The sequence below is a fragment of the Kitasatospora sp. NPDC127035 genome (assembly GCF_042726075.1).
Classification (GTDB): Bacteria; Actinomycetota; Actinomycetes; order Streptomycetales; family Streptomycetaceae; genus Kitasatospora.
The window spans coordinates 1-44,320 of sequence record NZ_JBHXDN010000076.1 but is presented as its reverse complement, the minus strand read 5'-3'; the positions used below and the strand labels follow the sequence as shown (position 1 = coordinate 44,320).

35 protein-coding genes and 1 tRNA gene are annotated in these 44,320 nt (G+C 73.4%); 16 read left to right on the top strand and 20 right to left on the bottom strand.

Annotation, left to right across the window (positions count from 1 at the left end):
- Nucleotides 1-76: 76 nt before the first annotated feature.
- Nucleotides 77-721 carry a response regulator transcription factor gene (locus ACFWIC_RS34850; protein WP_329879211.1) on the bottom strand — a complete coding sequence of 215 codons (645 nt, stop codon included), beginning with the start codon at nt 719-721 and terminating at the stop codon, nt 77-79.
- A gap of 736 nt (nt 722-1,457) precedes the next feature.
- Between ACFWIC_RS34850 and ACFWIC_RS34845 the strand changes: the two genes are divergently transcribed.
- A complete protein-coding gene (locus ACFWIC_RS34845; RefSeq protein ID WP_380520940.1) occupies nt 1,458-5,018 on the top strand; it encodes an AAA family ATPase in 3,561 nt (1,186 codons plus the stop codon).
- A 97-nt stretch (nt 5,019-5,115) separates the two neighbouring features.
- On the opposite strand, the gene ACFWIC_RS34840 is transcribed toward ACFWIC_RS34845, so the two are convergent.
- From ACFWIC_RS34840 to ACFWIC_RS34830, 3 genes are read right to left on the bottom strand one after another with little or no spacing between them, the layout of a single operon-like run.
- Complete coding sequence (locus tag ACFWIC_RS34840) at nt 5,116-5,850, bottom strand: hypothetical protein (RefSeq protein WP_380520939.1); 735 nt, start codon at nt 5,848-5,850, stop codon at nt 5,116-5,118.
- Entirely contained in the window at nt 5,837-7,498 is a 1,662-nt protein-coding gene (locus ACFWIC_RS34835; RefSeq protein ID WP_329879208.1) for a VWA domain-containing protein, read from the bottom strand. Before ACFWIC_RS34835 ends, ACFWIC_RS34840 begins: the two co-directional genes overlap by 14 nt.
- Nucleotides 7,499-7,507: 9 nt before the next feature.
- The gene (locus ACFWIC_RS34830) at nt 7,508-8,596 is read right to left on the bottom strand and encodes a hypothetical protein (RefSeq protein WP_355407056.1); all 1,089 of its coding nucleotides are present in this window, start codon (nt 8,594-8,596) and stop codon (nt 7,508-7,510) included.
- Nucleotides 8,597-8,883: 287 nt separating this feature from the next.
- Between ACFWIC_RS34830 and pyk the strand changes: the two genes are divergently transcribed.
- A complete protein-coding gene (pyk, locus tag ACFWIC_RS34825; RefSeq protein ID WP_329879206.1) occupies nt 8,884-10,314 on the top strand; it encodes a pyruvate kinase in 1,431 nt (476 codons plus the stop codon).
- Between the two features lie 41 nt (nt 10,315-10,355).
- Here pyk and ACFWIC_RS34820 read toward each other — a convergent pair whose 3' ends face one another.
- Entirely contained in the window at nt 10,356-11,123 is a 768-nt protein-coding gene (locus tag ACFWIC_RS34820; protein WP_380520937.1) for a transcriptional regulator, read from the bottom strand.
- A 119-nt stretch (nt 11,124-11,242) separates the two neighbouring features.
- A tRNA-Leu gene (locus tag ACFWIC_RS34815) sits at nt 11,243-11,315 on the bottom strand.
- Nucleotides 11,316-11,415: 100 nt separating this feature from the next.
- Here ACFWIC_RS34815 and ACFWIC_RS34810 point away from each other — a divergent pair.
- Nucleotides 11,416-12,072, top strand: coding sequence for a response regulator (locus tag ACFWIC_RS34810; RefSeq protein ID WP_329879204.1), 657 nt, complete (start codon nt 11,416-11,418; stop codon nt 12,070-12,072).
- Nucleotides 12,073-12,150: 78 nt separating this feature from the next.
- Here ACFWIC_RS34810 and ACFWIC_RS34805 read toward each other — a convergent pair whose 3' ends face one another.
- From ACFWIC_RS34805 to ACFWIC_RS34780, 6 genes are all read right to left on the bottom strand, one after another.
- Nucleotides 12,151-12,867: an ABC transporter ATP-binding protein gene (locus tag ACFWIC_RS34805; protein WP_329879203.1), complete on the bottom strand. Its 717-nt coding sequence runs from the start codon at nt 12,865-12,867 to the stop codon at nt 12,151-12,153.
- Nucleotides 12,864-13,706 (bottom strand): ABC transporter ATP-binding protein, encoded by an 843-nt coding sequence (locus ACFWIC_RS34800; RefSeq protein ID WP_329952079.1) that lies wholly within the window; start codon nt 13,704-13,706, stop codon nt 12,864-12,866. Before ACFWIC_RS34800 ends, ACFWIC_RS34805 begins: the two co-directional genes overlap by 4 nt.
- Before the next feature lie 7 nt (nt 13,707-13,713).
- Nucleotides 13,714-15,642 carry a branched-chain amino acid ABC transporter permease gene (locus ACFWIC_RS34795; protein ID WP_355407050.1) on the bottom strand — a complete coding sequence of 643 codons (1,929 nt, stop codon included), beginning with the start codon at nt 15,640-15,642 and terminating at the stop codon, nt 13,714-13,716.
- A gap of 5 nt (nt 15,643-15,647) precedes the next feature.
- The gene (locus ACFWIC_RS34790) at nt 15,648-16,577 is read right to left on the bottom strand and encodes a branched-chain amino acid ABC transporter permease (RefSeq protein ID WP_329879201.1); all 930 of its coding nucleotides are present in this window, start codon (nt 16,575-16,577) and stop codon (nt 15,648-15,650) included.
- Nucleotides 16,578-16,714: 137 nt separating this feature from the next.
- Nucleotides 16,715-17,947 (bottom strand): branched-chain amino acid ABC transporter substrate-binding protein, encoded by a 1,233-nt coding sequence (locus ACFWIC_RS34785; protein ID WP_329879200.1) that lies wholly within the window; start codon nt 17,945-17,947, stop codon nt 16,715-16,717.
- 589 nt (nt 17,948-18,536) lie between these two features.
- Nucleotides 18,537-19,010, bottom strand: a complete 474-nt coding sequence (locus tag ACFWIC_RS34780; RefSeq protein ID WP_329879199.1) for a hotdog fold thioesterase — start codon at nt 19,008-19,010, stop codon at nt 18,537-18,539.
- 269 nt (nt 19,011-19,279) lie between these two features.
- On the opposite strand from ACFWIC_RS34780, the gene polA reads away from it, so the two are divergent.
- The 4 genes from polA (at nt 19,280) to ACFWIC_RS34760 (ending at nt 24,458) form a co-directional block, all read left to right on the top strand.
- The gene (gene polA / locus ACFWIC_RS34775) at nt 19,280-21,964 is read left to right on the top strand and encodes a DNA polymerase I (protein ID WP_329952164.1); all 2,685 of its coding nucleotides are present in this window, start codon (nt 19,280-19,282) and stop codon (nt 21,962-21,964) included.
- Nucleotides 21,965-22,068: 104 nt separating this feature from the next.
- Nucleotides 22,069-22,209: a hypothetical protein gene (locus tag ACFWIC_RS34770; protein WP_380520933.1), complete on the top strand. Its 141-nt coding sequence runs from the start codon at nt 22,069-22,071 to the stop codon at nt 22,207-22,209.
- 59 nt (nt 22,210-22,268) lie between these two features.
- Entirely contained in the window at nt 22,269-23,018 is a 750-nt protein-coding gene (locus ACFWIC_RS34765) for a hypothetical protein (protein WP_380520932.1), read from the top strand.
- A 234-nt stretch (nt 23,019-23,252) separates the two neighbouring features.
- Nucleotides 23,253-24,458 (top strand): DUF3103 family protein, encoded by a 1,206-nt coding sequence (locus ACFWIC_RS34760; protein WP_380520930.1) that lies wholly within the window; start codon nt 23,253-23,255, stop codon nt 24,456-24,458.
- Between the two features lie 142 nt (nt 24,459-24,600).
- On the opposite strand, the gene hrpB is transcribed toward ACFWIC_RS34760, so the two are convergent.
- Nucleotides 24,601-27,180, bottom strand: a complete 2,580-nt coding sequence (gene hrpB, locus ACFWIC_RS34755; RefSeq protein ID WP_380520928.1) for an ATP-dependent helicase HrpB — start codon at nt 27,178-27,180, stop codon at nt 24,601-24,603.
- 17 nt (nt 27,181-27,197) lie between these two features.
- A complete protein-coding gene (locus tag ACFWIC_RS34750) occupies nt 27,198-28,142 on the bottom strand; it encodes a class I SAM-dependent methyltransferase (RefSeq protein WP_380357239.1) in 945 nt (314 codons plus the stop codon).
- Nucleotides 28,143-28,556: 414 nt separating this feature from the next.
- Between ACFWIC_RS34750 and rpsA the strand changes: the two genes are divergently transcribed.
- The gene (gene rpsA, locus ACFWIC_RS34745) at nt 28,557-30,047 is read left to right on the top strand and encodes a 30S ribosomal protein S1 (RefSeq protein WP_329879195.1); all 1,491 of its coding nucleotides are present in this window, start codon (nt 28,557-28,559) and stop codon (nt 30,045-30,047) included.
- Between the two features lie 249 nt (nt 30,048-30,296).
- Complete coding sequence (locus ACFWIC_RS34740; RefSeq protein ID WP_380520926.1) at nt 30,297-32,570, top strand: MMPL family transporter; 2,274 nt, start codon at nt 30,297-30,299, stop codon at nt 32,568-32,570.
- A gap of 29 nt (nt 32,571-32,599) precedes the next feature.
- Here the strand turns inward: ACFWIC_RS34740 and ACFWIC_RS34735 are convergent, their stop codons facing one another.
- Nucleotides 32,600-33,418, bottom strand: coding sequence for an ABC transporter permease (locus ACFWIC_RS34735; RefSeq protein ID WP_380520925.1), 819 nt, complete (start codon nt 33,416-33,418; stop codon nt 32,600-32,602).
- On the bottom strand, nt 33,415-34,455 hold the full coding sequence (locus ACFWIC_RS34730) for an ATP-binding cassette domain-containing protein (protein ID WP_380357229.1): 1,041 nt from the start codon (nt 34,453-34,455) through the stop codon (nt 33,415-33,417). The genes ACFWIC_RS34735 and ACFWIC_RS34730 overlap by 4 nt, the downstream gene beginning before the upstream one ends.
- An 83-nt stretch (nt 34,456-34,538) precedes the next feature.
- On the opposite strand from ACFWIC_RS34730, the gene ACFWIC_RS34725 reads away from it, so the two are divergent.
- From ACFWIC_RS34725 to ACFWIC_RS34715, 3 genes are all read left to right on the top strand, one after another.
- Nucleotides 34,539-35,180 (top strand): MBL fold metallo-hydrolase, encoded by a 642-nt coding sequence (locus ACFWIC_RS34725; protein WP_329879191.1) that lies wholly within the window; start codon nt 34,539-34,541, stop codon nt 35,178-35,180.
- An 83-nt stretch (nt 35,181-35,263) separates the two neighbouring features.
- Complete coding sequence (coaE, locus tag ACFWIC_RS34720; protein WP_329952090.1) at nt 35,264-35,860, top strand: dephospho-CoA kinase; 597 nt, start codon at nt 35,264-35,266, stop codon at nt 35,858-35,860.
- Between the two features lie 75 nt (nt 35,861-35,935).
- Nucleotides 35,936-36,469, top strand: a complete 534-nt coding sequence (locus ACFWIC_RS34715) for a GNAT family N-acetyltransferase (RefSeq protein WP_380520923.1) — start codon at nt 35,936-35,938, stop codon at nt 36,467-36,469.
- Between the two features lie 126 nt (nt 36,470-36,595).
- On the opposite strand, the gene ACFWIC_RS34710 is transcribed toward ACFWIC_RS34715, so the two are convergent.
- Nucleotides 36,596-37,273 (bottom strand): HD domain-containing protein, encoded by a 678-nt coding sequence (locus ACFWIC_RS34710; protein WP_329952092.1) that lies wholly within the window; start codon nt 37,271-37,273, stop codon nt 36,596-36,598.
- A complete protein-coding gene (locus ACFWIC_RS34705) occupies nt 37,270-38,010 on the bottom strand; it encodes a hypothetical protein (protein ID WP_329952093.1) in 741 nt (246 codons plus the stop codon). Before ACFWIC_RS34705 ends, ACFWIC_RS34710 begins: the two co-directional genes overlap by 4 nt.
- 77 nt (nt 38,011-38,087) lie before the next feature.
- On the opposite strand from ACFWIC_RS34705, the gene ACFWIC_RS34700 reads away from it, so the two are divergent.
- A complete protein-coding gene (locus tag ACFWIC_RS34700; protein ID WP_380520920.1) occupies nt 38,088-38,993 on the top strand; it encodes a LysR family transcriptional regulator in 906 nt (301 codons plus the stop codon).
- A gap of 76 nt (nt 38,994-39,069) precedes the next feature.
- Here ACFWIC_RS34700 and ACFWIC_RS34695 read toward each other — a convergent pair whose 3' ends face one another.
- Nucleotides 39,070-39,486 (bottom strand): hypothetical protein, encoded by a 417-nt coding sequence (locus ACFWIC_RS34695; RefSeq protein WP_380520919.1) that lies wholly within the window; start codon nt 39,484-39,486, stop codon nt 39,070-39,072.
- A gap of 375 nt (nt 39,487-39,861) precedes the next feature.
- Here ACFWIC_RS34695 and ACFWIC_RS34690 point away from each other — a divergent pair, with 375 nt between their 5' ends.
- Together ACFWIC_RS34690 and ACFWIC_RS34685 are read left to right on the top strand one after the other, a co-directional pair.
- Nucleotides 39,862-40,530 (top strand): DUF4097 family beta strand repeat-containing protein, encoded by a 669-nt coding sequence (locus ACFWIC_RS34690; protein ID WP_380357222.1) that lies wholly within the window; start codon nt 39,862-39,864, stop codon nt 40,528-40,530.
- Between the two features lie 177 nt (nt 40,531-40,707).
- Nucleotides 40,708-41,505, top strand: a complete 798-nt coding sequence (locus tag ACFWIC_RS34685) for an alpha/beta fold hydrolase (RefSeq protein ID WP_380520917.1) — start codon at nt 40,708-40,710, stop codon at nt 41,503-41,505.
- A gap of 103 nt (nt 41,506-41,608) precedes the next feature.
- Here the strand turns inward: ACFWIC_RS34685 and ACFWIC_RS34680 are convergent, their stop codons facing one another.
- Nucleotides 41,609-43,273, bottom strand: a complete 1,665-nt coding sequence (locus ACFWIC_RS34680) for an alpha/beta hydrolase (RefSeq protein WP_380520915.1) — start codon at nt 43,271-43,273, stop codon at nt 41,609-41,611.
- Nucleotides 43,274-43,567: 294 nt separating this feature from the next.
- Here ACFWIC_RS34680 and ACFWIC_RS34675 point away from each other — a divergent pair, with 294 nt between their 5' ends.
- Nucleotides 43,568-44,038, top strand: a complete 471-nt coding sequence (locus tag ACFWIC_RS34675) for an SsgA family sporulation/cell division regulator (RefSeq protein ID WP_380520913.1) — start codon at nt 43,568-43,570, stop codon at nt 44,036-44,038.
- Nucleotides 44,039-44,320: the final 282 nt, after the last annotated feature.

The following is a 44,320-nucleotide window of genomic DNA, read 5'->3' as shown; positions in this document are numbered from 1 at the left end:
GGGGGGGGGGCTCACCCCGCCCGCCCGCGTCACGAACGGCGACCGCCGCGCGTGCGGCCACGACCGCCGCGCGTGCCTAGATGTAGCCCTCGCGGACCGCGTGGGCCACCGCGTGCGCCCGGTTGCGCAGCTGCAGACGCGTGGTCAGACCGTGCAGCACGTTCTTGACGGTCCGCTCGGAGTAGGACAGCCGGGCCGCGATCTCCCCGGTGTCCCACCCCTCCGCAACCAGCCGCAGCACGTCCGACTCACGCTCCGACAGGCCCGCCGGCGCATGGCCCGGCATCCCCTGGACGGACCGTTGCAACCGGCCCACCTGGGCGATCAGCCGGCCCTGGAGATCGGCCGGCAGATCGCCGTCGCCCCGGGCGGCGGCCAGCACCGCACGGCCGAGCCGCTCCGGCGTGGCCTCCCGGCGCCACAGGATCGCGGCCACCCCGCACTCCACGGCCTCCAACAGCTCGGTCTCACGCATCCGCTCGACCACCAGCACCACCCGCTGCCCGGCACCGCGCACCAGCCGGCGCAGGGCGGCCGTGGCAGCGGCGTCGGCGGACTCGGTGACCAGCACGGTGACCGTGCCCGGCGCGGACGTGCCGGTCGGATCCACCACCGCCACCCCCGGGAACCGGCGCAGCTGCGCCTCCGCGCCCGCCCGGGACAGCGGATCGGCAGCCTGGACGGCCACCGGAACGGTCGCCGAACGGGCCGTGGCACCCACGGTGCCACCCGAAGGACGGGCCGGAGCCGGCGCGGTCACCTGGGGGTGGACGGCCGGAGCGGCACCGGGAGTCACAAGAGGGTTCGCGGCGACGGAACGGGACGCCACCGGCCGTTGCGGTGGAACGGTGCGCGCGACCGGCGCCGACGCCCGCCCCGCCGGAACCCGGCGGTCGTACTCGGTGTGCAGGACAGTCAAATCTGGCCCCCTCCTGGGAAAACAGGCCCGGCCACCCCGGCGGCGGACGCCGAACCGTACGGGCGCCGCGTGCCCCGGGGGTGGTGAACCGTTCAACGGCGATCCGGGAGCGCTGCCCGTGCCCCGGACCCAGGCTCCATGCTTCCCGTCGGGGACCGCTCCCGGCCATCGTGGTCCACCACGAGATCTGGACACGGGCCGGGACCACGGTCCCACCCGGAACCGGGCCCCGGGTCACCCCCGCGGCCGCGACCGGGCCCACGGCCACCGCCGACCCCGGGACCCCGGTCACAGCCACCGCGACGGACCCGACCAGGTGCCGGTTCCCCGCCCCGCCCCTCCTCCGCCCGGGCCCCCTCGACGCCCCGCGGAGCGGTCGTACGCAACACGCGCACGACATTTCGCCGAGGCGCGAACCGGACCATGGGGCGAACGCGTGAATAGGAGGTCAAGCTGTTTACCCGATACAACGGCAGACACTGCCCGTTCGGACAGCGACGGGTGCCCGGAGAGGGCAGAGGGGAGAAGGGGAGCACGGATGAGGACCGCCACGTCCACCCGCCTCGCGGAACGCGAACCGCACCTGCGGCGGATCACCGACCACACCGAGGCCGCCCGCGCCGGCACCGGCAGCGTCCTGCTGATCACCGGCGCCGCCGGCACCGGCCGCAGCGCCCTCCTCGCCGAGGCCGCCCGCCAGGCCGGCGCGGCCGGCACCACCGTGCTCCGCTCCCGCTGCTCGGCCGACGAGCGGGCCACCCCCTACGCCGCCGCCCGCCAGCTCTTCGACACCGGCCCCGCCCCGGTCGGCCCGTACGGCCACGTCCCCTACGGCCACTTCCCGTACGGCAACCCGCCGAACCCCTACGGCACCGGCACCGCCACCGATCCGGACACCGCCGAGGCCACCCTCTGGTCCCTGCTCCGCCTGCACGCCAACCACCACCCCGTACTGCTCGCCGTCGACGACATCCACCTCGCCGACGAACCCTCCCGCCGCTGGCTGCGCCAGGTCGCCCGCCGGATCGACCGGCTGCCCGTCCTGCTGCTCGTCACCGAACGCCGCCAGAACACCCTCGCCACCCCGCCCGACCGGTTCGGCCGCGACCTGCCCGCCGAGCTCGCCGCCACCCTCCGCCTCGGCCCGCTCAGCACCCCCACTGCCGTCCGCCTCGCCGAGGAACACCTCGGCCCCGGCACACCCCCCACCCTCGCCGCCGACTGCGCCCGCGCCACCGGCGGCAACCCGCTGCTGCTCACCGCCCTCCTCTCCGACCTCGGGCCGGGGCGGTACGAGCCGGGACCCAGCCGCTACGAGCCGGGGTACGGGCGGCGCGCGCTGGGACCGGCACACCGCGAGCTGGAGCCCGTCCCGGGGCCCTACGCCGCCGGTGCGGGGCCGTTCACCGCCGGCGCGCGGCCGTACGCGGGCACGGCCGCCCTGTACGCCGTCGGTGCCGGACCGGACCTCGGACCGGACCTCGGGCTCGACCTGGGTCTCGACCTCGGCCTCGGCCGGGACCTCGGGCTCGACCTCGGCCCCGGCCCCGGTCCCGGCGCCGGTGCGTCCGCCGCCGAAGGGGCCCACCCCCGCACCGCCGCCGCGGTCGCCCTCCCCGACGACCCGGCGACCCTCCCCGACGACGACGGCGCCCTCCCCGACACATGCGCCGCCCTGCCCGGCGGCGCCTTCGCCGAAGCCGTCGACACCTGGCTGCACGGCGGCGGCGACCAGGCCGTCACCGCCGCCCGCGTCCTCGCCCGGATGCGCGAACACCCCGCCGCGGCCACCACCGCCCCCGGCACCGCCCACGCCGACCTCGTCCCCCTGCTCGCCGACCTCACCGACGCCGACCCCGGCCGCCTCACCGGCTGGCTCGCCGACCTCACCGCCCACGGACACCTCGCCGCACCCGCCCCCGGCCGCTGGCCCCGGTTCGCCCACCCCCTGCTCGCCGACGCCGTCCTCGCCGGCCACGGCCCCGGCCACCGGGCCGAGGTCCACCGCGCCGCCGCCGAACACCTCCACTGCAGCGGCGCCCCCGACGAACGGATCGCCGGCCACCTCCTGCTCACCTCCGCCCCCACCCCCCACTGGGCCACCGAGACCCTCCGCCGCGCCGCCCGCAAGGCCGCCGACGCCGACCGCCCCGCCGACGCCGCCACCCTGCTGCGCCGCGTCCTCGCCGAACCCCTCAGCGACCGTCAGCGCGGCCTGCTGCTCACCGAGCTCGGCGGCCTCGAAGTCACCCTCGGACCGGCCGAACGCACCGTCGGCCTGCGCCACCTCGCCGAGGCCGTCCACCTCCAGCAGTCCGACGAAGGCGTCTTCCGCGCCGCCGGCACCCTCGGCGCCGTCCTCGCCACCCGCGGCGACACCGCCGCCGCACTCGAACTCATGGAGGACCTCGCCGACCGCTTCGCCGACCGGGAGGACCTCGTCCACGCCGTCCAGGCCGCCACCGCACAGATCGCCGCCCACGACGGCCGCAGCTGGCTCCAGGTCGTCGAAGGCGTCCAGCGCTTCGCCGCCCGCACCCCGCACCGGCTCGCGCCGCCCGCCTACGCGCTGCTCACCGAGTTCGACGCCACCAGCGGCCTGCTCTCCGCCGCCGAGGTCACCGAACGGGTCCGCGAACTCGACGGCTCCCCCGTCGACCCGCTCTGCCGCTCCTACCTGCTCGTCTCACTCGCCACGCTCGCCCAGTGGAGCGACCAGCTCGACCAGACCGACGAATTCGTCACCCGCGGCCTCGCCGCCTACCGCGGCGGCCCGCTCGACCCCGGCTACCAGTGCCTGCTCTCCGTCAGGGCCGAGACCAGGATCATGCGGGGCGAGTACCAGGCGCTGCTCGACGACTACGCGCTCACGGCGCCCGGGTCCCGCGCGTCGTCCGGCCCCCCCGTACCGCCCGCCGCCCGCCCGACCGCCCAGTCGGTCCTCCGGTCCACCCCGTGGGGCCCGCCCGGACTGCCCCGGCTGCACACCTGGGGCGGCGCCGACACGGGCGACCGCTCCTGGTGGAGCGGCGCCTGCGCCGAACAGGGCGGCGGCACGGTTCCCGGCGGGACCCCGGAGACGGACACCGGGACGGGCCCCGACGCGGCGCCCGCAGGCACGGGCACGGCAGTCGCAGGCACGGAGACGGCCACCGGAACGGGCGCGGAGCCGGGCACGGCCCCGCGCGCCACCCGGGCCGCGACGACCACGCGGGGCGGCGACGACACCGCACCCGGCCGCTACGCCGAACTCCTCGGCCAGCAGAACGCCCACCTCGTCGCCCAGGCCGTCCTCGCCCTCGTCGAGACCGGCCGGCTCTGGCAGGCCCACGGACTCGCCCGCGCCGTCGCCGCCGACCGCGCCCAGGACTCCTGGGAATGGAACGAGTACCTCTACGCCCGCGGCCTGCTCCGGCTCGCCTCCGGCGAACCCGCCGAAGCCCTCGCCGACCTCCTCGAATGCGGACGCCGCCAGGGCGAACGCCAGGTCCGCAGCCCCATCGTCACCCCCTGGCGCTCCGCCGCCGCCGAATGCCACCTCCAACTCGGCGAACCGGGCCCCGCCGTCGCCCTCGCCGAGGAGGAACTGCGCCTGGCCCGCGTCTGGGGCACCCCGCGCACCGTCGGCCGCGCCCTGCGCACCCTCGCCGCCGCCACCGGCGGACGCCACGGCCTCGACCTCGCCGCCGAGGCCGTCCACCTGCTGCGCGGCGCCGAACTGGACACCGAACTCATCCCCGCCCTGATCACCTACGGCCGCCTCCTCGCCGAGGGCGGGCGCCGCGGCGCCGCCCGCCGCGCCCTGCGCGAGGCCGCTGGCCGGGCCGAACGCCTCGGCGCCGTCCGGCAGCGCGCCGCCGCACTGGAATCGCTCCGCGCCTCCGGCGCCCGGACCGGCCGCGGCGAACAGGCCGGCGCCGAGGCCCTCACCGACAGCGAACTGCGTATCTGCCGGCTCGCCGCGGCCGGGCACTCCAACGCCGAGATCGCGGCCATGCTGCACCTCGCCGTCCGGACGGTCGAGACCCACCTGACCAACAGCTTCCGGAAACTCGGGGTGCGGCGGCGCCTGGAACTGGCAGGCGTGCTGGAGGGGTGAGCGGAGGAGTCCCCTCCCCGCCCACCCCTCCTCCCGTACGTCCCCCGGGCCGCGCCGGGCCGCGCCGAGCCGTGCCCGTGCGCCCGGCGCGGCGCCGCTACGCCGGGACCATCGCCGCCATCTCGTCCACCACGCGGGCCAGTTCGGCCGCCGGATCGGCCCCGTTCGGCGTCCACGGCTGCCAGGTCCGCGCCCGCAGATAGCCGTCCACCGCCAGCGGCAGCCGACGCACCACGATCGGCTCCGTCGTCGGCCCCGGACCCGCACTGCGCAACCGCTCCAGCAACACCGGCACCCGCGCCGACGCGGGCAGCGGCGCCGACCGGACGAACGCCGCCAGCGCGTCCAGCTCCGGCCAGTACGGCGGAGGCTGGGCCGAGACCGGCACGACCGGCGACGACGGCGACTGCCGCACGACCGGCGGCACCCGCGGCGGCACCCGCGGCGGCACCGGCGACGACGGCGGTGACACCGGCGCGACCGGGACGGCCGGCGGGGGCGAGACCACCGACGGCAGCGACATCGACGACACCGACACCTGCGGCACCGGCAACGACGACGACGTCTCCTCCGACGCCCCGGACCCCGCCGAACCCCTCGCCGGCACCGCCCCCCGCGACCCCGCCGGCTCCTTCGGCCCGCCACCCGGCACCAACAACGCCACCGCGCCGTACAGCCCGACCACGATCCCCGGCCACCAGTCCCCGCCGTACCCCGCGAAGTGCAGCCCCAGCCCGCCCGCACCGGCCACGCAGGCCGCGATGTTGCGGACGGACCCCAGGTACCGCAGGACCCGCCCGCCGCCCTCGCCGCCACCGTTACTGGTAGCCACGGATCTCCTCGAACGCCCCGTCCAGCGAGCCCGTCCCGTCGAACAGCTTGCCGCCCGTCAGGTCCGCGATCCCCTGCAACTGCCCCTTCGCCGCGTCACCGAACAGGATCGGGAACACCGGCACCGACTTCTGCGCCGCCGGCAACCCCCCGTGGAACGACCTGAAGTCCTTGTCGGTCGCCCCCTCGTTGCTCTCCCCGTCCGACATCAGCACGATCGACGTGAACCGGTCGTCCCCCGCCGCGGCCTGCTGCCGCTGGATCACCCGGTACGCCTCCTGCAACGACGAGTACACCGCCGTCCCGCCGTCCGACGACAACGCCTGCACGTCCGCGTTGATCGACGCCAGCTCCTGCTGCGCCGCGGCCCCCGACGGCACCGCGTGCGTCTTCGTCGACTTCACCTTCGACGCGAAGGAGATCAGCGTGACCTCCTCCCGGTCCCGGAACCGCCGCACCCCCCGGGTGTCGTCCGCCCCCGTCAGCCGGCCCATCGCCGACTTCAGCGACGCCAGCCGCGGCCCCGCCATCGACCCGGAGGTGTCCAGCACGTACACCGTCCGCGACGGGCGCCGCAGCTCGTTCTGGTACGAGGACAGCAACCCGTCCGCCACCGCGCGCGTCCCCGGGAACGGCAGCTCGTGCCGCCGGTCCGTCGGCAGGCCGGCGGCCGGCGCGACCCCCGCCCCGATCGGGCGGCGCAGCGTCAGCTCCGAGATCCGCTTCTGCACGTCGTCCTTGAGCAGGTACGCGGTCAGTCGCCCGAACGCCTCCCGCTCCCGCTCCGACGAGGAACTCAGCAGCGTCAGAGGATAGTTGGCCGTCACCACGCCGTCCGTCGGGCGGACCACGGTGAGCTGCTGGTCGGCGGGCAGCGTCTTGTTCAGCGACAGCAGCACCGACTCGTAGTTCACCAGCGCCCCCACCGAGCCCTGCTCGGCCCGGGAGTACGCCTGCGTCAGCCAGCCGGACGAACCGGACGTCAGCTTCTGCCCGGTGAAGAACTGCTTCAGCGACGGCGTCGCCTTCTGCACGTCCGCCCCGGTCAGTGCCGCGCTCGCCCCCGAGAAGGCCGAGGCCACCGCCACCAGCGCCGAGAAGCCCGAGTTCGACCGGGACGGGTCCGCCATCCCGTAGCGCAGCTTGCCGGAGGCCGCGGCCTCCGCCAGGTTCCCCCACGTCACCTTCGAACCGTCGCCCCAGGCGAGGTCGGCGAGTACCGAGGAACGGACGCCGAACGCCACCGGCGAGGTCATCACCGGTGTCTCGGACAGCAGCTTCGACCTGCTCCCGTCGTCCAGGTGCAGGTACTGGTTCGACGGGAACCAGATCGCGTCGTACTTGCCGTCCGTCTTGCCCGAGGAGACCGCGTCCGCCCCGTCCAGCGACCCCGTCCAGGCGAACTGCACGGTCACCCCGGTCGCCTTCTGCGCCTCCTCCAGCACCGGCGCCATGTCCTGCAGCTCGCTGCCCGCGAGCACCCGCAGCACTCCCGCCTGCGCGGTCGGCGCCGGGGCGTCGCTCTGCTTGGGCGGTGGATCGGCCTTGGGCGAGGACGTGCACGCCGTCACCGTCGCCACCAGCACGGCCAGCCCGACCGCCAGGCCCCGCGCACCGCTCTTCCGCATCATCGCCGTCCTGCTCGTCATGTCCCCCGGTCAGCCCTTCGTCGCGCCGTCGATCAGTTTCTGCAGGATGTCGGGCACCGGAATCGGAGCCTGCTTCACCTTCGCCGCACCCAGGTTGGGGGCGAGCTTGAACGAACCGCTCGCGCTCTTGAGCTGCTGCCCGAACGCGTTGGTGTCCCCCTGCGGGCGGAAGCCGTACTTGGCCGCCAGCTGCCGGAGCTTCTCGTTGCCGTTCAGCTGGCCGGCCAGCTTCCGGCCGTTCCCGGTGAGTCCGACGACGGTGTGGTCGGAGTAGACGGTGGTGTCCGGGTAGAGCACCACCAGGTCCTCGGGCGCCTTCTGCTTGACGACCAGCTCGGCCGCCTGGGACTCGTACGCGAGCACCAGGGCGCCGCCGCCGTTCGAGAGGAAGTCCGCGAACGGCTCGTCGGTGGACTTCTTCAGGGCGCCCTGCTTGGTGATCGCGGTGTGCAGGAGGCCCTTGGTCTTCTCCACCCCCGCGGCGTCCGCGACCGGCTGGTGGCCGTTCTCCAGGAAGGAGAGCAGCGCGACGTACATCGCACCCGAGGAGGACGTGGTGGGGTCGGTGGTGGTGAGGTAGACGTCCCCGGCCAGGTCGCCGGGCTTGTCACCCTTGAGCTGGTCCCACTTCCGGCCCGTCCGGACGGCGTTGAGGTACTCGTCCATCGTGAACGTCCAGACCCCCGAGGCCTGGTCCTGGCTCGCCAGCCCGTTGTCGGCCAGCACCCGGGCCGTCTGGGCGTGCGCCATGATCACCAGGGGCGAGTAGAACGGGCGGATCGCCGTCTCGGTGATCTTCTTGTTGGCGCGGATCGCGTCGGCCGGTGGCTGGCTGGCGGGGAAGGCGAAGTCCATGTTGTCCAGGTTGTCGCCCATCTGCCAGGAGCCGGCGCTCACCACCTTCACCGCGAGGCCCTGCCGGGCCAGTTCCGCCTTGACGTCGCCGTCCTCGAAGAACTCGCGCTTCTCCGAGCCGATGAGCCCGTTGACCGTGACGGTCTCGGGCTCCTTGTCGTCGCCCCGTGGCTCTTTCAGGAGCGCGAACGCCACCCCGCCGAGCAGCAGCAGTGCTGCAAGCACCCCGAACGCACGCTTCATGCCGGACGCTTCCCCCTCGTCGGATCCCTCACGGGCACCCGGGCAATCCCTACCCGGGTGACGAGCGTCCCGCCGGACCGCGAGCGACGGCCGAAGTCACGGTGAACCGGGGGTGAACACCCCTTCACGGAATCGCATCGACGGTCGACCTGCCGCCGCCGCCGGGGACCTCTCGCACACCGGTCCGACATCGTGTCAGATATGTTCAACTCTCCTTACGGCAACGGTCATCCCGAGGTCCGGACCCGCGTCGACGTTACGCGCCGGTAATGCCTACTCTCAGCTGTATGCGCCGAGCAAAAATCGTCTGTACCCTCGGGCCCGCCACCGACTCGTACGACCAGATCAAGTCCCTGGTCGACGCCGGGATGGACATCGCCCGCTTCAACCTGAGCCACGGCTCCCACATCGAGCACGAGGAGCGCTACCGCCGGGTCCGCAAGGCGGCGGACGAGACCGGCCGGAGCGTCGGCGTGCTCGCCGACCTTCAAGGCCCGAAGATCCGCCTGGGCACCTTCACCGAAGGCCCCGTACTTCTCGAACGCGGCGACGAGTTCACCATCTCCACCGACAACGGCGTCGAGGGAGACCAGAACGGTTGCGGCACCACCTACCCCGGCCTCGCCGGGGACGTCGCCCGCGGCGAGCGGATCCTCGTCGACGACGGGCGCGTCACCCTGGAGGTCGTCGAGGTCGACGGGCCCCGGGTCCGCTGCCTCGTCATCGAGGGCGGCCTGGTCTCCGACCACAAGGGCCTCAACCTCCCCGGCGTCGCCGTGTCCGTGCCCGCGCTCAGCGAGAAGGACATCGACGACCTGCGCTGGGCCCTGCGGACCGGCGCCGACCTCATCGCGCTCTCCTTCGTCCGCAGCGGCCGGGACGTCGAGGACGTCCACCGGGTGATGGCGGAGGAGGGCCGGTACGTCCCGGTCATCGCCAAGATCGAGAAGCCGCAGGCGGTGCAGAACCTCGACTCGATCGTCGACCGCTTCGACGGGATCATGGTCGCCCGCGGCGACCTGGGCGTGGAGATGCCCCTCGAACAGGTCCCGATGGTCCAGAAGCGCGCCGTCAAGCTCGCCAAGCGCAACGCCAAGCCGGTCATCGTCGCCACCCAGATGCTCGACTCGATGATCAACACCTCCCGGCCCACCCGCGCCGAGGCCTCCGACGTCGCCAACGCCGTCCTCGACGGCACCGACGCGGTGATGCTCTCCGGCGAGACCTCGGTCGGCAAGTACCCGGTCGAGACGGTCCGCACCATGGGCCGCATCATCCAGGCCGCGGAGGAGGACGTCCTCGCCGCCGGACTCCCCCCGCTCACCGCCGGCAGCAAGCCCCGCACCCAGGGCGGCGCGGTCGCCCGGGCGGCCGCCGAGATCGGCGACTTCCTGCACGCCAAGTACCTGGTCGCCTTCACCCAGTCCGGCGACACCGCCCGCCGCCTGGCCCGCTACCGCTCGCCCATCCCCGTCCTCGCCTTCACCTACGAACCCGCCGTCCGCAGCCAACTGGCCCTCACCTGGGGCCTGGAGACCTTCCTCGGCCCGTTCGCCCCCACCACCGACGAGATGGTCGAGCAGGTCGACGCGGCGCTGCTCTCCCTCGGGCGCTGCCAGAAGGGTGACATCGTCGTCATCACCGCCGGCTCCCCGCCCGGTCTCGCCGGCTCCACCAACCTCGTCCGCGTCCACCACGTGGGCACGCTCGACAACTGACCGGTCCGGTGCGGCTCCGCCCCGGCGGAGCCGCACCGGAGTCAGTGCTTCGGCCCGATGTGCGCGTCCATCAGGGCGACGGACTCCTTGCGGGCGACGGAGACGTTGACGGTGCCCGTGGGGCGGGTGACGGACTTCCACCGGACGCCCACGGCGTCGAGGGTGTCCGTGAAGAGACGGACGATGTCGGTCGACGTGTTGGTGAAGAAGTAGCGCGGGTACTCGTAGCGTTTGGGGCTGCCGCCGACGGTCCGCGTGGTCCAGTTGGTGATGCGGCAGCCGTCGGAGTGGATCAGGCCGCGGAGGAACTCCCAGGGGTGGGCGTCGACGGTCTCCTGCTGCCAGGGTTCGAGGGCGATGGTGCGCCGATGCTTCGGGCCGGGGCCGTGCTGGGGGAAGAGACAGGGCCAGTGCTTGCTGGTACTGACCACGCTGGTGTAGCCGGTGGCGCGCACGCGTATGACCTTGTTCCGTGGCATGACGGCGGCCATCGCCCGCTCACACGCGTCGATCAGGCCCGGCCAGGCGTCACCGCAGGCGATGCGGAGAGCGTGGACTCCGCGACGACCCTCGCTGACGCATCCGTCGCCGAGGTAGAGACCGAGAAGGTAGGCGTAGTCGGCGCGGGGCACGGACGGGCTCAGTCGGTCGGAGGGGGCCGGGCAGTCGTTCGGCTTCCGGGGGCCGGGTTCCGCGGTCCACTGCCTGACCGAGTAGCGGGAGATTCCGGTGGTGCGGCTCACCTGGCTGAGGGTCAGACCGGACGCGTGGAGGTCCAGGGCTCGCTGCCGCGCAGCGGTGTCGTACATGCGCCCGAGCCTGAGTCGTCAGGGCGTGCGCCGTGGGGAGTCGTGCGAATTCTCATTCGAAGTGATGAAGATCGCCAACTGTCGGGTCGATTTTCATGACCTTGGAAATGAAGGAAAAGTACCCCGGGTGGGATTCGAACCCACGCTGTATGGTGTTTGAGACCATTGCCTCTTCCGCTGGGCTACCGGGGCAACCGCTGAATCGAAGGTTGCCTCCGACCCTGCTTGGTCTCAAACATACCGTGTCTGGGTACCCTCGTGCATGCAGTACCCCGCCGGAACGAGGAGCCCCGTGAGCACCGCCGACGAGCAGGCAGAGCCGCTTGAGACCGATTCGCCCCAGATCACCCGCATTGTGATCGCCGAGGACGAGGCGTTGATCCGCCTCGACCTCAAAGAGATGCTGGAAGAGGAGGGGTACACCGTCGTCGGCGAGGCCGGGGACGGCGAGACGGCGGTCCGGCTGGTCCAGGAGCTGAAGCCGGATCTGGCGATCCTCGACGTGAAGATGCCGGTGCTGGACGGGCTGTCCGCCGCCGAGCAGATCCACGAGGCGCACCTGGCGCCGGTGCTGATGCTGACGGCGTTCTCGCAGCGCGAGCTGGTGGACCGGGCCCGTGACGCGGGCGCGATGGCGTACATCGTGAAGCCGTTCTCGAAGAGCGACCTGGTGCCCGCGATCGAGATGGCCGTGTCCCGGTACACGGAGATGCGGACGCTGGAGGAGGAGATCGCCGACCTCACCCAGCGGCTGGAGACCCGGAAGCTGGTGGACCGGGCGAAGAGCGTGCTGCAGACGAAGTTCGGGCTGAACGAGCCGGCCGCGTTCCGGTGGATCCAGAAGACCTCGATGGACCGTCGGATGACGATGGCCGCGGTCGCGGAGGCCGTGATCGAAGAGGGCGAGGCCCAGGACAAGAAGAAGGCCGAGGAGCCGAAGCCCGAGTAGGCGGTCGGTGGACGGCACGACGGTACGACGGAGGGCCCGGCAGCGCTGCCGGGCCCTCCGTCGTACGCCGGTGCGGGGTCAGTCCTCGCCGAGGTAGGCCTTGCGGACGGACTCGTCGTGCAGGAGGTCCGCGCCGGTGCCCTGGAGGACGATGCGGCCGGTCTCCATGACGTAGCCGCGGTCGGAGAGGGAGAGCGCGGCCTGGGCGTTCTGTTCGACGAGCAGGATCGTGGTGCCGTCGGCCTTGAGCTCGACGATGGTGGCCATGATCTTCTGCATCATCAGCGGAGAGAGGCCCATGGAGGGCTCGTCGAGCATGAGCAGCTTGGGCCGGGACATCAGGGCGCGGCCCATGGCGAGCATCTGCTGTTCGCCGCCGGAGAGGGTGCCGGCGGCCTGCTTGCGGCGTTCGCCGAGGATCGGGAACAGGCCGTAGGCGCGCTCGACGTCCGCCGTGATGCCGTCGGTGTCGCTGCGGAGGAAGGCGCCGAGGAGGAGGTTCTCCTCGATGGTCATCCGGGGGAAGATGTGCCGGCCTTCGGGGGAGTGGGCGAGACCGAGGGCGACGATCTTGTGGGCGGGGACGGTGTCGAGCGCCTGCCCGTCGAAGGTGATGGTGCCGGAGAGCGGCTTGAGGAGGCCGGAGAGGGTGCGCAGGGTGGTGGTCTTGCCGGCGCCGTTGGTGCCGATCAGGGTGGTGACCTCGCCCTGGTTGACGGTGAAGCTGATGCCCTTGACGGCCTCGATCTTGCCGTAGGCGACGCGGAGGTCGTTGACCTGGAGGAGTGGGGTCACTGGTCGGTCTCCGTAACGGGGGCGGTGCCTTCGAGCGGGGCGCCGAGGTAGGCGGTGATGACGCGTTCGTCGTTCTGGACGGTTTCGCGGTTGCCCTCGACGATCTTCTGGCCCTGGACGAGCACGGCGGTGCGGTCGCAGAGGTTGAAGATGAACCGCATGTCGTGCTCGATGACGAGGACGGAGACGCCCCGGTCACGGATGGCGAAGACGAGTTCCTCGGCGGCGCGGGTCTCCTGGGGGTTCATGCCGGCGGTGGGCTCGTCGAGGAGCAGGAGACCGGGGTCGGAGGCCAGGGCGCGGGCGATCTCCAGCTTCCGCTGCTCGCCGTAGGGGAGGTTGCGGGCCAGGTGGTCGGCCTTCTCGGCGAGGCCGGTGAAGGCCAGGAGCTCCATGGCCTTGTCACGGCTCTCGGCTTCGGAGCGCCGGTAGCCGGGGCCGCGGAGGATGGCGGAGAAGAGGCCCTGGTGCATGCGGCTGTGCCGGCCGACCTGGACGTTCTCCAGGACGGTCATGTTGGCGAAGAGCCGGATGTTCTGGAACGTGCGGGCGATGCCGGCCTGGGTGACGAGGTGGGGCTTGGGCGGCAGGACGGTGCCCTGGTAGGCGACGCGGCCCTCGGTGGGCACGTAGAGGCCGGTGAGGCAGTTGAAGAAGGTGGTCTTGCCGGCGCCGTTGGGGCCGATGAGGCCGATGATCTCGCCGCGGCCGACGGTGAGGGAGACGTCGTTGACGGCGGTGAGGCCGCCGAAGCGCATGGTGACGCCGGTGACTTCGAGCAGGGGCTGGGCCGGCGAGGGTGCGGGGCCGGCCGGTGCGAGGGCGTCGGTGGTGGTCATCTGGGGGTCACGCCCCTGCCTTGGTGAGGGCGACGCTGTCGCCGGTGGGCTGCGCCGGGATGGCGGCCTCGTGGAACTCCAGCTGGCGGCGCCGGTTGGGGATGAGGCCTTCGGGGCGGACGCGCATCAGGACGATGAGGGCGATACCGAAGGCGAGCAGCTGGTAGTCCGCGAGGAATTCGAGCTTCTTGGGGATCAGGAAGAGGAGGGTGGCGCCGGCGAGGGGTCCGCTGATGGTGCCCATGCCGCCGAGGATGACGGCGGCGAGCAGGAAGGCGGAGTTGGGCGGCAGGGCCTCGGCGAAGGTGTACTGGTCGGGGGTGACGGTGTAGCTGACGTGGGCCTGGACGGTGCCGGCGAGGCCGGCGAGGCAGGCGCCGAGGGCGAAGGCGAGGAGCTTGAGGCGGAAGCCGTTGATGCCCATGGCCTCGGCGGCGGTCTCGTCCTCGCGGATGGCGACCCAGGCGCGGCCGATGCGGGAGTTGCCGACGCGGGCGAAGACGAGGACGACCACGGCGGTGACGACGAGCATCAGCAGGTAGTAGTTGGAGAACCGGCCGAGTTCGACGCCGAAGACGGTGGTGGGCTTGCCGAGGTTCCAGCCGAAGATCTCCAGGTCGGGGATCCGCGGGATGCCGTTGGAGCCGTTGGTGACCTTGGGGCCGGTGGTGCCGTTCAGGTTGAGCATGGTGATGCGGAAGATCTCGCCGAAGCCGAGCGTCACGATGGCGAGGTAGTCGCCGCGCAGTCGCAGGGTGGGGGCGCCGATGATGACGCCGAAGATCATCGACACGACGGCGCCGGTGAGCATCGCGGCCCAGAAGGGGAACTGGACCTGGATCGGCGAGGCAGGGGAGCCGGAGACCAGGGCGGCGGCGTAGGCGCCGACGCCGAGGAAGGCGACGTACCCGAGGTCGAGCAGGCCGGCGAGGCCGACGACGATGTTGAGGCCGAGGGCGACGGTGGCGAAGATCAGGATGTTGGTGGCGACCGAGGTGTACTGGTCGCTGGTCTGAGTGAACGGGAAGCTGGCGGCGGCGGCGAACGCGGCGCCGGTGGTGACGGTCCGGTACTTGACGGTGAGGGCGCGTACGCGGATCAGCAGACCGGCCTTGCCGAGTGCGGCGGCGACGGAGGCCGCGAGCAGCAGGTAGGCGGTGAAGAGTTCGCCGTACTCGGTGTCGATGCCGAAGGTGATGGCGAAGAGGCCGACCGCGAAGGCGACGACGATCAGCGCGACCTCGACCCAGGAGGGGAGGGTGCGGGCCTTGGGGAGGGGGCGCTGGACGGTGCCGATCCGCAGCCAGGAGTTGGCGAGGTGCCCGACCTGGACGAGGAGGGCGGCGCCGGTGGCGATGACGACGGCGCCGGCCAGGGCGGTGAGGACCGGCGCGACGGGCTTGTCCTCGGGGACGGCGTGGGTGGCGAACCAGAGGACCGGGGCGACGGGGAGGAGCAGGAAGAGCCGCCGGTCGAGGACGCGCAGCGGGACCCGGGTGCGCCGGTCGAGGGGCAGGCCGAGGGTGCCGGCGAGGGCGAGCAGCGAGCCGAGGGCGGCGGTCCAGGCGCCGGGTTCGAGGTTGGCGAGGCCGCCGAGGTCGGTGGCGATCGCGATGACCGAGAACCAGCTGACGGCGAGCGCGCCGGTGGCTGCGAGCAGGACGGCGTTGTGGCTGCCGGTGGGGGCGGCCCAGCGCAGGCCGGGGGTGCCGTGGGTGGCGAGCAGCAGGACGAGGGTCAGCAGGCCGCCGATGAGGGCGAGCCACTGGAGGCCGGCGGGGGAGCCGTAGTAGGTGAGGTCGCCGGGGAAGTCGGAGGTCCAGGTCCAGGACATCAGGGCGGACGCGACGGTGGCGGTGGCGCCGATGCCGGTGAGGAGGGCTGCGGTGCGGCCGGGGAGGCTGATGACCGGCGTGGTCTCGGTGCTGGTGGTCATGGTGCTCACGCCCTGTCCGCGACGCGCTCGCCGAGCAGACCCTGGGGCCGGACGAGCAGGACGACGATGAGGAGTACGAAGGCCCAGACGTCCTTCCAGGCGCCGCCTCCGAAGAGGTCCATGCCGGGCAGGTGCTGGATGTAGCCGGTGGCGAGGGCTTCGGCGAGGCCGAGGGCGACGCCGCCGAGCATGGCGCCGTAGATGTTGCCGATGCCGCCGAGGACGGCGGCGGTGAAGGCCTTGAGGCCGAGGATGAAGCCCATCCGGAAGTCGACCTGGCCGCTGCGCAGGCCGTAGGCGACGGCGGCGACGGCGGCGAAGGCGGCGCCGATGGCGAAGGCGAGGACGATGATCCGGTCGGTGTCGATGCCCATGAGCTTGGCGGTGTCGGGGTCCTGGCTGGTGGCCTGCATGGCGCGGCCGGAGCGGGTCCGGGTCACGAACCAGCCGAGGGCGAGCATGCAGAGCGGCGCGGCGATGAGCAGGAAGAGGTCACTGCGCTGGATCGCGACGGAGCCGATCTCGAAGGGGTCGCCGGGGATCTTCGGGAAGACGCGGGCCTTCTTGGCGTCGGGGTAGAACGAGAAGACCAGCTGCTGGAGCAGGATGGAGAGGCCGATCGCCGTGATGAGCGGGGCGAGCCTGGGCGCGGTGCGCAGCGGCCGGTAGGCGAAGCGCTCGGCGGCGACGGCGGTGAGGGTGGAGACCAGGATGCCGGCGATCAGCATCAGCGGTAGGGCCAGCCACAGGGTGGTGCCGCCGGGGAGGGCGAGGTAGGCGGTCAGGGCGCCGAAGCCGCCGACCATGACGATCTCGCCGTGGGCGAAGTTGATGAGCTGGACGATGCCGTAGACCATCGTGTAGCCGATCGCGACGAGTCCGTAGAGGGCGCCGAGGATCAGGCCGTTGGCCAGCTGCTGCGGTAGGTCGTGCACCGCTGGGCCTCCGTTGTGCGTGTGGGGTGTCCGCGTGGGTGGTGGATGTGGGTGCGCGCGGGGGCACTGGTGGCGCCCCCGCGCGGGGTAACTCCGACGTGCTGTGCTGGTGCTGACGTCAGGTCAGCGTGAGGTGCTCAGCCGCTGAAGGTGCCGGTCTTCTCCACGGCCCACTTGCCGTCCTTGACGGTGTAGACGGTGAGCTGCTTGTTGGTGGTGTCGCCGTACTCGTCGAAGGACACCTTGCCGGTGACGCCTTCGAAGGAGACCTTCTGGACGGCTTCGACGACCTTGGCCCGGGCGCCGTCGGGGAGCTTGCCGTTGTTGGCGGCGGCGACGGCCTTGACGCCCTGGATGATGGCCCAGGCGCTGTCGTAGGAGTAGCCGCCGTAGGTCTCGTAGGCGTCCTTGTAGCCGGCGCTCTTGTAGTCCGCGATGAACTTGGCGGCGGTGGGGAGCGACTCGACGGGCAGGCCGACGGCGGTGGCGAGGTCGCTCTGGCTCTTGGGGTTGAGCTTGATGAAGTCGCCGCTCTGGATGCCGTCGCCGCCCATGAGCGGGATGTTGACGCCGGCGTCCTTGAGCTGGAGGGAGAGCGGGCCTGCGGCGGGGTACTCGCCGCCGTAGTAGACGGCTTCGGCGCCGGAGGACTTGACCTTGGTGACGACGGCGGCGAAGTCGCGGTCGTCGGGGTTGACGTGCTCCTCGTTGACGATGGTGCCGCCGTTCTTGATGAACTGGGCCTTGAAGGTGGCGGCGAGGCCGGCGCCGTAGGTCTTCTGGTCGTCGATGAGGAAGACCTTGGTCTTCTTGGCGTCCTTGGCCAGGTAGTCGGCGGCGAAGGGCCCCTGGACGGCGTCGGTGGTGGCGGTGCGGAAGTAGGACTTGAAGGGGCGTGCCTTGACGCCGCTCGCCCACTTCTCGCCCTGGCTGAGGGCGACGCCGGTGTTGGCGGGTGAGATCTGGACGAGGTTGGCGTCGTTGAAGATCTGCTGCATCGACTGGGCGACGCTGGAGTTGAGCGGGCCGACGACGCCGAGGACGTCCTTGTCGGCGACCAGCTGGGTGGCGTTCTGCTGGCCGGGTGCGGGCTTGCCGGTGTCGTCCAGGGCCTTGATCTGGAACTTGACGCCGGGGACCTCGTTCTTCTCGTTGGCCTGCTTGACCGCGAGCTCGACGGAGTTGCGGATGCCGAGGCCGAGGGCGGAGAGGTCGCCGGTGAGCGGGGCGTCGATGCCGATGGTGACGGTGGTGCCGCCCCCGGCGCTGCCGCTGTCGCCGGACTTCTTGTCGTCGCGGGAGCCGCACGCGGTGAGGCTCAGGGCGCCGATCACGGCAATGCTCACGACAACTGCTGAACGATGACGCACGGGGGGTCCCCTTCGGTTCAGGAGGGCGCCGCGCCTGTGTGGCGGGAGCCTGGATGCGCGGTGGGCCTGGCCCAATCCGGTGGCGCGGTGACTGGCCGTGACTCTAGATGCCCTTGGGCGGCTCGGGCAGTGGTGCGGCCAGGCTGTGATTCTCTTGTTATGAGCACACGGAGAAGCCGTCTCAGCATGTGGTCGTTTCGGCTCGACCGGCCCGGCTGTCCCGGGGGCTCCGCTCCCAACTTCCCTCATGTAAGGCGCAGAAGTGCAGGTGACTCCTGGACTCTCCGATAATCGGACATGAGTGTTCGCGGTATTGGGGTCGGGCGTGCACGTCCGAATAACGGACGGTGTGCGGGGTGGCGAGGTGATTTCGAGTGGATCCGCCCCCCGGAGTCCGCCAAATAGTAGGATTTCCTACCTGTTACGCAGTGTTACATCTTTGAAAGTTCGTGAACACGTCACCGCCCCCTTGTCTGGACCAACGACTTCCCAGGGCTGTCGAAGGTCAAACAAGGGGGCGGGCAAGGGATTTGATGATCAGTCGGCCCTGCCGGCCCCTCGTCGGAGGGGTCGGCGGGGCGAACGCGGGTCAGAGATCGCGGAGCATGCAGGTCAGGCGGCAGCTGGTGATCCGCTTGCCGGTGTCATCGGTGATCGCGATCTCGTAGGTGGCGGCGGTGCGGCCCTTGAAGACCGCCGTGGCCACCCCGGTGACCAGCCCGGAGGTGGCGGAGCGGTGGTGGGTGGCGTTCAGGTCCACGCCCACCGCGTACCGGCCCGGGCCGGCGTGCAGCATCGCGCCGACCGAGCCCAGGGTCTCGGCGAGCGCCGCCGAGGCCCCGCCGTGCAGCAGGCCGTAGGGCTGCTGGTTGCCCTCGACCGGCATGGTGCCGACGACCCGGTCGCCCGAGGCCTCGACGATCCGGAGGCCCAGCTTCTCGCCGAGGCTCCCGCCGGAGAAGGTCGCCGGGTCCACGCCGAGCTTCGCGAAGTGGTCCAGCACCTCCTGCGGGATGTGGAGGACGGGGGCCGCGTCGGTGGCTTCGGGGGCCGCGTCGGTCATGGGGGAGCTCCTGCCGCTCGGGGGGTCGCGTCGTCGTGCTGCCTGTGATCGTACGACCGTCCTACTCGGCGGTAGTGGCGGTGGCGGAGGAGGCGTGCGTGGCGGGCGCGGCGGGAGGGGCCGCCCCCCTCGGGCGTGCCCCTTTTGTCGGTGCCGGGCCATAGGATCGGTGGCCGGTAGTGGAATCGGCAGGAACGGACGTTGACGTGGCTACGCAGAGTACGGACAAGGGCGCGGCGGGTGGCGGAGCCGGGTCGAGGCCCCGCCTGATGCTGCTCGACGGGCACTCCATGGCCTACCGGGCGTTCTACGCACTGCCCGTGGAGAACTTCAACACCTCCACCGGCCAGCCGACCAACGCGGTGTACGGCTTCGCCTCGATGCTCGCCAACACCGTCCGTGACGAGCGGCCGACCCACCTCGCGGTGGCCTTCGACCTCTCCCGCCAGACCTTCCGCTCGGAGGCGTTCCCCGACTACAAGGCCAACCGGGCCAAGACCCCGGACGAGTTCCGCAGCCAGATCGGCCTGATCGGCGAACTGCTCGACGCGATGCACGTCCCGCGGATGACCGTCGAGGGCTTCGAGGCCGACGACATCATCGCCACCCTGGCCACCGCCGCCGAGGCGGCCGGCTTCGACGTCGACATCGTCACCGGCGACCGCGACTCCCTCCAGCTGGTCACCGAGCACGTCACCGTCCTCTACCCGACCAAGGGCGTCTCCGAACTCACCCGCTACACCCCGGAGAAGGTCGCCGAGAAGTACGGCGTCACCCCCCGCCAGTACCCGGACCTCGCCGCCCTGCGCGGCGACCCGTCCGACAACCTGCCCGGCATCCCCGGCGTCGGCGAGAAGACCGCCGCCAAGTGGGTCAACCAGTTCGGCTCCTTCGACGAACTGGTCTCCCGGGCCGACGAGGTGAAGGGCAAGATCGGCGAGAAGCTGCGCGAGCACCTCGACTCGGTCAAGCGCAACCGGGTCCTCACCGAGCTGGTCCGCGACGTCGAACTCCCCCTCGGCGTCACCGACCTGGAGCGCACGCCGTTCGACAAGGCGGCCGTCACGACCCTGATGGAGTCGCTGGAGTTCCGCAACGCCAACTTCCGCGACCGCGTCCTCGGCATCGACCCGTCCGGCGCCGAGGCGGAGGCCGAGACCGAACTCGCCCCCGGCGTCGAGGTCGACGGCGAACTCCTCACCGACCCCGGCACGCTCGCCGCCTGGCTCGGGGAGCACGCCGCGGGCAAGACGCCGGTCGCGCTCGCCGCCGTCTACCAGTGGGCGCTCGGCAGCGGCGAGGTCACCGAGATCGCGCTCGCCGTCGGCGAGACGGCCGCCTGGTTCGACCCGGCGCTGCTCGCCGAGGAGGACGAGCGCGCCTTCGCCGCCTGGCTGGCCGACCCGGCCGCCCCCAAGGCGCTGCACATCGCCAAGCAGGTCATGCGGGCCTTCGCCGAGCGCGGCTGGCGGATCGAGGGGGTCCACGCCGACACCGCCCTCGCCGCCTACCTGGAGAAGCCCGGCCGCCGCACCTTCACCCTCGACGTGCTCGCCGAGGAGTACCTGGCCCGCTCGCTCGCCCCGGCCCCCGCCGCGGAGTCCGGCCAGCTCGCCTTCGACGCCCCCGAGGAGGACCCGACCGCGGGCGCCCAGGCGCTGATGCTCCAGGCCCGCGCCGTGCTCGACCTCGCCGCGCTCTTCGACACCCGCCTCACCGAGGTCGGCGCCACCGGGCTGCTGCGCGACATGGAGCTGCCGATCGCCGCCCTGCTCGCCCGGATGGAGCGCACCGGCATCGCCGCCGACCGCCCCTGGCTCACCGGCCTGGAGTCGCAGTTCGCCGCCGAGATCCAGCGCGTCGTCGAGGAGGCCCACGCCGCCGCCGGCCGCGAGTTCAACCTCGGCTCGCCCAAGCAGCTCCAGGAGATCCTCTTCGGCGAGCTCGCCCTCCCCAAGACCAAGAAGATCAAGACCGGCTACACCACCGACGCCGACGCGCTCACCTGGCTCGCCACCCAGACCGACAACGAGCTGCCGGTCATCCTGCTGCGCCACCGCGACCAGGCCAAGCTGCGCACCACCGTCGAGGGCCTGCTCAAGACGGTCTCCCCGGCCGGCCGCATCCACACCACCTTCAACCAGATGGTCGCCGCCACCGGCCGGCTGTCCTCGCAGGACCCGAACCTGCAGAACATCCCGGTCCGCACCGAGGAGGGCCGGATGATCCGCCGCGCCTTCGTCGTCGGCGAGGGCTACGAGGCGCTGCTCACCGCCGACTACTCGCAGATCGAACTGCGGATCATGGCCCACCTCTCGGAGGACGACGCCCTGATCGAGGCCTTCGCGACCGGCGAGGACCTCCACACCACCGTCGCCTCCCAGGTCTTCGAGGTGCCGGGCACCGCCGTCGACGCCGAGATGCGCCGCAAGATCAAGGCGATGTCCTACGGCCTCGCCTACGGCCTCTCCGCGTACGGGCTCTCCCAGCAGCTCGGCATCAAGCCCGCCGAGGCGCAGGGCCTGATGGACACCTACTTCGAGCGCTTCGGCGGCGTGCGGGACTACCTGCGCCGGGTCGTCGACGAGGCCCGCGCCACCGGCTACACCGAGACCCTGCTCGGCCGTCGCCGCTACCTGCCGGACCTCAACAGCGACAACCGCCAGCGCCGCGAGATGGCCGAGCGGATGGCCCTCAACGCCCCGATCCAGGGCTCGGCCGCCGACATCGTCAAGATCGCCATGCTGCGGGTCGACGAGGCGCTGACCGCCGCCGCCCTCGACTCCCGGATGCTGCTCCAGGTGCACGACGAAATCGTGCTGGAGCTCGCTCCCGGCGAGCGCGAGCAGGTCGAGGCGATCGTCCGCGAGCAGATGGCGGGCGCCTACCCGCTGCGCGCGCCGCTCGACGTCTCGGTCGGCGTCGGTGCCGACTGGGAGGCCGCCGCGCACTGACGCCCGACGGGAGCCCCTCCCGGGCGGCGGCCGACGGACCGCCGCCGCCCGGGGGCCTTCTGCGGCCCGCACCGCCGCCCTGCGCCGGGGGCGTGACGGAGCGGGTGACCGTCGAACAGCTCGGGGAACTGCTCGCGCCCGCCGGTCTGGCGGTCGAGCTCCGGACCGACCGGTACGTCCGGACGCGCGGGGGCGGCCCGCCGGTCCTCGTGCCCGATCCGCCCGCCGACCGGCCCGCGGGGTAGGCCGGCCCGGTGGTGCGGAGGGTCTTCCCGGCGCCCCGCCCCGCTCCTACGCTGAGGCGGTGAAGAACCGGGCACCGATTCCGCGCCTCACCGCGACGCCCGGCGCCGCAGTGCTGACGGTCCGTCCGGGCGGCGGGCGGTGGTCTCTCGCCGGGTGGATCGTGCTCTCCCGCGCGGTACTCGGACTCGGCCTGCACTTCACCTGGTTCGCCGCCTACGTTCCGCTGATCCTCGTGCTCCGGTTCCTGGTCAAGCTCGACCCCGTCGTCACCCTGTGCGTCGTCTGCGGCGTCTACGTCCTGTGCTCCCTGCGGGGAGGGGTGCGGGAGATGAGGGAATCGTTGCGCCGCTTCCACGGGGTGGAGTTCAGCCCGCCCGACGCCCCTGAGCGGTTCCGGTTCGTCCGGGCCGCGCCGGGCGGGCGGTGGCGGCCGGTGTCGGACCTCCGGCACGTGAGGATCCTGCACCTGGTCGCCGCTCCGGAGGACGGCCGGCCGGCGCCGGTGGACAGCGTCTGGGCGGTGTCGGTGCGGGTGAACGGCGCCCCCTGGTCGGCGCTGTGCGACGGCCGTGGCGACCCCGGGGCCGCCGCGGAGGCGCTGGTGCGGCTACTGGAACCCGTCGGGGTGCCCGTGGAGTTCGTGGCCGAATGCCGTCCGAAGCGTCCACAGCGCCGCCGTCCTGCGGCAGCCGTCCGCCCGCCCGCCGGTGCAGGGACCGCCGGTGCGGTGCCCGCCGGTGCGGTGCCCGCCGACGCGGTGCCTGCCGATGCGGGGCCCGCCGACGCGGTGCCGGAGGGCCGGTCCTGAGGGTCCGTCCGCAGCCCCGCCGCCCCGGCGCCCGCCGTTGACGGCGGCGCCCGAGCCCGGGGATCTGTCGGGATCCGCCGGGATCCACCCGGCGAGCACTGTGCACGCCGGGACTTGATGCCGCGTCAGGAAAGCTCTTCACTTGTCATGGCGCCGACGCGCTCGATGCGGCACGGCGCCGTCCCACCGCTCTGACACTCCGACGCCTCACCCGACGAGTCTGGAGATCCCCTCATGCCCCAGCCCCGCATGCGGCGCGCCGTCGTGGCGCTCGCGGCCCTGCCCCTGCTCGCGCTCGGCGCGGGTCAGGCCGTGGCCGCCCCCGCCCCTGTTCCGGCCTCCGCCCCCACCGCACCCGCACCCGCGTCCGCCACCCGGGTGTCCGCGATCGAGGACGAGGTCGCCCGCACCCTGGCCACCTCCCTCACCGACGCCGCACTGCGCGAGCGGCTGCGGTCCGCGACCGCGACCGCCCCGGGCGGCGCCGCCGAGCTCGGCCCGCTGGCCGCCGCCGCCCAGGGCCCCGCCGCCCGCGGGCTCGCGGCCACCGCCGCGCAGGCGGACCGCGCCATCGCCACGGCCAAGGGCCTCGGCGCCGGCCTCGGCCCGCTGCTGCGGGTCCAGTTGGCCGATCCGTCGATGCGGGCCGCCCTGGACGCGGGGGCGGCGCCGCTGGTGGCCACCGCCGTCGCCGACGACCACGCCCGCACCGTCCGCGCCTACGACGCCGCCGGCCGCCTGCACGTCCTCGACGCCGCGACGGTGCCCGGGCAGCCGGTCTACCTGGTCGACATCGACACGGCCAGGACGCTGGCCGCCGGGATCGCCGTCCTCCAGCGGGAGTTCGGCGCGCTCGGTCTCGGGACCGCCGGTCCGGGCGCAGCGGCTCCCGGTGCGGTGGCTCCCGGGGCGGCCGTTCCGGCCGTTCCGGCCTCGGCGCAGGCCGCCGGTGGCTGGTGGGCCACCAAGATCAGTGGCATCGAGGTGTCCGACGACGAGGAGCCCTGGTTCAAGGGCGCCGCCGAGATGTTCAGCCTGGTGACCGGCTTCGGCCAGGACGGCAAGGTCAAGGTCGACTCGGTCGCGATGCCGTACCTCCAGTACGACGGCACGGTGTACTACCCGAACCAGATCCTGGTGAACTGGTCGTCCTACAAGTACAACCTGGCCGATGTCGTCCTGATGGAGGACGACGGTGACACCAACTACCTGGCGCTCGCCCAGGCGATCGCCGCCGTCCTGCTCACCATCGCCGACCAGGGCGCCTACATCCCGCTGGTCAACGCCGTCCTGGCGGCGTTGCCCGGTTCCTGGTGGACCGACGACCCGGACTACGTGGAGTCCTGGTACACCCTCGCCCGGGCTTCGTCGGGCCGCCTCAACGGGGCGCGCGGCAACGGCTGGATGACCGTCGAGCCGTACTTCGTCCAGCAGTCCTGACCCGGCCGCGGCGGACGGCCGTCCGTGGGGGTGCGTCCCCGCGGGCGGCCGTCCGGTGCGCGTGGTGCGTCCGGTGCCACCGCCCGCCGCGCGCGGCACACCGGACGGGCGACGCACCCGGACGTGTGGCGCACCGACCGGCTCAGCGCCGGGCGTTGGTGCGCCCGGTCGGTTCGGCCGTGGTCGGGTCCTCCGGCCAGGGGTGGCGGGGGTAGCGGCCGCGCAGGTCGGCGCGGACGGCGCGGTAGCCGTCGCGCCAGAAGGTGGCGAGGTCCCCGGTGACGGCGGCCGGGCGTCCGGCGGGGGAGAGCAGGTGGACGGTGAGCGGTACGCGTCCGCCGGCCAGCGCCGGGGCCGCCGCCCAGCCGAAGAGTTCCTGCAACTTGACCGCCAGCACCGGGCGTTCGCCGCTGTAGTCGACCCGGATCCGGGAGCCGGACGGGACGGTGATCCGTTCCGGCGCCAGCTCGTCCAGCCGCCCGGCCGCGCCGCTCGCCCAGGGCAGGAGGCGTTGCAGGGCGGCGGCGGTGTCGATCCGGGCGAGGTCGGAACGCCGCCGGGCGCGGGAGAGTTCGGGCTCCAGCCACTCCTCGGCGGCGGCCAGCAGCGCCTCGTCGGAGACGTCCGGCCAGGGTTCGCCGAGCGCGGTGTGCAGGAACGCCAGCCGCTCGCGCAGTCCGGCCGCTCCGGCGGGCCAGCCGAGCAGGGCGCCGACGCCCTCGCGGGACAGTCCTTCCAGCAACGCGGTCCGCACCAGCGCCGGCGCGGGTCGGCCGAGGGGCTCGGCGGCGAGTTCGACGGCGCCCAGTGACTCCACCCGCCGGGCGGTCACCTCCCGGCGCCTGACGTCCCAGTGCACCTCCTCGCGGGAGGCGAGCAGGGGCGCGCCGGCCAGCCTGGCGGTCCCCTCGTCGAGCGCGGCGGCGTGCAGGACCCGCGCGGACGGTGAGCCGGCCGGGCGGTCGGCGGCGGCCACGGCCAGCCACGGGACGCCGCCCAGTGCCGTGCCGGGGGCGAGTTCGGCGGCGGTGCCGGAGGCCATCAGGTAGGGGCTGCGGGTTCCGGGTTCGGGCTTCTCGACCCGGGCCCGGGCGATCCGTTCGGGGAAGGCCAGGGCCACCACCAGCCCGGTGGCGGCCGCGTCGGGGAGGGACGAGCCCGGCGTGCCCGGCGTGCCCGGCGGGTTCTGCGGGCTCCCGGCGCCCGCGCCGTCGCCGCCGGTCCCGCGGCGCAGGCGGCGGACCTCCTCGCGCCAGCGGCCGGCGTAGGGGTCCCGGCCGCCGCGGACGGTGCGCAGGACGGCGCCGAGGTCGTCGCCGAGGGGGCGGGGCGGTTCCTCGGAGAGCAGGGCGACCACCTCGGCGGCCCGGTCGGCGCCGACCAGCGGGGCGCCGTCGACGAGCGCGCGGGCGAGCCGGGGGTGCAGGCCGGTGCGGGCGAGCCGGACGCCGCGCGGGGTCGCGCGGCCGTCGGCGTCGACCGCGCCGAGGGCCTGCAGGGTCTGCCGGGCGGCGGCCATCGCCCCGGCGGGCGGGGCGTCGGGCAGGGCGAGCCCGGTGGCGTCCGGATCGCCCCAGCAGGCGGCCTGGAGGGCGAACGGGGTGAGGTCGGCGAGGGCGATCTCGGGGGTGGGGAAGCGTGCGGCGAGGGCGTCCTCGGCCTCGGCCCAGCAGCGGTAGACGGTGCCGGGGGCCTCGCGGCCGGCGCGGCCGGCGCGCTGGCGGGCGGCGGCGAGCGAGGCGCGGACGGTGACCAGGGCGGCGAGCCCGCGCGCGTGGTCGGTGCGCGGTTCGCGGGCCAGCCCGGCGTCCACCACGATCCGCACGCCGGGCACGGTGAGGGAGGACTCGGCGACGGCGGTGGCGAGCACGACCCGGCGCCGGTCGCCGGCGGCCAGCGCCGCGTCCTGCACGGGCTGCGGGGCGCGGCCGTGGAGTTGGAGCACCTCGGCGGGCGCGCCGTCGAGCAGCCCGGCGACCCGGGCGATCTCGCCGACGCCGGGCAGGAAGCAGAGCACGTCGCCGTCCTTCTCGGCGAGTGCGCGGCGGACGGTGGCGGCGACGTGGTCGAGCAGCGCGAAGTCGACCCGGGTGCCGTGGGCGGGGCGGACGGCCCGTGGGGGCGGGGCCCAGACCGTCTCGACGGGGTGCGAGACGCCGTGCGCCTCGACGACGGGGGCGTCGTCCAGCAGCCGGGCCCAGGCCCCGGTGTCGGAGGTCGCGGAGGCGCAGACGATCCGCAGCTCGGGGCGGAGCGCGGCCCGGACGTCGAGCAGGAAGGCGAGCGCGGTGTCGGCGTCGAGGTGGCGTTCGTGGCACTCGTCGAGGACGACGACGTCGACGCCGGGCAGTTCCTGGTCGCGTTGGAGCCGCTGGAGCAGCACGCCGGTGGTGACCACCTCGACCACCGTCCGGGGGCCGACCCGGCGGTCGCCGCGCACGGTGTACCCGACGGTCTCGCCGACGGCGGAACCGAGCAGCCAGGCCATCCGGCGGGCGGCGGCCCGGACGGCGAGCCGTCGCGGTTCGGCGACCAGGACCCGGCGGGCGGGCGGTGCGGCGGCCTCGCCGGTGTCGACGAGCCCGGCGAGGGCGAGCGGCACCAGGGTGGTCTTGCCGGTGCCGGGCGGGGCGGCGAGCACCGCGGCGCCGTGGCCGTCGAGGGCGCGGTGGAGGGAGGGCAGGGCGGTACGGACGGGCAGTTCGCGCCAGGCGGGGTTCATCGGCCGCGCGGTCCCGGTCAGCCGCGCTCGGCGACGAAGATCGCCGTGCCGGGGATCAGCCGTCCGCGCAGCGGCGACCAGCCGCCCCACTCCTGCTCGTGCGCGTCCGGCCACTCCGGCTCGACCAGGTCGAGCAGCCGGAAACCGGCGGCGACCAGTTCGCGGACCCGGTCGCCGAGCGTGCGGTGGTGCTCGACGTAGGTGGCGCGGCCCTGCTCGTCCTGTTCGACGTACGGGGTGCGGTCGAAGTACGGGGAGACGGCGGTCAGGCCCTCGACGCCGGGCTCGTCGGGGAAGGCCCAGCGGATCGGGTGGGTCACCGAGAAGACCCAGCGGCCGCCGGGCCGGAGCACCCGGTGGACCTCGCGCATCAGGGCGGCGGTGTCGGCGCTGAACGGGACGGCGCCGTAGGCGGAGCAGGCGAGGTCGAAGGAGGCGTCGGCGAACGGCAGGACGGCGGCGTCGGCCTGGACGACGGGGACCGGCGCGGTGCCGCGGGAGAGGTCGATCCGCAGCGAGTGCTGGAGCTGGCGGTACGAGATGTCGAGGGCGACGGGGCGGGCGCCGCGGCCGGCCAGCCAGCGTGAGCACTGGGCGGCGCCGGCGCCGAGTTCCAGGACGGTGCGGCCGGCCACGTCGCCGAGCAGGCGGGCGTCCGCCTCGTCCAGGCCCTCGGGGCACCAGGTGAACCGGTCGTCGCCGAGGAACGCGCCGTGCTCGTCCTGGTACTCGTCGGCGTTGCGGTCCCACCAGTGCCGGCTGGCCCGGCTGCTCTCGCCGGTGCCGGCGGAGCGCCTTACCGCGTCGTCGCCGTCCTCGTCAAGATCGTCCGCGTCGGAGTGGGCGCCGGGGCCGGCGGGGTCGTCGAGGTCGTGGAGACCGTCCGGGCCGGGTCCGGCGGCGTGGCGGACGGGCTCGGGCAGCTCGGGGCGGGGGGTGGCGGTCACGGTGACAAGGCCCATCGCGTAGGGTGTGATTCTGCGGAAGCGCCGCTGCCGCGAACCGGCCCGTAAGGGTCTGGGTCCCGGCGGTGGCATCCGGGGAAGGACTCCCTGCGGCCGCCACCCATGAGGTGCGCAATCGGAGGATATGGCCTGTTCCGTGCCGGGCTCCACCGTCTTGACGCCCTTGGCGTTGACCGTGCCTGGCCGTCCCCGTATGCTACAAGTTGCGCTGCGGGCCTGCGCGCCTCAGACGGAGCAGGTCGCGCTCGCATCTGTCGAAGACCCCACGGTCGCAAGACGGACGCCGATCTCCCGTTCTCGGGTTTTCCGGTGCGCCGTGTTCTTGGCTGTCCGGCTTTCGGTGGGAGCGATACGGGCCCTCCGCGTGGCATTACCTACGACTTTCATGTCCGCACCGGAGCCCTTTTCCTAATGACGAGCCCCACCGACTCCTCCCTCAGCACCACCCCGCAGGTCGCGCTCAACGACATCGGCGACGCCGAGGCGTTCCTGGCCGCGATCGACGAGACCATCAAGTACTTCAACGATGGCGACATCGTCGAGGGCGTCATCGTGAAGGTCGACCGTGACGAGGTCCTCCTCGACATCGGTTACAAGACCGAGGGCGTCATCCCGTCCCGCGAGCTGTCGATCAAGCACGACGTCGACCCGCACGAGGTCGTCGCCGTCGGCGACAACATCGAGGCCCTGGTTCTCCAGAAGGAGGACAAGGAGGGTCGTCTCATCCTGTCCAAGAAGCGCGCTCAGTACGAGCGCGCCTGGGGCACGATCGAGAAGATCAAGGAAGAGGACGGGATCGTCACCGGTACCGTCATCGAGGTCGTCAAGGGTGGTCTCATCCTCGACATCGGCCTCCGCGGCTTCCTCCCCGCCTCGCTCGTCGAGATGCGCCGCGTCCGCGACCTCCAGCCCTACGTGGGCAAGGAGCTCGAGGCCAAGATCATCGAGCTGGACAAGAACCGCAACAACGTGGTCCTGTCCCGCCGTGCCTGGCTGGAGCAGACCCAGAGCGAGGTCCGCCAGACCTTCCTCACCACCCTGCAGAAGGGCCAGGTGCGCTCCGGCGTCGTCTCCTCGATCGTCAACTTCGGTGCCTTCGTGGACCTGGGTGGCGTCGACGGCCTGGTCCACGTCTCCGAGCTGTCCTGGAAGCACATCGACCACCCGTCCGAGGTCGTCGAGGTCGGCCAGGAGGTCACCGTCGAGGTTCTCGACGTGGACATGGACCGCGAGCGCGTCTCCCTGTCGCTGAAGGCGACCCAGGAGGACCCGTGGCAGCAGTTCGCCCGTACCCACCAGATCGGCCAGGTCGTTCCGGGTAAGGTCACGAAGCTGGTTCCGTTCGGTGCGTTCGTCCGCGTGGACGAGGGCATCGAGGGCCTGGTCCACATCTCCGAGCTGGCCGAGCGCCACGTGGAGATCCCGGAGCAGGTCGTCCAGGTCGGCGACGAGATCTTCGTCAAGGTCATCGACATCGACCTGGAGCGTCGTCGCATCAGCCTGTCGCTCAAGCAGGCCAACGAGGCGCTGGGTGCCAACCCGGCCGAGGTCGAGTTCGACCCGACCCTGTACGGCATGGCCGCCTCGTACGACGACCAGGGCAACTACATCTACCCGGAGGGCTTCGACCCCGAGGCGAACGACTGGCTGTCCGGCTTCGAGAAGCAGCGCGAGGAGTGGGAGCGGCAGTACGCCGAGGCCCAGACCCGCTTCGAGCAGCACCAGGCCCAGGTCATCAAGAGCCGCGAGGCCGACGCGGAGGCCGCTGCCGAGGGTGGCGACGCCGTCGCCGCTGCGGCCGGTGGCTCCTACTCGTCCAGCAGCGACGAGGGCTCCGGCGCTCTCGCCTCGGACGAGGCCCTGGCCGCCCTGCGCGAGAAGCTGGCCGGCGGCCAGAGCTGAAGCTCTGATCCTGCCGCTGGTTCTCACTAGCGCATAGCGTCACCGACGAACCCCACCCGGTCTCCGGGTGGGGTTCGTCGCTTTTCCGGCGGCGCACGGGGGTGCCGTTTATTTGTTCCTTATGTGAAGGAATTTTGTGATGAGGGGCTCATCGGACCGCTATGGGTGATTCGGGACCAAGGCCCTACCTTGGGATGAGTTGCCCGACGGGTCGCTCACCCGGCCCCACACGCTAGGCACCCCCCGCACATGCGCCGTAGCACCGCAGTGACTCCCGCCTTCCGTACGGCCGACGACCCCAGGGTCGACGGGCGTCTTGCCGCCCTCGGCCGGTTCTGCTTCCGGCACCGGCGCTGGGTACTCGGTTTCTGGGCGGTCATCCTGGTCATAGGCGTGCTGATCGGCGGGCGGGTCTTCGAGGGTTCGGTGGCCGGCGCCGCCTCGGCGAGCTCGGAGGCCGACCGCGGCGGCGCGGTGGTCACCGCCGCCGACCCGGCCAGGGGAACCGTCACCGCCGTGGTGGACGGGAAGCCCGTGGACGACCCGGCCGTCCGGGACGCCGTCACCCGCGCCACCGCCGAGATCGCCGTCCTCCCCGGGGTCTCCTCGGCCGTCGACGCCTACGGCTCCGGCCCGGGCGCCGCCGCGCTGCGCTCGGCCGACGGCACGGCGAGCCTGGTCTCGGTGCGGATGGCCGACACCAGCACCGCCGCACAGACCACCGCCGTCACCCAGCGCCTCGCGGCCGTCCGGGCCGACGGTGCCGAGGTGACCGTCGGCGGGGACCTCGTGCTCCAGGACGAGGTCAAGAAGCAGACCGAGAAGGACACCCGGTTCGGCGAGATCGTCACCCTGCCGGTCACCCTGGTCGTGATGGTGCTGGTCTTCGGCGGCCTCGCCGCCGCCAGCCTCCCGGTGATCGGCGCGGTCGCCTCGGTGGGCGGCGCCCTGCTGGCCATGTTCGGCTTCAGCAAGATCATGGACATCGACACCAGCGTGCTGCCGATCGCCACCGTGCTCGGCCTCGGTCTGTCCATCGACTACGCGCTGCTCATGGTGAATCGTTTCCGCGAGGAACGCGGGCACGGAGCGTCGATCGCCGCCGCCGTCGAACGGACCGCGGCCACCGCCGGCCGGACCGTCGCCTTCTCCGGACTGACCGTCGCCGTGGCCCTCGCCGGCCTCTTCGTCTTCACCAGCCCCGTGCTCGGGGCCGTCGCCGCCGCGGGCGTGAGCGTGGTGGTGATCGCCGTCGCCGCCGCCCTCACCCTGATCCCCGCACTGCTCGGCTTCGCCGGCCGCCGGATCAAGACACCCACCACGCCCGTCCCCGACGAGGGCTTCTTCAGCCGCACCGTTCGTCGGGTCCGCAAGCGCGCGGTCCCCGTCGCCCTCGCCTGCACCGCGCTGCTGACGGCCGCCGGGGCTCCCTTCCTCCACGCCGACATGCGCAACTCCGGCGCCGCGGTGCTGCCGCACTCCTCGGCCGGCCGCCAGGTCGCCGACACCGTCGACCAGCGCTTCCCGCAGGCCTCGCCCGCTCCGGTCACCGTCGTCGTCGAGGGCGGCGCACCGGTCGCCCAGGCGTACGCGGACGACGTGGTGGCAAAGATCCCCGGCGTCAGCGGCGTGCGGGCGGTGACGCCGGTGAGCGACACGGTCTCCACCATCGACGTGCTGGTGCACGGAGACCCCCAGGGCGGACAGGCCAAGCAGGTGGTCGAGGAGCTGCGCGCCGACCGGGGCGGGCTCACCACCCACGTCACCGGCGGCGCCGCCTCGGTGGTCGACTTCCGGCACGAACTGCTCACCCGGGGCCCGATCGCGCTCGGCCTGGTCGCGCTGGGCACGCTGATCCTGCTCTTCCTGATGACCGGCTCGGTGGTGATGCCGGTCAAGGCCCTCCTGATGAACCTGCTCTCGCTGGGCGCCTCGCTCGGCGCGCTCACCCTGGTCTTCCAGGACGGCTGGTTCAGCGGACTGCTCGGCTTCAGCCCCACCGGGGGTCTGGAGACGTTCATCCCGGTGCTGGTCTTCGCGTTCGCCTTCGGGCTCTCGATGGACTACGAGGTCTTCCTGCTGGCCCGGATCAAGGAGCTGCGTGACAAGGGCCACAGCTGTACCCGGGCCGTGGAGCTCGGCGTCCAGCGCAGCGGTCGGATCATCACCTCGGCGGCGCTGCTGATGGTCATCGTCTTCGCCGGCTTCGCCCTCGGCGACATGCTGATGGTCAAGCAGATGGGCATCGCGCTGGCCGTCGCCGTGGCGGTGGACGCCACCCTGGTCCGCTGCCTGCTCGTCCCCGCCACGATGAGCTTCTTCGGCGAGTTCAACTGGTGGGCCCCGGCTCCGCTGCGCCGCCTGCACGACCGGTTCGGGCTGAGCGAGCACGTCGACCTGCCCGCCATCGAGCCGGCCGTCCTGCCTGCGCCGCGCGGCACGTCCGCGCCCGCGGCAGAGGCCACGTCGGCGTCCGCGCCCGAGGCCGCGGTCGAACCGGGCCTGGCGCCGGTCGGTTCCTAGGGCGTCCGGCGGGCGTCCGGCGGGCGCGCTCAACTGCGCGCGCGGTAGGCGCGCATCGACAGCGGGACGAACACCGCCGCGATGCCCGCCGCCCAGGCGAGCGACCAGAGCACCGGCCCGGCCACCGGCCCGCCGGTGAGCAGCCCGCGGAAGGCGTCCGCCAGATGGGTGACCGGATTCACGTTCACCCAGGCCTGGAGCCAGCCCGGCATGGTGTCGACCTGGACGAAGGCGCTGCTGGTGAAGGTGAGCGGGAAGATCAGCACGAACGCGAAGACCTGGACCTTCTCGGCGTCGCCCGCCAGCATCCCGATCAGGACGGCGCCCCAGGAGAACGCGCCCGTGAAGACGAGCAGCAGCGCCGCCGCCGCGACGAGCCCGGGGATCCCCTCGGTCAGGTCGAACCCCATCAGCGTGCCCAGGCCGATCATCAGCAGCATCGCCCAGAGCTGCTTGCACAGGTCGGCGGCGATCCGCCCGAGCAGCGGCGCCGAGCGGGCGATCGGCAGGCTGCGCAGCCGGTCGAAGACGCCCTTGGTCAGGTCGGAGTTGAGCGACATGGCCGTGTACATGGTGGTGAAGAGGGCGTTCTGGCAGATGATCCCGGCCAGCGCGTACTGCAGGTACGCCTGCGGGGAGCCGGCCATCTGGCCGCCCAGGACGTAGGTGAACAGCAGCACGAACATGATCGGCGTGACGCTGAAGTCGACCAGTTCCAGGGGGTTGTGCTTGACGGAGACCAGGCTGCGCCAGGCCATGGTGGCGGTCTGCTGGAGCGCGGCGAGGGGCCGGACCCGGCCGGATCCGGGGGAGGGGGAGGCGGCCCGGTCGGTGAGGACGGCGGTCATGACGGCCTCCCGGCCTGCTCGTAGGAGTCGTTGCGGCCGGTGTCCCCCGGCCCTGCGCCCGGCCGGCCGTCGCCCTGCTCGGCGTCCCCGGTGGGGGAGGACGCGGGTTCGGCCCGGTGCCCGGTGAGGGCGAGGAAGACCTCGTCCAGGCTGGAGCGGCGCAGTGCCAGCTCGCCGACGGCGATCCCGGCGGCGTCCAGCCGGCGGACCACGGCGGGCATCAGCTCGGGGTCGTTGACCGGCGCCGTGACGGCCCCGCCCTCGATCCGGGTCTGCGGGCCGGCCGCCTCGCCGATCAGGGCGTGGGCCCGGTCGAGGTCGTCGGGGCGGACCGGGCGCAGTTCCAGTACCTGGCCGCCGGTGCGGTCCTTCAGCTCGTCCGGGGTGCCGCCGGCGATCACCCGGCCCTTGTCGATGACGACGATCTCGTCGGCGAGCCGGTCCGCCTCGTCGAGGTACTGGGTGGTGAGCAGTGCGGTGACCCCCTCGGAGACCAGGCCGCGCAGCAGCTCCCACACCTCGCCGCGGCTGTGCGGGTCGAGGCCGGTGGTCGGCTCGTCGAGGAAGAGGATGCGGGGCCGGCCGACCAGGCTGGCGGCGAGGTCGAGTCGGCGGCGCATCCCTCCGGAGTAGCCCTTGGCGGCGCGCCCGGCCGCGTCGCCGAGCCGGAAGCGTTCGAGCAGTTCGGCCGCCCGGGCGCGGGCCTCCGGGCGGCTCAGGCCGAGCAGGCGCCCGATCATCAGCAGGTTCTCGGTGCCGCTGAGGTTCTCGTCGACGGCGGCGTACTGGCCGGTGAGCCCGAGCAGGGCGCGGACCCGGCCGGCCTCGCGGACCACGTCGTGCCCGCCGACCAGGGCGCGTCCGCCGTCGGGACGCAGCAGGGTGGCGAAGATCCGGACGGCGGTGGTCTTGCCGGCACCGTTGGGGCCGAGCAGGCCGAGGACGGTGCCGGATCTGGCGACCAGGTCGACGCCCGCCAGCGCCTGGGTCTCCTTGAACCGTTTGACCAGGCCTTCCGCCCGGATTGCGTCGGTCATGGCCGGACCTCCCGACTTGTGGGTGTGCGTCCGGGTGAGGGTGCACACCCTTCCAGGGTCGGTCAGGTCGTACTGTTCTGCCCATGCGACTGACCAAGTTCGGGCACGCCTGTGTACGTCTGGAGCACGAGGGGGCGGCCGTCGTCGTCGACCCGGGATCGTTCACCGATCCGGCCGCGGTGGTGGGGGCGGACGCGGTGCTGATCACCCACGAGCACGTGGACCACTTCGAGGAGGCCCGGCTGCGGGCGGCGCTGGAGGCGGATCCGGCGCTGCGGGTCTGGACGAACGCGGCGGTGGCGCGCCAGCTGGACGGCGTGGCGTCGAGGGTCACGGTGGTGGGGGAGGGCGACGCGTTCGAGGTCGGCGGGATCGGGGTGAGCGTGCACGGCGAGTGGCACGCGGTGATCCACCCGGAGATCCCCCGGATCGGGAACGTCGGCTTCCTCTTCGACGGCCGGGTCTTCCACCCGGGGGACGCGCTGACCGTGCCGCCGCACCCGGTGGAGACGCTGCTGCTGCCGTTCGCCGCGCCGTGGACCAAGGTCGGCGAGCTGATCGACTACGTCCGGGAGACCGGGGCCCCGCGGGTGGTGCCGGTGCACGACGCGCTGCTCAGCCCGGCGGGGCTGGCGGTGCACACCCGTCTGGTGGGGGCGGGCGGGCCGGGGACGGGCGCGGAGCTTCGCACGCTGGGCGAGGGGGAGAGCGCGGACCTGGGGTGAGGCGTCGCCGGTACCCGTCGGACGGCAACGGCTCCCCGGCTCGTACTTGCCAGAGGGCACGGACGCGCCGGTAGCCTGGCGCCATGCTGAAGATCGGACTGACGGGCGGCATCGGCGCCGGCAAGAGTGAGGTGTCGCGGCTGCTGGCCGCCCACGGCGCGGTGATCGTGGACTCCGACGTGATCGCCCGCGAGGTGGTCGCCCCCGGGACGGGCGGACTCAAGGCCGTGGCCGCCGAGTTCGGCGCGGGCGTGCTGGCGGCGGACGGTTCGCTGGACCGGCCGGCGCTCGGGGCGATCGTCTTCGCCGACCCGGAGCGGCTCGCGGCGCTGAACGCGATCGTCCATCCGCTGGTGCGGGCGCGGTCGGCGGAGCTGGAGGCGGCCGCCTCCCCGGACGCGGTGGTGGTGCACGACGTCCCGCTCCTCGCCGAGAACGGCCTCGCCCCGCTCTACGACCTGGTGATCGTGGTCGATGCGGAGGACGGTGTGCGGATCGACCGGCTGGTCCGCCTGCGCGGCATGGCCGAGGAGGAGGCGCGGGCCCGGATGGCGGCCCAGGCGAGCCGGGCCGACCGGCTGGCGATCGCCGACGTCGTGATCGACAACAGCGGCCCGCTGACGGACCTGGCTCCGAGGGTCGCTGACGTCTGGTCGGAACTGAAGGCGCGTCACGCCTGACTTCTGACTGAATCTGACCGGATCTGATCGAATCCGATCTGGTCAGACCGTCGGTGCGGCGCAGATCATGGAGTAATGGCTGATCACATAGCTCCGACGGTCGTCACCCTCGACCGGTACGGCCCGCCCGAACAGGCCGAGATCCTCGGCGACGACCCCGACCCGTACGGGGTCGCGGACACCGGGCTCACCTGGCTGCCCAAGGAGGTCCACTTCGGCGTACGGGCGGTGGAGGACGGCCGACTCGTCGCCCACACCGGGCTGCTCCGGCTGCCGCTGACGGTGGGCGGCGTGGACCTGGAGGTGATGGGCGTCGGCGGGGTCGCCGTCGCCGCCGAGCTGCGGGGGCGGGGCCTGGCGCGCGCGGTGGTCGGCGCGGCCCTGAACCACGCGCGGACGCTGGGCCACCGCCGTGCGCTGCTGTTCTGCCGGCCGCCGCTGGTCCCGGTCTACCGGCGGCTCGGCTGGCGGGAGCTGCTGGCGGACGTCCACGTGGAGCAGCCCGAAGGGCGGGTCGCCCTCATGCCGCTGCGGACCATGTGGACCCCGCTGGCCGCGGGGACCGAGTGGCCGGAGGGGCCGGTCCGGCTGCGCTCGCTGCCGATGTGACCCGGGCGACCGCTGCGGCCCGGGCAGCCCGGCCGGGCGGTGCGGCCCGGGCAGGCGGTGCGGCCGGTGCGGCCGGTGCGGCCGGTGTGTCAGTGCGCCGGGCCGCGTCCGGCCGGGGCCGGTGGCTCACTCGGGCCAGTCGGAGCCCTCGATCACGTCGACGAAGTCGGTCCGCTCGAACCCCGGGCTGAACCGGGCCAGCACGTCGGCCTTGACGTTCCCGAACGCCGTCTCCGGCTTGGGCGCGATGCCCTCGTGGAAGGCGCGCAGGATGCCGCGCTTGAAGTCCGGCCGGGGGTGGGCGGCGACCACCGCGTCCCGGGCCCCGGCGGGCAGGTCGTGGTAGCCGATGCCGAGCACGTCCAGCTCCACACCGGCCGTGGTGAGCGCGATCTCCGGCTCCAGGTACTCCGGAACACCGGGCGTGGTGTGCAGGGCGATCGCCTCCCAGACCAGCCGGACCCGCTGTTCCGGCACCTGGCGGGCGCGGAGGAACGCGGCGGCCGCCTCGGCGCCGTCGACCTCGAACCGGCGGCCGGACGAGCGGTGCTCGGGAGCGAGGCCGACGTCGTGGAACATCGCGGCGAGGTAGAGCAGCTCGGGGTCGAAGGCGAGCCCGCGGCGGTGGCCCTGGAGGGCGCCGAACAGGTAGACCCGGCGCGAGTGGTGGTAGAGCAGCTCGGTGGAGGTGTCCCGGACGAGCTCGGTGGCCTCGACGGCGAGCCGGCTGTCGGGGATCGCCACCCCGGCGATCTCGGCGGCGCCGGTGGTGTGGTCGGCGCTGCCGGTGGGGTCGGTGGTCATGCGTTCGCTCCTTCGGTCCGGGGGGTGGCGGCGTGGCCGACGGCGGCGGTGGCCAGGGCCCGGATCATTGGGTGGACCTGGGTGCCGTCCCCGGCCAGCTCGGGCTGGAACAGCGAGGCGAGGAAGAACGGGTGTTCGTGCCCGGGCAGTTCGAGGATCCGCAGCTCGCCCGAGTCGTCCACGCCGCTGAACCGCAGCCCGTGCGTGCGCAGCTGCTCCAGGTAGGCGTCGTTCAGCCCGTACGCGCAGTGGTACCGCTCCAGGGTGCGGGTGGTGCCGAGGACGCGCTCGGCGAGCGAGCCGGACGTGATGTGCACGGCGCCCTCGTGTCCGACCAGGGAACAGGTGAGCGGCACGATCACCTGATCCTCCTCCTCCGGGTGGCTCTCGCCGTGCGCGGCGGAGCCGAGGCCGCAGACGTCGCGCGCGTACTCCAGCACGGCGTGCTGGAAGCCGGCGCAGGTGCCGAGGAAGGGGATGCGGTGCTCGCGGGCGGTGCGGACGGCGGCCACCGCGCCCGCCTCGCTGCGGTACGGGCTGCCGGGCAGCAGCCAGATCGCGTCGAAGCCGTCGAGGGCGCCGGGGGCCACGGCGTCCTCGGTGGGGATCCAGTAGGCGTCCAGCACGAGCTGCTCGCGGGTGGCGAGCACGTCGAGCAGCCCGGGGATCCGGGCGTGCGAGCGGACGGCGGGGGAGCGGTCGCCGACCAGGGCGAGCCGGGGGGTGCGGTAGGTCATGCGGCTATCCTGGCCCGCGTTGCCACATCAGTGCCAACGATGATTCCTTACCCGTCGATCAGAAGGACTGATGCCAGGTGGACCCGCAGCAGCTGCGCACCTTCGTCACGGTGGTCCGGCTGGGCTCCTTCTCCGAGGCCGCCCGCGAGCTCGGCTACACGCAGTCCGCCGTCTCCCAGCAGATCGCCGCGCTGGAGGCGGATCTCGGGGCCGCCGTGCTCGCCCGCCGCCCGGTCGCCCCGACCGAGGCCGGCGCGCGGCTGTTGGAGCACGCCGCCTCCCTGCTGCTACGGCTGGATGCGGCGCGCGCGGACGTCGCACGCCTGGTCGGCGCTCCGAGCGCCCGCCTGGTGGTCGGAGCGACCCCGCTGGCGATCGGCGCGGTCCTGGGGGGCGCGCTCGCCGACGTACGCCGGGCGTACCCGCGGACGGATCTGACGGTCCGGGTGGTCGCCCAGGACGCGCTGCCCGCCGAGGTGGCCACCGGCGCGGTGGACCTCGCCCTGATCGACGGCCCGGCCGCCCCCAGCGATCCGCTCCCGCTGCCCGACGTCGGCCCGCTGCGCACCGTCGCGGTCGCCGAGCAGCCGCTCGCCGTCGCCCTGCCGACCGGCCATCCGCTGGCCGGTCGGCCCGGCCTCTCGCTCGCCGACCTGTCCGCCGCCCGCTGGCTGGACGCCCCCGGCCTGGCGCCGACCGGGGCCCGGCTGCGGGCGGCGACCGCCGTCGACGGCTTCCGTCCCGCCGCCCGCTACCTCGGGACCGACGTCCGCGGTCTGCTCGCCCTGGTCGCCGCCGGTCACGGCCTCGCCGTCCTTCCCGTGTCGGTCCTGGACGGCGCCCCGGGCGTGGTGGCCGTGCCCGTCCGCGCGCCGCGGCTGGTGCACCGCACGGAGCTGGTCCACGGCAGCCTGCCGGAGGGCCCGGCGGCCGAGCTGGCCCGACTGCTCGGCGGTGCGCAGGTCCGAGAGCGCGGGGCCTGACGGCGTGAGCGCGTGACGGCGTGAGCGCGTGACGGCGGGGGGCGCGGTGAGTGGCGGCGCGGTGGATCCCGTCGTCTCACCCGACGACGGCGGCTCCCGGACAGCACGGGCCGGGGGTCTCGTAGCAGACGTACCCCAGGCAGCCGAGGCAGACGGAGATGTTCTCCAGTCGCCAACTCCGGCCGTGGCAGGAACAGGTGGCGCGTTCGCGGAGCAACGCGTCCCAGCCGGCGGTGCCGCCGTTCGCCGCGAAGGCGGCGGTGACGTAGGAGTCCGTGGCCGGGTCGTCCGGTGCGCCCGCGCCGGTGCCGGGGCGGGCGGTGCCCAGATGCCAGCAGTACAGGGCGAGCAGGGCCCGCCCGTCCACCAGGCGGTAGGCCGCCCGGCCGTCGTCCTCCCAGGCCCGGACCAGCCCCGCGACCCGTTCGGCGAACGGCCGCGAGGGGTCGAGCAGGGCCAGGTTTCCTTGCGGTGGTCGCGAGTTGGCGCTCATGGCGGTACCCCTTTCCGGGGCCCACGGTAGGGCGTGCCGGGCGGGGGCCGGTCACCGGGGTGGGAGATGGCGATCTCCGCAGGGTGGGGCGGTCGGCCGGCCGCCGGGGTGCCTGCCGGCGCTCCTGCCGGGCGGTCCCGCCCCCGGGCGCCGCAGCCCCCCGCCGGGGCCGCCGACGCCCTCGGCGTGGCGTTCACGCCCAATTCATTGCAACGAATGGCGGGCGGTCGTTGCTTTCGCTGTCAGGACTCTTGCAACGATTAATTGCCTTTGACCTGCGATGATTGATTTTCTGCGCAATGAGCTTGTTGCCGCAACTTGGAAAGCAACGTAGCTTTTCCGTTGTCAGAAACAACGAGCCGAAGGACAGGCATCATGCAGAAGTTCGACACCCCCGCCCCGGTCTCCGCCCTCCTCGACATCCCCGCGGGGCGCATCCGGTTCATCGCCGCCGACCGCGCCGACACCGTGGTCGAGATCCTCCCCGCGGACCCCTCGAAGAGCCGCGACGTGAAGGCCGCGGAGCAGACCGCGGTCGAGTACCGCGACGGCGTCCTGCGGATCGAGGCCGCGCCGGCGAAGAACCAGTTCTTCGGCCCCTCCGGGTCCGTCGAGGTGACCGTCCGGCTGCCCGCCGGCTCCCGGGTCGACGCCAAGGCCGCCGACGCCGAACTCCGGGGCGTCGGACGGCTCGGCGACGTCGCCTTCGAGGGCGCGCGGGCCGCGGTCAAGCTCGACGAGACCGCCGGAGCCCGCCTCACCCTGCAGGCCGGCGACGTCTCGGTCGGCCGCCTCGGCGGCCCCGCGCAGATCAGCACCCAGAAGGGTGACCTCCGCATCGCCGAGGCCCACCACGGCACCGTCACCCTGCGCACCGAGTACGGCGGGATCGAGGTCGGCGCCGCGCGCGGGGTCTCCGCCTCCCTGGACGCCGGGACCGGGTACGGCCGGATCCACAACGCGCTCCGGAACACCGGTGGCACCGTCGACCTGGCCATCCACGCGACCACCGCCCACGGCGACATCACCGCCCACAGCCTCTGATCGGCACGCCCCCCACCGTTCGCGCCTCCACGGCCCGCGCCTCCACGGCCCGCGCCTCCACGGCCCGCGCCTCCACGGGCCTCCCGCTCCACGGCTTTCCCGCTCCACCCCCTGCGGCGCCGTCGCCGTCCACCACCACCGCCGATCCGTTCCGACCCCGGAAAGAAGAGACGAGCAATGACCACGATCCTCAAGGAATCCGTGTGGACCGGCACGGTGTCGGTCGACGACACCGCCCTGGCCGTGACCGACACCGGCTGGTCCGGCCGCCCCGTCGTCTACCTCAACGGCTCCTACGCCGACCAGTCGCACTGGCGCCGCGTCATCGCCGAACTCGGCGGCGACTTCCGCCACATCACCTACGACGAGCGCGCCCGGGGCGGGTCGGAGCGTTCGGCGGACTACTCCTTCGAAGCGTGCCTGCGTGACGTCGACGCCGTCCTCGAAGCGAGGGGCGTGGATCGGCCGATCCTGGTGGGCTGGTCCTACGGTGCGATGATCGCGATGCACTGGGCCGCCCGGAACCCGGACCGCGTCGCGGGGGTGGTGCCGGTGGACGGCGCCCTGCCGCACGAGTGGCTCGACGACGCCGCCCGGGAGCAGATCCGGAAGCTCTTCCGCCGGATGAGCCCGCTGTTCCCGGTCGCCCGCCGGATCGGCATGGCCGCGCGGATGAGCGCCGCGCAGCACGCCGAGATCAACATCGAGGCCAACGAGCTCTGCGCGCCCGCCGTCCTCGACCCGGTCTTCGAGCGCGCGACCGCGCAGGTGCGGTACGTGCTCGCCACGGGCGGGAACCTGGGCGGCGAAGCGAAGTTGATGGAGCAGATCCGCTCGAACCTCGACCCGGTGCTCGCCCGTCACCCCAACATCCGCGTCAGTGCGAAGGTCGCGAGCAACCACTCCAAGATCCTGCGCAACGACTTCCGGGCCGTCGCCGACGCGGTGCGCGAGCTGGCCGCGTCGGCCGCCTGAACGACGGCGCGGACCCGCCGGTCCGCCGAGAAGCTCCGAGAAGCACCGGAAGCACCGGGAGCATCGGGGAGCACCGGGAGTGCCCGCGGATACCGCAGGAGGGCTACCGGCAGACGGTGCCGTCGGCCGGGACCTCGTCGGCGAGCAGGTACCCGTCGACCGCCCGCTTCAGGCAGGGGTTGCCGGTGTCGTAGCCGCCGTGGCCCTGGCCCTCCAGCGTGATGCCGATGCCGACGCCCGCGCCGAGTTCGCGGGCCATCGCCCGCGCGCCCTCGTACGGGGTGGCAGGGTCGCCGGTGTTGCCGACGACGAGGATCGGGGCCGAGCCCGGGGCGGACACCTCGGGGTGGTCGGACCGTCCGGGCACCGGCCAGCCCGTGCAGCCGATCAGGCCCCAGGCGGTGAACTCGCCGAACACCGGCGAGGCCCGGCGGAACTCCGGCAGCCCGGACCGGACGTCGGCGTCGCTGTAGCGCTGCTTGTCGTCGGCGCAGGAGATGGCCCGGTTGGCGGCGGCGGAATTGTTGTAGCGGCCCTGGGCGTCGCGGCCGAGGTAGGCGTCGGCGAGTGCCAGGAGGGTGGTGCCGGTGCCCCCCTGCACGGCCTCCTGGAGGCCCACGGCCAGGGCGTTCCACGTCTGTTGGCTGTACAGGGCGGCGGCGATGCCGGTGACGGCGAGGTCCTGGGTGAGCCGCCGGCCGTCGTCGGTGGGCAGCGGTGCGCCGTCGAGGCTGCGGAGCAGGCCGGTGATCCGCCCGGTCCCCTCGGCTCCGCCCCCACCGGTCGGACAGGACGTGCCGGCCTGGGCGGCGCAGGCCTTCATGAAGTTCTCCAGGGCGAGTTGGAAGCCCTTGGCCTGGCCGAGCGAGGACTGCGCCGGGTCCTTGGTCGGGTCGACCACGGCGTCCATCACCAGGTGTCCGACGTTCTGCGGGTACAGGTGTGCGTAGACGCCGCCCAGTTCGGTGCCGTAGCTGAGTCCGAAGTAGTGCGTCTTCGGGTCGCCGAGCACCTGGCGCAGGAGGTCCAGGTCGCGGGCGGCGGAGACGGTGTCGACGAACGGCAGGACGGGGCCCGAGTTCTGCTCGCAGGCGGCGGTGTAGCGGGCGTTGGACGCGTCCAGGGCCGTGACCTCGTCGTCGGTGTCGGGGGTGCCGTCGACGCCGGCGAGGGCGTCCGTGGCCCGGTCGTCGAGGCAGGTCACGCCCGCGCTGTTGCCGACCCCGCGCGGGTCGAAACTCACCAGGTCGTAGCGGGTGTTGAGGTCGGCGTAGTCCTTCGCGGCGGCGGGCAGCGTGGTGATGCCGGAGCCGCCGGGGCCGCCGAAGTTGTAGATCAGGGAGCCGATCCGGGGTTGCGGGCCGGTGGCCTTGGCGCGGATCAGCGCGAGGTCGACGGTCCGGCCGTCCGGGGCGGTGTGGTCGAGCGGGGCTTTCAGGGTGGCGCACTCCCAGGGGGTGCCCGGGGCGGGGCCGCTGCCCTCGGCGACGGACGGGGCCGGGCAGGTCTGCCAGGTGAGCTGCTGGCCGGTGAGCGCGGCGGGCAGGGGCGGGACGGCGGCCGGTGGGGTGGCCGGTGGGGTCGAGCCGCTCGCGGCGGCCGGAGGCGTCGTGGCGGTGGTCGGGGCGGGCGACGAGGCCGGCGGGGAGGCCGGCGAGGCCGGGCCGGACGAGCCGGCGTCGGAGGCATCGCTCCCGCAGGAGGCCGTCGGGGCGAGCAGCGCCGCGGCCAGGCCCAGCGCGCCGGCCGCGCGTACGACAGGGTGCATGGGGGTTCCGTTCCTGGACCGGCGGGTGGGGGGCGTGCCCGGTCCGGTGAGCGCCTCGTCCGGAGCGCCTTGCGTCGTGGCGTCAGCCTAGGTGCGGGGGCGGAGCCCCGCCCGTCGGGCGCCGGACCGATCCCTCGTGCAGGGTGGGTTGCCGAAGTCGATGTGGCTCGTTGTTCCTGCCGTGAGCCCTGACTTCCCCGCCCGTCGCGGCGCCCTTGAAGAAACGATTCTGCGCGCCCGCCCTGCGGTAGGCGCCCGTCCAGCCGTCACCCGGCTTCCCGTCCGGGGGCGGTCATGACGTACGAGACCCCCCGCGTCCCCGACCAGCGTGCCGCCGAGGAGGGCTGCGCGACGGCCCTCGACCTCCGGGTGGTCGTCTGCCACGGCCTGACCCTCTCCGTCCCCGCGCGGCTGCGCTACCGCACCGCCGATCCCTATGCCGTCTTCCTGGACAACCACACCGACCTGGCCACGCCGATCACCTGGGTCTTCGCCCGAGAACTCCTCGCGGCCGGTCTGCACGACCGGGCCGGCATCGGCAGCGTCTCCGTGCGCCCCGGTGGCGGCGAACGGTCCGGGACCGTCCTCATCACCCTCACCGGCGAGGGCAGCAGCGTCGTCCTGAGTGCCCAGGCCGAACGGGTCAGGGCCTTCCTCGCCCGGACCGAGAGCCTCGTGCCCTCCGGCCGGGAACCCACCCACCTCGACCTGGACGGTCTGCTCCGCCGCCTCTGCGACGGCGGAGCCGCCTCCCCGGGGCCGTGAGCGGGTGCCGCCGGGGCCGTCCCCCCAGGGGGAGGGCCCCGGGGACCTCGAAGGCCGCCCCGCGGTGCCCGGTCGCCACGGCCGGCACCGGCGCGCCCCCGCCACCGCGGCCCCCCCGGGGGCGGGGGGGCGGCGCCGGGGCGGCGCCGCCGCCGCGCCCCCCCCGGCCCCCGGCGGAGGGGGCCGGGGGGGGGGGGGCGCGGGGGGCCCCGGGGGGGGGGCGCCGCCCCCCGCCGGTGTGATCTTTGCGGCGCCCGGGCCCGGTGGTGTCTACCGGGGCCG

Bases quoted from the DNA above. Each gene is read 5' to 3' on its own strand.
- ACFWIC_RS34845 (WP_380520940.1), top strand. From the start codon at position 1,458: ATGAGGACCGCCACGTCCACCCGCCTCGCGGAACGCGAACCGCACCTG.
- ACFWIC_RS34835 (WP_329879208.1), bottom strand. From the start codon at position 7,498: ATGACGAGCAGGACGGCGATGATGCGGAAGAGCGGTGCGCGGGGCCTG.
- ACFWIC_RS34830 (WP_355407056.1), bottom strand. From the start codon at position 8,596: ATGAAGCGTGCGTTCGGGGTGCTTGCAGCACTGCTGCTGCTCGGCGGG.
- pyk (WP_329879206.1), top strand. From the start codon at position 8,884: ATGCGCCGAGCAAAAATCGTCTGTACCCTCGGGCCCGCCACCGACTCG.
- ACFWIC_RS34820 (WP_380520937.1), bottom strand. From the start codon at position 11,123: ATGTACGACACCGCTGCGCGGCAGCGAGCCCTGGACCTCCACGCGTCC.
- ACFWIC_RS34800 (WP_329952079.1), bottom strand. From the start codon at position 13,706: ATGACCACCACCGACGCCCTCGCACCGGCCGGCCCCGCACCCTCGCCG.
- ACFWIC_RS34795 (WP_355407050.1), bottom strand. From the start codon at position 15,642: ATGACCACCAGCACCGAGACCACGCCGGTCATCAGCCTCCCCGGCCGC.
- ACFWIC_RS34780 (WP_329879199.1), bottom strand. From the start codon at position 19,010: ATGACCGACGCGGCCCCCGAAGCCACCGACGCGGCCCCCGTCCTCCAC.
- polA (WP_329952164.1), top strand. From the start codon at position 19,280: ATGCTGCTCGACGGGCACTCCATGGCCTACCGGGCGTTCTACGCACTG.
- ACFWIC_RS34760 (WP_380520930.1), top strand. From the start codon at position 23,253: ATGCCCCAGCCCCGCATGCGGCGCGCCGTCGTGGCGCTCGCGGCCCTG.
- hrpB (WP_380520928.1), bottom strand. From the start codon at position 27,180: ATGAACCCCGCCTGGCGCGAACTGCCCGTCCGTACCGCCCTGCCCTCC.
- ACFWIC_RS34750 (WP_380357239.1), bottom strand. From the start codon at position 28,142: ATGGGCCTTGTCACCGTGACCGCCACCCCCCGCCCCGAGCTGCCCGAG.
- rpsA (WP_329879195.1), top strand. From the start codon at position 28,557: ATGACGAGCCCCACCGACTCCTCCCTCAGCACCACCCCGCAGGTCGCG.
- ACFWIC_RS34740 (WP_380520926.1), top strand. From the start codon at position 30,297: ATGCGCCGTAGCACCGCAGTGACTCCCGCCTTCCGTACGGCCGACGAC.
- ACFWIC_RS34735 (WP_380520925.1), bottom strand. From the start codon at position 33,418: ATGACCGCCGTCCTCACCGACCGGGCCGCCTCCCCCTCCCCCGGATCC.
- ACFWIC_RS34730 (WP_380357229.1), bottom strand. From the start codon at position 34,455: ATGACCGACGCAATCCGGGCGGAAGGCCTGGTCAAACGGTTCAAGGAG.
- ACFWIC_RS34725 (WP_329879191.1), top strand. From the start codon at position 34,539: ATGCGACTGACCAAGTTCGGGCACGCCTGTGTACGTCTGGAGCACGAG.
- coaE (WP_329952090.1), top strand. From the start codon at position 35,264: ATGCTGAAGATCGGACTGACGGGCGGCATCGGCGCCGGCAAGAGTGAG.
- ACFWIC_RS34715 (WP_380520923.1), top strand. From the start codon at position 35,936: ATGGCTGATCACATAGCTCCGACGGTCGTCACCCTCGACCGGTACGGC.
- ACFWIC_RS34710 (WP_329952092.1), bottom strand. From the start codon at position 37,273: ATGACCACCGACCCCACCGGCAGCGCCGACCACACCACCGGCGCCGCC.
- ACFWIC_RS34705 (WP_329952093.1), bottom strand. From the start codon at position 38,010: ATGACCTACCGCACCCCCCGGCTCGCCCTGGTCGGCGACCGCTCCCCC.
- ACFWIC_RS34695 (WP_380520919.1), bottom strand. From the start codon at position 39,486: ATGAGCGCCAACTCGCGACCACCGCAAGGAAACCTGGCCCTGCTCGAC.
- ACFWIC_RS34690 (WP_380357222.1), top strand. From the start codon at position 39,862: ATGCAGAAGTTCGACACCCCCGCCCCGGTCTCCGCCCTCCTCGACATC.
- ACFWIC_RS34685 (WP_380520917.1), top strand. From the start codon at position 40,708: ATGACCACGATCCTCAAGGAATCCGTGTGGACCGGCACGGTGTCGGTC.
- ACFWIC_RS34680 (WP_380520915.1), bottom strand. From the start codon at position 43,273: ATGCACCCTGTCGTACGCGCGGCCGGCGCGCTGGGCCTGGCCGCGGCG.
- ACFWIC_RS34675 (WP_380520913.1), top strand. From the start codon at position 43,568: ATGACGTACGAGACCCCCCGCGTCCCCGACCAGCGTGCCGCCGAGGAG.